Source organism: Flavobacterium sp. Root935, assembly GCF_001429295.1.
GTDB lineage: Bacteria > Bacteroidota > Bacteroidia > Flavobacteriales > Flavobacteriaceae > Flavobacterium.
On the sequence record NZ_LMJL01000001.1, the window covers coordinates 157 to 57,827 of the forward strand.

Annotated in this window: 55 protein-coding genes (1 of these 55 running past the window's edge); 29 read left to right on the forward strand and 26 right to left on the reverse strand. The window is 32.7% G+C overall.

The window, feature by feature from the left end; genetic code table 11:
- Positions 1 to 60 precede the first annotated feature (60 nt).
- Positions 61 to 2,220, reverse strand: a complete 2,160-nt coding sequence (locus tag ASE40_RS00005) for a hypothetical protein (protein ID WP_057114975.1) — start codon at positions 2,218 to 2,220, stop codon at positions 61 to 63.
- A 227-nt stretch (positions 2,221 to 2,447) separates the two neighbouring features.
- Between ASE40_RS00005 and ASE40_RS00010 the strand changes: the two genes are divergently transcribed.
- From ASE40_RS00010 to ASE40_RS00040, 7 genes are all read left to right on the forward strand, one after another.
- Positions 2,448 to 2,855 carry a septal ring lytic transglycosylase RlpA family protein gene (locus tag ASE40_RS00010; RefSeq protein WP_057114773.1) on the forward strand — a complete coding sequence of 136 codons (408 nt, stop codon included), beginning with the start codon at positions 2,448 to 2,450 and terminating at the stop codon, positions 2,853 to 2,855.
- A gap of 271 nt (positions 2,856 to 3,126) precedes the next feature.
- The gene (locus ASE40_RS00015; RefSeq protein WP_057114774.1) at positions 3,127 to 3,894 is read left to right on the forward strand and encodes a ParA family protein; all 768 of its coding nucleotides are present in this window, start codon (positions 3,127 to 3,129) and stop codon (positions 3,892 to 3,894) included.
- Between the two features lie 5 nt (positions 3,895 to 3,899).
- Positions 3,900 to 4,802: a ParB/RepB/Spo0J family partition protein gene (locus ASE40_RS00020; protein WP_057114775.1), complete on the forward strand. Its 903-nt coding sequence runs from the start codon at positions 3,900 to 3,902 to the stop codon at positions 4,800 to 4,802.
- Positions 4,802 to 5,362, forward strand: coding sequence for a DUF5683 domain-containing protein (locus tag ASE40_RS00025; protein WP_057114776.1), 561 nt, complete (start codon positions 4,802 to 4,804; stop codon positions 5,360 to 5,362). The genes ASE40_RS00020 and ASE40_RS00025 overlap by 1 nt, the downstream gene beginning before the upstream one ends.
- A gap of 42 nt (positions 5,363 to 5,404) precedes the next feature.
- Complete coding sequence (gene dapB, locus ASE40_RS00030) at positions 5,405 to 6,106, forward strand: 4-hydroxy-tetrahydrodipicolinate reductase (RefSeq protein WP_057114777.1); 702 nt, start codon at positions 5,405 to 5,407, stop codon at positions 6,104 to 6,106.
- 67 nt (positions 6,107 to 6,173) lie between these two features.
- Positions 6,174 to 7,727 (forward strand): signal peptidase I, encoded by a 1,554-nt coding sequence (lepB, locus tag ASE40_RS00035; protein WP_057114778.1) that lies wholly within the window; start codon positions 6,174 to 6,176, stop codon positions 7,725 to 7,727.
- Between the two features lie 174 nt (positions 7,728 to 7,901).
- Positions 7,902 to 8,522, forward strand: a complete 621-nt coding sequence (locus tag ASE40_RS00040; protein ID WP_057114779.1) for a WbqC family protein — start codon at positions 7,902 to 7,904, stop codon at positions 8,520 to 8,522.
- A gap of 57 nt (positions 8,523 to 8,579) precedes the next feature.
- Here the strand turns inward: ASE40_RS00040 and ASE40_RS00045 are convergent, their stop codons facing one another.
- The 6 genes from ASE40_RS00045 to ASE40_RS00070 all read right to left on the reverse strand — a co-directional run bounded on the left by ASE40_RS00045 (position 8,580) and on the right by ASE40_RS00070 (position 14,843).
- Positions 8,580 to 9,626, reverse strand: a complete 1,047-nt coding sequence (locus ASE40_RS00045; RefSeq protein WP_057114780.1) for an endonuclease/exonuclease/phosphatase family protein — start codon at positions 9,624 to 9,626, stop codon at positions 8,580 to 8,582.
- A gap of 18 nt (positions 9,627 to 9,644) precedes the next feature.
- The gene (locus ASE40_RS00050) at positions 9,645 to 10,508 is read right to left on the reverse strand and encodes a rhomboid family intramembrane serine protease (protein ID WP_057114781.1); all 864 of its coding nucleotides are present in this window, start codon (positions 10,506 to 10,508) and stop codon (positions 9,645 to 9,647) included.
- A gap of 41 nt (positions 10,509 to 10,549) precedes the next feature.
- Positions 10,550 to 11,299 (reverse strand): rhomboid family intramembrane serine protease, encoded by a 750-nt coding sequence (locus tag ASE40_RS00055; protein ID WP_082586717.1) that lies wholly within the window; start codon positions 11,297 to 11,299, stop codon positions 10,550 to 10,552.
- Positions 11,296 to 13,233, reverse strand: a complete 1,938-nt coding sequence (mutL, locus tag ASE40_RS00060; protein ID WP_057114782.1) for a DNA mismatch repair endonuclease MutL — start codon at positions 13,231 to 13,233, stop codon at positions 11,296 to 11,298. The genes ASE40_RS00055 and mutL overlap by 4 nt, the downstream gene beginning before the upstream one ends.
- A gap of 164 nt (positions 13,234 to 13,397) precedes the next feature.
- The gene (ribH, locus tag ASE40_RS00065; RefSeq protein ID WP_057114783.1) at positions 13,398 to 13,970 is read right to left on the reverse strand and encodes a 6,7-dimethyl-8-ribityllumazine synthase; all 573 of its coding nucleotides are present in this window, start codon (positions 13,968 to 13,970) and stop codon (positions 13,398 to 13,400) included.
- Between the two features lie 93 nt (positions 13,971 to 14,063).
- A complete protein-coding gene (locus ASE40_RS00070) occupies positions 14,064 to 14,843 on the reverse strand; it encodes a tetratricopeptide repeat protein (RefSeq protein WP_057114784.1) in 780 nt (259 codons plus the stop codon).
- Positions 14,844 to 15,085: 242 nt separating this feature from the next.
- Between ASE40_RS00070 and recF the strand changes: the two genes are divergently transcribed.
- The 13 genes from recF (at position 15,086) to ASE40_RS00135 (ending at position 25,447) form a co-directional block, all read left to right on the forward strand.
- Positions 15,086 to 16,165: a DNA replication/repair protein RecF gene (gene recF / locus ASE40_RS00075; RefSeq protein ID WP_057114785.1), complete on the forward strand. Its 1,080-nt coding sequence runs from the start codon at positions 15,086 to 15,088 to the stop codon at positions 16,163 to 16,165.
- A 175-nt stretch (positions 16,166 to 16,340) separates the two neighbouring features.
- Entirely contained in the window at positions 16,341 to 17,015 is a 675-nt protein-coding gene (locus tag ASE40_RS00080) for a DUF2461 domain-containing protein (RefSeq protein ID WP_057114786.1), read from the forward strand.
- Between the two features lie 91 nt (positions 17,016 to 17,106).
- Positions 17,107 to 18,165: a glycosyltransferase gene (locus ASE40_RS00085; RefSeq protein ID WP_057114787.1), complete on the forward strand. Its 1,059-nt coding sequence runs from the start codon at positions 17,107 to 17,109 to the stop codon at positions 18,163 to 18,165.
- A 98-nt stretch (positions 18,166 to 18,263) separates the two neighbouring features.
- Positions 18,264 to 18,827 carry a DUF6934 family protein gene (locus ASE40_RS00090; RefSeq protein ID WP_057114788.1) on the forward strand — a complete coding sequence of 188 codons (564 nt, stop codon included), beginning with the start codon at positions 18,264 to 18,266 and terminating at the stop codon, positions 18,825 to 18,827.
- A 35-nt stretch (positions 18,828 to 18,862) separates the two neighbouring features.
- Positions 18,863 to 19,042 (forward strand): hypothetical protein, encoded by a 180-nt coding sequence (locus ASE40_RS00095; RefSeq protein WP_057114789.1) that lies wholly within the window; start codon positions 18,863 to 18,865, stop codon positions 19,040 to 19,042.
- 156 nt (positions 19,043 to 19,198) lie between these two features.
- Positions 19,199 to 20,212, forward strand: a complete 1,014-nt coding sequence (gene murB / locus ASE40_RS00100; RefSeq protein ID WP_057114790.1) for a UDP-N-acetylmuramate dehydrogenase — start codon at positions 19,199 to 19,201, stop codon at positions 20,210 to 20,212.
- Between the two features lie 127 nt (positions 20,213 to 20,339).
- Positions 20,340 to 20,798 carry a GNAT family N-acetyltransferase gene (locus ASE40_RS00105; RefSeq protein ID WP_057114791.1) on the forward strand — a complete coding sequence of 153 codons (459 nt, stop codon included), beginning with the start codon at positions 20,340 to 20,342 and terminating at the stop codon, positions 20,796 to 20,798.
- Between the two features lie 11 nt (positions 20,799 to 20,809).
- Complete coding sequence (locus tag ASE40_RS00110) at positions 20,810 to 21,424, forward strand: FMN-binding negative transcriptional regulator (RefSeq protein WP_057114792.1); 615 nt, start codon at positions 20,810 to 20,812, stop codon at positions 21,422 to 21,424.
- Between the two features lie 83 nt (positions 21,425 to 21,507).
- Entirely contained in the window at positions 21,508 to 22,614 is a 1,107-nt protein-coding gene (locus ASE40_RS00115; protein ID WP_057114793.1) for a glycosyltransferase, read from the forward strand.
- Positions 22,605 to 23,156, forward strand: a complete 552-nt coding sequence (locus ASE40_RS00120) for an RNA polymerase sigma factor (protein WP_057114794.1) — start codon at positions 22,605 to 22,607, stop codon at positions 23,154 to 23,156. Before ASE40_RS00115 ends, ASE40_RS00120 begins: the two co-directional genes overlap by 10 nt.
- A 159-nt stretch (positions 23,157 to 23,315) precedes the next feature.
- Positions 23,316 to 24,152 (forward strand): energy transducer TonB, encoded by an 837-nt coding sequence (locus ASE40_RS00125; RefSeq protein WP_057114795.1) that lies wholly within the window; start codon positions 23,316 to 23,318, stop codon positions 24,150 to 24,152.
- A gap of 115 nt (positions 24,153 to 24,267) precedes the next feature.
- Positions 24,268 to 25,005 carry a DUF4184 family protein gene (locus tag ASE40_RS00130; RefSeq protein WP_057114796.1) on the forward strand — a complete coding sequence of 246 codons (738 nt, stop codon included), beginning with the start codon at positions 24,268 to 24,270 and terminating at the stop codon, positions 25,003 to 25,005.
- 61 nt (positions 25,006 to 25,066) lie between these two features.
- On the forward strand, positions 25,067 to 25,447 hold the full coding sequence (locus ASE40_RS00135; protein WP_057114797.1) for a PH domain-containing protein: 381 nt from the start codon (positions 25,067 to 25,069) through the stop codon (positions 25,445 to 25,447).
- Positions 25,448 to 25,504: 57 nt separating this feature from the next.
- On the opposite strand, the gene ASE40_RS00140 is transcribed toward ASE40_RS00135, so the two are convergent.
- Entirely contained in the window at positions 25,505 to 26,371 is an 867-nt protein-coding gene (locus ASE40_RS00140) for a M48 family metalloprotease (protein ID WP_057114798.1), read from the reverse strand.
- Between the two features lie 201 nt (positions 26,372 to 26,572).
- Positions 26,573 to 27,448 carry a M48 family metalloprotease gene (locus tag ASE40_RS00145; protein ID WP_057114799.1) on the reverse strand — a complete coding sequence of 292 codons (876 nt, stop codon included), beginning with the start codon at positions 27,446 to 27,448 and terminating at the stop codon, positions 26,573 to 26,575.
- A gap of 298 nt (positions 27,449 to 27,746) precedes the next feature.
- On the opposite strand from ASE40_RS00145, the gene lipA reads away from it, so the two are divergent.
- From lipA to ASE40_RS00160, 3 genes are all read left to right on the forward strand, one after another.
- Positions 27,747 to 28,613, forward strand: coding sequence for a lipoyl synthase (gene lipA / locus ASE40_RS00150; protein ID WP_057114800.1), 867 nt, complete (start codon positions 27,747 to 27,749; stop codon positions 28,611 to 28,613).
- A gap of 73 nt (positions 28,614 to 28,686) precedes the next feature.
- Positions 28,687 to 29,685 carry a type I glyceraldehyde-3-phosphate dehydrogenase gene (gene gap, locus ASE40_RS00155; protein ID WP_057114977.1) on the forward strand — a complete coding sequence of 333 codons (999 nt, stop codon included), beginning with the start codon at positions 28,687 to 28,689 and terminating at the stop codon, positions 29,683 to 29,685.
- 26 nt (positions 29,686 to 29,711) lie between these two features.
- On the forward strand, positions 29,712 to 31,883 hold the full coding sequence (locus ASE40_RS00160) for an ATP-binding protein (RefSeq protein ID WP_057114801.1): 2,172 nt from the start codon (positions 29,712 to 29,714) through the stop codon (positions 31,881 to 31,883).
- A gap of 16 nt (positions 31,884 to 31,899) precedes the next feature.
- On the opposite strand, the gene lpxK is transcribed toward ASE40_RS00160, so the two are convergent.
- Genes lpxK through ASE40_RS00175 form a run of 3 tightly spaced genes read right to left on the reverse strand, consistent with a single transcriptional unit; the run spans position 31,900 to position 33,435 of the window.
- A complete protein-coding gene (lpxK, locus tag ASE40_RS00165; protein ID WP_057114802.1) occupies positions 31,900 to 32,922 on the reverse strand; it encodes a tetraacyldisaccharide 4'-kinase in 1,023 nt (340 codons plus the stop codon).
- Between the two features lie 4 nt (positions 32,923 to 32,926).
- Positions 32,927 to 33,208 (reverse strand): Txe/YoeB family addiction module toxin, encoded by a 282-nt coding sequence (locus ASE40_RS00170; RefSeq protein ID WP_057114803.1) that lies wholly within the window; start codon positions 33,206 to 33,208, stop codon positions 32,927 to 32,929.
- Positions 33,184 to 33,435 carry a DUF2683 family protein gene (locus ASE40_RS00175; protein WP_057114804.1) on the reverse strand — a complete coding sequence of 84 codons (252 nt, stop codon included), beginning with the start codon at positions 33,433 to 33,435 and terminating at the stop codon, positions 33,184 to 33,186. Before ASE40_RS00175 ends, ASE40_RS00170 begins: the two co-directional genes overlap by 25 nt.
- 104 nt (positions 33,436 to 33,539) lie before the next feature.
- On the opposite strand from ASE40_RS00175, the gene ASE40_RS00180 reads away from it, so the two are divergent.
- The 5 genes from ASE40_RS00180 to rluF all read left to right on the forward strand — a co-directional run bounded on the left by ASE40_RS00180 (position 33,540) and on the right by rluF (position 37,915).
- On the forward strand, positions 33,540 to 34,634 hold the full coding sequence (locus ASE40_RS00180; protein WP_057114805.1) for a Nif3-like dinuclear metal center hexameric protein: 1,095 nt from the start codon (positions 33,540 to 33,542) through the stop codon (positions 34,632 to 34,634).
- A gap of 3 nt (positions 34,635 to 34,637) precedes the next feature.
- Complete coding sequence (locus ASE40_RS00185) at positions 34,638 to 35,417, forward strand: zinc ribbon domain-containing protein (protein WP_057114806.1); 780 nt, start codon at positions 34,638 to 34,640, stop codon at positions 35,415 to 35,417.
- Positions 35,418 to 35,601: 184 nt separating this feature from the next.
- Positions 35,602 to 36,465 carry an alpha/beta fold hydrolase gene (locus tag ASE40_RS00190; RefSeq protein ID WP_057114807.1) on the forward strand — a complete coding sequence of 288 codons (864 nt, stop codon included), beginning with the start codon at positions 35,602 to 35,604 and terminating at the stop codon, positions 36,463 to 36,465.
- A gap of 118 nt (positions 36,466 to 36,583) precedes the next feature.
- Positions 36,584 to 36,928, forward strand: a complete 345-nt coding sequence (locus ASE40_RS00195; protein ID WP_057114808.1) for an antibiotic biosynthesis monooxygenase family protein — start codon at positions 36,584 to 36,586, stop codon at positions 36,926 to 36,928.
- Between the two features lie 138 nt (positions 36,929 to 37,066).
- Complete coding sequence (gene rluF / locus ASE40_RS00200; protein ID WP_057114809.1) at positions 37,067 to 37,915, forward strand: 23S rRNA pseudouridine(2604) synthase RluF; 849 nt, start codon at positions 37,067 to 37,069, stop codon at positions 37,913 to 37,915.
- Positions 37,916 to 37,957: 42 nt separating this feature from the next.
- Here rluF and ASE40_RS00205 read toward each other — a convergent pair whose 3' ends face one another.
- From ASE40_RS00205 to ASE40_RS00260, 12 genes are all read right to left on the reverse strand, one after another.
- The gene (locus ASE40_RS00205; protein WP_128414915.1) at positions 37,958 to 38,629 is read right to left on the reverse strand and encodes a hypothetical protein; all 672 of its coding nucleotides are present in this window, start codon (positions 38,627 to 38,629) and stop codon (positions 37,958 to 37,960) included.
- Positions 38,630 to 38,656: 27 nt separating this feature from the next.
- Entirely contained in the window at positions 38,657 to 40,048 is a 1,392-nt protein-coding gene (locus ASE40_RS00210) for a DUF4173 domain-containing protein (protein WP_057114811.1), read from the reverse strand.
- 59 nt (positions 40,049 to 40,107) lie between these two features.
- The gene (locus ASE40_RS00215) at positions 40,108 to 40,398 is read right to left on the reverse strand and encodes a winged helix-turn-helix domain-containing protein (RefSeq protein ID WP_057114812.1); all 291 of its coding nucleotides are present in this window, start codon (positions 40,396 to 40,398) and stop codon (positions 40,108 to 40,110) included.
- A gap of 4 nt (positions 40,399 to 40,402) precedes the next feature.
- Positions 40,403 to 41,017, reverse strand: a complete 615-nt coding sequence (locus ASE40_RS00220) for a hypothetical protein (RefSeq protein ID WP_057114813.1) — start codon at positions 41,015 to 41,017, stop codon at positions 40,403 to 40,405.
- A 301-nt stretch (positions 41,018 to 41,318) separates the two neighbouring features.
- Positions 41,319 to 42,287, reverse strand: coding sequence for a magnesium transporter CorA family protein (locus ASE40_RS00225; RefSeq protein ID WP_241774302.1), 969 nt, complete (start codon positions 42,285 to 42,287; stop codon positions 41,319 to 41,321).
- A 285-nt stretch (positions 42,288 to 42,572) separates the two neighbouring features.
- On the reverse strand, positions 42,573 to 43,460 hold the full coding sequence (locus ASE40_RS00230; protein ID WP_057114815.1) for a bifunctional 5,10-methylenetetrahydrofolate dehydrogenase/5,10-methenyltetrahydrofolate cyclohydrolase: 888 nt from the start codon (positions 43,458 to 43,460) through the stop codon (positions 42,573 to 42,575).
- Positions 43,461 to 43,587: 127 nt separating this feature from the next.
- Positions 43,588 to 44,940 carry a signal recognition particle protein gene (gene ffh, locus ASE40_RS00235; protein ID WP_057114816.1) on the reverse strand — a complete coding sequence of 451 codons (1,353 nt, stop codon included), beginning with the start codon at positions 44,938 to 44,940 and terminating at the stop codon, positions 43,588 to 43,590.
- Between the two features lie 371 nt (positions 44,941 to 45,311).
- Entirely contained in the window at positions 45,312 to 46,994 is a 1,683-nt protein-coding gene (locus ASE40_RS00240; protein ID WP_057114817.1) for an MBOAT family O-acyltransferase, read from the reverse strand.
- Position 46,995: 1 nt separating this feature from the next.
- Positions 46,996 to 48,417 carry a GDSL-type esterase/lipase family protein gene (locus ASE40_RS00245; RefSeq protein WP_082586718.1) on the reverse strand — a complete coding sequence of 474 codons (1,422 nt, stop codon included), beginning with the start codon at positions 48,415 to 48,417 and terminating at the stop codon, positions 46,996 to 46,998.
- The gene (locus tag ASE40_RS00250) at positions 48,414 to 49,892 is read right to left on the reverse strand and encodes an SGNH/GDSL hydrolase family protein (protein ID WP_057114818.1); all 1,479 of its coding nucleotides are present in this window, start codon (positions 49,890 to 49,892) and stop codon (positions 48,414 to 48,416) included. The genes ASE40_RS00245 and ASE40_RS00250 overlap by 4 nt, the downstream gene beginning before the upstream one ends.
- Before the next feature lie 277 nt (positions 49,893 to 50,169).
- A complete protein-coding gene (locus ASE40_RS00255) occupies positions 50,170 to 51,594 on the reverse strand; it encodes an HmuY family protein (protein WP_082586719.1) in 1,425 nt (474 codons plus the stop codon).
- An 18-nt stretch (positions 51,595 to 51,612) separates the two neighbouring features.
- Positions 51,613 to 53,727 carry a TonB-dependent receptor plug domain-containing protein gene (locus ASE40_RS00260; protein ID WP_057114819.1) on the reverse strand — a complete coding sequence of 705 codons (2,115 nt, stop codon included), beginning with the start codon at positions 53,725 to 53,727 and terminating at the stop codon, positions 51,613 to 51,615.
- Positions 53,728 to 53,830: 103 nt separating this feature from the next.
- On the opposite strand from ASE40_RS00260, the gene ASE40_RS00265 reads away from it, so the two are divergent.
- Complete coding sequence (locus tag ASE40_RS00265; protein ID WP_057114820.1) at positions 53,831 to 54,733, forward strand: DUF6607 family protein; 903 nt, start codon at positions 53,831 to 53,833, stop codon at positions 54,731 to 54,733.
- Between the two features lie 71 nt (positions 54,734 to 54,804).
- Here the strand turns inward: ASE40_RS00265 and ASE40_RS00270 are convergent, their stop codons facing one another.
- Complete coding sequence (locus ASE40_RS00270; RefSeq protein ID WP_057114821.1) at positions 54,805 to 56,181, reverse strand: SusD/RagB family nutrient-binding outer membrane lipoprotein; 1,377 nt, start codon at positions 56,179 to 56,181, stop codon at positions 54,805 to 54,807.
- Between the two features lie 17 nt (positions 56,182 to 56,198).
- Positions 56,199 to 57,671 carry the final stretch of a SusC/RagA family TonB-linked outer membrane protein gene (locus tag ASE40_RS00275; protein WP_057114822.1) on the reverse strand. The gene runs 1,593 nt beyond the window's last position, so only the last 1,473 of its 3,066 coding nucleotides appear in the window; its start codon lies beyond the right edge, outside the window; the stop codon is at positions 56,199 to 56,201.

Consider the following 57,671-nt stretch of genomic DNA (forward strand, 5'->3'; position numbering starts at 1 on the left):
TGACGAAAAAAAGCTCTAACTTCTGTTAGAGCTTTTTTTTATTTAAGAATATTTTTTCTTTTACTTCTCCATCACAATATAAGCAGGATAAGATTCCTCATTAGGCAAATTAAATTCCTCATCAAAAGGCTGTGTTCCTTCTCTATTATTATATAATGCTACGCGTTTTGCACCAGTTGCGGTGCTGCCGCCAATTCCATTAATAACATTTTGAATATTACCCGGACCAGCAAAACGAGTGGTACACATTTTTTCGAGTTTCACATTTGGACTATTAGGCACTTCAAAACCATTTTTCTTACTCACATTACCATCCGTTCCCGTAAAAACAGCATAAGACCCCATTCCAATACTTTGATGTTCTTTTACAGTATTGGCTACTTTAAATGCTGCATAACCAGCAACCCTTCCTCCTTGACTGCTCCAGCTTGCTTGATTCGGCGCATCATAAGGCGGTTCGTTTTGAAAGAAAAAAGTTCTGCCGCGTTCTCCCAGCCATAATACCTCATATTCTTGATAGTGTTCTGTAAACAAACCATAAAGAGTAACATCATCCCCAGTAACAATAAGTCCGTTCTTGCATCGATCTCTTAACCAGCGTGCATCGCCACCTTTCTGCGAACCATGATCGGCACGCCACAGCCAGAAATGATCACCCACCACATTACTACTGTTAATTTGCATAGAAGCATGTATCTGAATATTCTTTGATTGAACACCACCTACTCTGCAAGTAATATCTGTAAGCAGAATTGGATCTGCAGAATGGTCGGCATTTGCTCCTTCGTTTCCAATTCTAATTTGATAAGTTGTACTATTAAAGGAATCCATAAGAAGTCCTGCGATGATAATTCCGTCTTTATCATCAGCATAAATACATCCCCAAATATTTTTATCAGTCGGTTCAAGTGTTACAGAAGCTATACCAGCACCTAAAAGTATAGCGTCTTTTCTGTTGACTTGGATAGGAGCATTCAGTGAGTAATGTCCTGGAGTGAAAAATATATTTTTACCAGCTTTTAATGCATTATTGATTTCCAGATCAGTATCACTTTCTTTGGCAACATACCAATTAGTAAGCAAATCTTGAATTTCGCCTTTACCCATATCTGCTGCCGACCAAGAAACTCCTACTCTATCTTTTTGCCATGCAGGAACAAAAACTTTGTATTCGCCATCCTTATCTAAAAAAAGAAAAGGTTTTTCTCTTATAATAGGCGTAGCAGGAATTGGAGAATTAGCATCATCTGCCTTTGGAGGATTAACACAGCCTTGCCAAACCATATTATAGGAACCGCCCATAGCTCCCGAGCCAGAAGGAAAAATGGCATTTCTGGTATACCATTGCTGTTGTCCGCCCCAATTAGGCCTGGATGATGTATAATGAGTATCGGCAATAAAACCACCGCTGCCCCAAAAATTCGTGTCGCCAATATCTGAAATATATTTTGAAGTACTTTCAATCAGCATTCTTCGTGCACTGGTTGATTGAGAAACTGTCCAAGCAAAATCTCGCATTACTTCAACATTTTCTACAGAACGCCAAAAAGTACAAGTAGCATTTGCTCCACCCGAAAGATGAGGTTTCGTAAAGATAGACCCTAGTTTAACATCTGACGGAACTTTTCCTAAACCTCCAATGTGAGAGTAGAATCCTAATTCTATCGAGTTAGCTTCCGCCGATGACGCAGAACCCGATCCGCCAGAATCGTAAGTTTGTCCTTCAATATTTGCTTTAAAATAATATGCCTGACGTTTTGTTGTCCATTCGCCATTTGATCCGCCTAGACCAATAGATCCAAAATGTGAATTAATATCTTTTCGTGCTGTTTCTGCCTTTTCGTATTTTCTATCATAGAAATACATATTATCACCAAACATTTGATCTTCTAATGAAATTATGACTGTTATCGAATTACGAGTAACCCTATAATAGTTCTCGTATTTATTAGTATTTGGTTTATTGTCTATAAATGTCAGTTTAGAAGTTGAACCCACAGTCACAAAATCAGATGCTAAACGACTTCCTCCTCTTGTAATGATATAATTTCCAGAAGAACCAAAAGCCGACCATGATAAACTTATATTATGTTTCTTTTTGTTGTAAACAATTTTACGTTCGATTTTTTTATTCCCTTCTATTTTGTAATTATCTGAATAAGATGAAAAACTGCAGAATAGCAGCATAAATGTAAATAATGAGATTACTTTTTTACTCATAAGAATGTTCATTTTTGTGGTTTGATAGATTGTAATAGTGATAGTTTTTAGAAAGCCCAAAATAGCAATAATCCTTAAGCTTCCCGTTCATTTCTATTCTCAATTTTCTCATCAAAAACACTACAAAATCTAAAAAATTTGTCTTTTTCTGACATAAATAAACCTTCTAGAACATATCTGTTTTTCTTTAATAGCTTTTTTTTGCCGGCAATGAAAAAGAAAATGAAATGAAAAAGATTATATTATGTATTGCCTTAATTTTTTCTATAGTTGGAATCGCACAGCAAAAAAACATCATTCCAATTGATTCCTGCTTATTAGCAACAAAAAGCGTATTATATAAGACAAATGCTCACGCTTCTTACTATCATGATAAATTCAATGGGCGAAAAACAGCGAGCGGTAGAAAATTCAACAATAATGATTTTACCGCAGCGCACAAAACATTTCCTTTTGGAACAAAACTAAAAATCACAAACGAAAAAAATAAAAAGTTTGTCTTAGTTGAAGTTATAGATCGGGGACCTTTTGTGAAAGGAAGAGAAATTGACCTCAGTAAAAGAGCTTTTATGGATATTACTTCCAATAAAAAGAGCGGCGTTGTTTATGTGACAATCGAGATTTTAAAAAATTAGCAACTTATTATTTAAAACTATATTTAAAACCAAAATCTTATTTATAAAAAGATACTGATTTTGTTTAGAATTAAATGATTTCAAAGTTTTAATCACAAAAAAGAGAATTAAATAAATAAGAAACATCTTTAATAACTCTTTTGAAAACTAAAATTAATTTCTGCAAACACCCACCAAACAACGGTTAAACAAACTTTCATAAATGTTAACAAAATAGATTTTCAAAAACCATAAATAATTGTATTTTTACGGTTCAAAATTCAGAAAATAAATGGGCAAAATCATTGCTATTGCTAATCAAAAAGGAGGCGTTGGAAAGACTACTACATCAGTAAATCTTGCTGCCTCATTAGGTGTTTTAGAAAAAAAAGTATTGTTGATCGATGCTGATCCTCAAGCCAATGCTACATCTGGTCTCGGAATTGACGTAGAAACAGTTGAAGCTGGAACTTATCAAATTCTGGAACACAGTATAACACCGAAAGAAGCCGTTTTAAAATGTACAGCCCCAAACGTAGACGTGATCCCTGCTCATATTGACCTTGTGGCTATCGAAATTGAATTGGTTGACAAAGAAAACCGTGAATATATGCTTAAAAAAGCATTAGAAAGCGTGAAAGATGAATATGATTATATCATTATCGACTGTGCGCCTTCTTTAGGTTTGTTAACCTTGAATGCTTTAACAGCTGCAGATTCTGTAGTTATTCCTATTCAATGTGAGTATTTTGCTCTTGAGGGATTAGGAAAATTATTGAACACTATTAAAAGTATTCAAAAAATACACAATCCTGATCTTGACATCGAAGGCTTATTGCTAACTATGTACGATTCAAGACTACGTTTATCTAATCAGGTTGTAGAAGAGGTTCAAAAACACTTTAACGATATGGTTTTTGATACCGTAATTCAGCGAAATGTAAAATTAAGTGAAGCGCCTAGTTTTGGTGAAAGCATCATTAATTATGACGCTACCAGTAAAGGTGCCGTAAACTACATTCATTTAGCTCAAGAAATTATAAAGAAAAACAGCAAATAGTTTTTATGACAAAAGCAATTAAAAAACAAGCCTTAGGAAGAGGATTATCAGCATTATTAAAAGATCCAGAAAACGACATTACATCAGTAGAAGATAAAAATGCTGACAAAGTTGTTGGAAATATTATTGAGCTTGAAATAAGTGCTATCGAAATAAATCCGTTTCAGCCTAGAAGCAATTTTAATGAAGAATCTTTACGCGAATTAGCCACTTCTATTAAAGAACTTGGTGTAATTCAACCTATTACTGTTCGTAAATTAGATTTCAATAAATATCAGTTAATCTCAGGAGAGCGCCGTCTTCGTGCTTCTACCTTAATAGGATTAACTCATGTTCCAGCATATATTCGTATTGCAAACGACAACGAATCGTTAGTTATGGCTTTGGTTGAAAATATTCAGCGTCATGACTTAGATCCAATTGAGATTGCATTATCATACCAGCGTTTGATCGATGAAATTCAATTAACTCAAGAACAAATGAGTGAAAGAGTTGGAAAAAAACGTTCGACAATTGCCAACTATTTACGTCTTTTAAAATTAGATCCGATTATCCAAACTGGTATTCGTGACGGTTTTATCAGCATGGGACACGGTAGAGCAATTATCAACATTGAAGACCTTGATGTTCAAACAGATATCTACCAAAAAATTGTAAGCCAGAATTTATCTGTTCGTGAAACAGAAGCTCTGGTAAAAAATTATCATGAAGGGCAGCAGCCTAAAGCTGAAGGAAAACCTAAAACAGATTCTGCGTTTGTGGTAAGAGAAACTCAAAAAAATACTTTTAACGATTATTTTGGTTCGAAAGTTGATATTAAAGTCGCTGGCAACGGAAAAGGAAAAATCACAATTCCATTCAATTCTGAAGCAGACTTTAACAGAATTATAAAATTAATAAACGGATAGTGAATAAAATTGTCCCCATCGGTCTATTGTTCTTTCTAACAGGAACCGTTTCTCTTTTTGCCCAGGTAAAAAAAGACACGGTTTTGGTCGTAAAAGACACTACTGCATTAGAAGAAATAGATCCGCTAACACCCGCAAAAGCAGCCTTTTACTCTGCAATTTTACCCGGCTTAGGGCAGGCTTACAATAAAAAATACTGGAAAATTCCATTGGTTTACGGAGCAATCGGAACAAGTTTGTACTTTTATATAGACAACAATAAAAAATACCACGATTATCGTGACGCCTATAAACGAAGATTAGAAGGCTATAACGATGATAATTATCAATTTTTGGACGACAACCGACTAATTGCCGGGCAAAAGTTTTATCAAAGAAACAGAGACTTATCTGCCTTATTTGTTGTTGGTTTTTATGTGCTAAACATAATTGATGCCAATGTCGATGCCGCTTTGATTCAGTTTAACGTAAACGAAAGACTATCAATGCGTCCAGAAATTTATCCCGACGATGTAACATTTAAACCAAACGTTGGACTAACCTTTAACTACAAGTTTTAATAGAGTAACGTCTATTTAAAAATCAATAAAAAAATAATTATAATGAAAATTGCGCTTTTAGGATACGGAAAAATGGGGAAAGTAATCGAAAGAATTGCTTTAGAAAGAGGTCATGAAATAGTTTTAAAGAAAGATGAATTTAATAGCTATGACGGACTTTCAACAGCGGATGTTGCCATAGATTTTAGTGTTCCATCAGCAGCAGTTAATAATATCTCAGCATCTTTTAATGCTAATGTTCCTGTAGTTTCTGGAACAACTGGCTGGCTGGAACATTACGACGAAATGATTGCTCTTTGCAATGAGAAAAAAGGCGGTTTTATTTCGAGTTCAAACTTTAGTTTAGGTGTAAATATTTTCTTTGGATTAAATGAATATTTAGCCAAAATCATGAATCAGTTTGATTCTTATAAAGTTTCGATGGAAGAAATTCACCACATCCACAAACTTGATGCTCCGAGCGGTACTGCAATTTCTCTAGCAAAAGGCGTAATTGAAAACAGTAATTATGCTAATTGGACTTTAGAAGAAGCTCAATCAAATGAAATACATATAGAAGCAAAAAGAATTGGAGAAGTTCCTGGCACACACACCGTAAACTACGATTCTGTTATTGACAGTATCGAAATAAAACATACTGCTCACAATCGTGAAGGTTTTGCGCTTGGCGCTGTTATAGCTGCAGAATGGCTTGCAGGCAAACAAGGAATTTTCACTATGAAAGATGTACTAAACTTACAATAAATCGAATAAAGTTTTGGATTAATTAAAAACATTCAATCCTGAATTTGAAACTTAAAAATACAATATTATGACACTTTACTCTTGGTTCGTATTTTTCTTAGCTGTTCAAATAATTCATTTTCTTGGTACATGGAAACTGTATCAGGCAGCAGGAAGAAAAAGCTGGGAAGCAGCAATTCCGGTATACAATTCTATCGTTTTAATGAAAATTATCGGACGCCCGACTTGGTGGACACTATTACTTTTTATCCCAATCATCAACTTAATTATGTTTCCTGTTGTATGGGTAGAAACTTTAAGAACATTTGGTAAAAGATCTACTTTGGATACTTTTCTAGGCCTTTTCACTCTAGGTTTTTATATTTATTATGTAAATTATACTCAAAAATTAGAGTATCGTGCAGATCGTAAATTAACTCCTGAAAACAAAACTGGAGACACAATTAGTTCTTTACTTTTTGCAATTATCGTAGCAACTTTAGTACATACCTATGTTGTACAACCTTATACAATTCCGACATCATCTTTAGAGAAATCTTTATTAATTGGTGATTTCTTATTTGTGAGTAAATTAAATTACGGGCCAAGAGTACCAATGACTACGGTAGCATTGCCAATGGTTCATGACTCTATTCCTTTAACTAAAAGTAAATCGTATTTAAGCTGGCCGCAATTACCATATTTCAGACTTCCAGCTATCCAAAAAATAAAACGATGCGATATAGTTGTCTTTAACTGGCCAGTAGATACCGTTCATTATTTCTTTGAACCAAAAGGAAGACCAGGGGTTATCAAACCTATTGACAAGAAATCAAATTACGTAAAAAGATGTGTTGGTATTCCTGGAGACAGTTTATCAATAAAAGATGGTTTTGTTTTTATTAATGGAAAAAAACTGGTTTTACCAGAAAGAGCTAAACCACAATATTCTTATTCTGTAGCTTTAGATGGAAAAACTCCAATTGATTTCGAATCATTATTTAAAGAATTAGACATCACTGATCCTGCAGGTTTTACAACAGAAAAAAGAGATACGCTTTACTTAGGCTCATTAACAGAAGCTGGAGCTGAGCGATTCAAAAATACTCCTGGCGTTACTGCGGTGATACGTAAAATTGACAAAACAGACGATAACAGAATTTTTCCTCATATTAATAAGTGGAGTCAAGATAACATGGGACCAATTTACATTCCTGAAGCAGGAAAAACGGTTGCGTTAAACAATGAATCACTTCCTTTTTACAAAGAAATTATCACGAATTACGAAGGAAATAAATTAGAATTACAAGGTTCTAAATTTTTAATTAACGGAAAACCAGCAACGACATATACCTTCAAACAGAACTATTATTGGATGATGGGAGACAATCGTCATAATTCTGAAGACAGCCGTTATTGGGGCTACGTTCCAGAAAATCACATCGTAGGAAAACCAGTATTCATCTGGATGAGCTGGGATACGAACGGAAAAGGCATAAATAAAATTAGATGGAATAGAGTTTTCACTACCGTTGATGGTGAAGGACAGCCGCAATCTTACTTCAAATATTTCTTAATAGCTCTTGCATTATACTTCGTTGGAGATTTTGTATGGAGAAAAAGAAGAGAGAATAAAGCATAATTAAAAAAAAGTTATTTTTGTTTCAGGTTTCAAGTTTCAAGTTCGACAACACTTGAAACTTGAAACCTGAAACATTTAAAAAAATAAAAACATTAAATCGTTAAACTGGTAAATCGTTTAATCGTTTCTCAAAAAAGTACGATTAAGCGATTTACCGATTAAACTAAAATCACAATGAATTCCTTAATACTTCCGACTTATTTTCCATCTATTAGTCATTTTGCAGTAATAGCGCAATCTGAAAAAATCACATTTGAAATGGAGGATAATTTTCAGAAACAAACTAATAGAAATAGAACTTACATCTATAGTCCAAACGGAATTCAATTATTAAATATTCCTGTTAAGCATTCAAAAGAAGCACATCAAAAGACTAAAGACATTTTGATTGAAAATGAATTTGACTGGCAGAAACAGCATTTTAAATCGCTGGAAGCAGCTTATAGAAGCTCGCCTTTCTTCGAGTACTTCGAGGACGATATCGTGTCTATATTCGAAAAAAAACATACTTTTTTAATGGATCTGAATTTCGAAGTTTTGGACATTGTAACAAAATGTCTTCGAATGAAATTTGAATTCGGGAAAACAACAGAATATTTTCATGAAACACCAGATTTCGCTGATTTTAGATATTTAGCGAACGGAAAAAAAGACACAAACTCTTTCGAAAAATACACTCAGGTATTTGACGACAAACATAGTTTCATAAACAACTTAAGTGTTTTAGACTTACTTTTTAATGAAGGTAAATTTGCAATGGATTATTTAAAAACTCAGAAACTAGATATCAAATAGAAAATCCAATTTTCATCTTTGAAATTTGGATTTTAAAAAATTGGAATTTCATCTATTTTATTCCATCGAAAGTCTGGTCATAATCGGATAATGATCTGAGTTTTCAAAATCTGAGAAGCTTTCAAATTGTTTTACTTTCATTTTACTGTCTGTAAAAATGTAGTCAATCCTAGCAGGGTAATAACGGAATTTATAGGTAGCTCCAAAACCTTTTCCTGCTTCTTCGAAGGCGTCTTTTTGCTTTCCTTTAATGCTTCGATAAACATAAGAAAAAGGACTGTTATTCATATCGCCGCAGATAATAAATGGAGTTTTACACTGCTTAATATTTTCCTTAAAAATCTCTGCCTGTTCCTGCTGCTGCGTAAAACCTTTACTTATTCTAGCATAAATACGTTGTGATTTCTTCTGATTTACATTATCAATATCATCTGAAATTTCACTTACATCTGGAGAAATTTTAATAGATTGTAAGTGCATATTATAAACACGAATTACATCTTTTCCGCGCTTTATATCAGCGTAAACCACATTATTATCCGATTTTGGAAAGATAATATTTCCTTCGTTTATAATTGGAAATTTTGAAAAGATAGCCTGACCTGTTTTAATCTGTTTTCCATCTATAAAAATATAACGATGCGGATAAACTTTTAAATCAATATGCGCCGAGTTTGAGTACTCTTGAATACAAAGAATATCTGGATCTTTTTCATCTATAAAAGCTTTAATATTTGATGGAATATCATCTCGATCCAGCCATTTAAAAACATTAAAAAGACGGACATTATAGCTCATTACAGAAAAATCTTTTTCGTCTTGAACGTATTCTTTTGCAGAAAATTTATAGAATTTATTGATGAAGGTAATTCCAGTCAGCAATACCAAACCAGATAAAATAAGGCGCTTTTTAAATTGAATTGCCCAATAAACGAAGAATAATCCATTTGCAACAAAAAAGGCCGGCATAAACAGAGTAAGCACCGATAAAAGCGGAAAGCTCTTAGGTGCTAAAAAAGGTAAAATATAGACACTAAATGTAAGGACAGTCAGTACTATATTCAAAAAGAACATTATCTTATTAAACCAAGAAAGGTTTTTCATATTTTTCTTCCTACAAGTTTATTTTCCAGCTTTAAATAAAAACTCTTTTTCTTCTTTTGTCAGGCAGTCATAACCAGATTGGCTGATCTTGTCTAAAATCTCATCAATTTGTTGCTGCGTCTTATCTTTCGTGACAATTCTTGATGTTGATCTTTCTGTAGGTTTTTTGTAATTTTTATGAACTTTTGTAAATGGGGTCGAAGGAGATTTTCTAAAAAGATTTGCAAAGAAATCTAATGTTTTAGAAACAATGATACTTAAATCTGTACCATTTTGGAGTAATTTAATATAGATAAATCCAAAAAAAGCACCTGCAAGATGCGATATATGCCCGCCCATATTCCCTAAACGAAACTGCATTAAATCTAAAACTAAAATTACAGCCGTAATATGCCATAACTTAACGTTTCCGAACAAAAACAAACGGACATTCATTAGCGGAGAATAAGTTGTTGCCGCAACTAAAATTGCCATTATGGCTGCAGATGCACCAACAATAGAACCGCTGATATTTGACAAATAAAAACTTAATACAAAAGCAACTCCCGCAAAAAGAGCACTCAGAATATACAATCCTAAATATTGTTTTTGAGTAAAATAAGTTAAGAACAATGAACTTGCAAAGTTCAAAACCATCATATTAAACAACAAATGGAAAAACCCATCGTGAAAAAATGCATAGGTTAAAAAAGTCCAAGGTTTGAACATGAAAACCTGAGGATCTGACGATAACGCAATCCAGCTTGGAAAATCAAATTGACCAATTGAAAATTGATAGAAAAATATTAATGAGATTATAAAACATGCGATATTCCAATAAATAACGCGCATGACTATGCCTCCCAATCTATATTGTAATTTCAAATCGTCTAGAATATTCATAAAACTTCTTTTGGTTTAGAATTTAAACTTAAAGTTAAAAATTAATTCCAACGATTACTGTTAAACTGATTTTTTTTCCAGTACCACATCATTAAAAAACCAGTAATAGCACCACCAACGTGTGCAAAGTGCGCTATTCCAGTACCTCCACCGCCAAACAAGGAAGTCCCTTTAACGCCTAAAAACAAGTCAATCAACAAAAGCCCCGGAACAAAGTATTTTGCTTTAATTGGAATAGGGATAAACATTAGTGCTAGTTCAGCATTAGGAAACATAAATGCAAAAGCCGTTAGTAAACCGTAAATAGCGCCTGATGCTCCCACAACTGTTCCTATATAAGCACTCGTAAATCCTTCAAATTGAGCCACACTTACCAAACTCTGCCATCTAGTATCAATTTTTCCTTCACTTAAAAGTTGTAAAATCTGCGTTTTATTAAAACCATTTGCTATCAAAGTACTCATTGTATCCTGAAAAAAATAATAGTTCACAAGAGTATGAAGTAAAGCTGAGCCTAAACCACAAGAAATATAAAAGAAGATGAATTTTTTTCCTCCCCAAAAATGCTCCAAAGCAGATCCAAAAGAAACCAATGCAAACATATTAAATGCAATATGCATAATACCACCATGCATAAACATATGTGTTATTGGCTGCCAAACTTTAAAATTAGGATTTTCAGGAAAAAACATCGCCAGATATTCATAAGAAACTGGCACTAACTGAGAACCAATAAAAAATATAATATTAATAATTAGCAGTTGTTTAACCACTGGAGTCATGTTCATCATAAGGCAAACTTTTTATCTATATCTTCAACACGCATGGTGATAAAGGTCGGTTTTTGAAAAGGTGAAATATTTGGATCTTTACAAGCAAACAAACCGTTTACTAAATTATCTTGTTCTTTTTCGGTTAAATAAGATCCGGTTTTAACCGCTAAACTTTTTGCCATTGATTTGGCAATTGTATCATTTTGACTGTAACTATTTGCTGGGATTCCGTCCTGTAAATCGCTCAATAACTGCTCGATTACAAGAGAAACTTCGCTTTCGGTAATATTTACTGGAATTCCAGAAATTACAATATGATCTGATTTTGTCTGATCGAAAACAAATCCTGTTGTTTCTAATGAAGGTTTTAATTCTTCAATTAATTCCATTTCGGAGGCTGAATAAAACAAATCAAGCGGAAAAAGCAATTGCTGACTTGATGCTTGATTTACTGTCATATTCAACAAAAATTGTTCATACAAAATACGTTGATGCGCTCGCTGTTGATCAACAATAACCATTCCTGATTTTATTGGCGAAACAATGTATTTTTTATGAATTTGATATGTTTTGTGTGTTGCCTGCTCTACCTCATCATCATTAAATAAAGAAGAAGTTACTTCTTCGTTCTCAAATGTAAAAGGCGAACTCTCTATCGTTTCAGGATTTTCTGTATCTAAACCCACATATAAACTTTCCCAGCTTGCCGTTGGCTCTACTCTTTTTGAATAACCCGAGTAGGAAGATCCTGAATAAGAAGAACCAGAAGACGATGACGAAGAAGAACCTGAACTATAATTAGATCCAGAACTAGCTTTACTATAATGCTGATTGGTTTTATCATCTGTAAACGGATTAAAAGTTCCGTCAACCTGAATAGTAGGCACTTCTGCCTCAACATCTTTGTAATGATATGGCGTATCTAAATTGGAATCTCTGTCAAAATCTAAAACTGGAGCCACATTAAACTGTCCTAAACTATGTTTGATCGAAGCTCTTAAAATAGCATACAAAGCCTGCTCATCATCAAATTTAATTTCAGTTTTAGTGGGATGTATATTGATATCAATTGTATTTGGCGGTACTTGCAGGTACAAAAAGTAACTAGGCTGCGCACCATCTTTCAATAATCCGTCATAAGCAGACATTACTGCGTGATGCAGATAACCACTTTTTATAAAACGATCGTTTACAAAAAAGAACTGCTCTCCCCTATTTTTCTTAGCAAATTCGGGTTTACAAACAAAACCCTGCACATTTATAATTTCGGTATCTTCATTTACTGGAACCAATTTTTCGTTGGTTTTACCAGACATTATACCTACAATTCGCTGGCGATATCCTGCAGCAGGAAGATTGTACATCTCACTTCCATTGTGGTAAAAACTAAAATGAATATTTGGATGCGCTAAAGCCACACGCTGAAATTCGTCCATTACATGACGAAACTCAACTGTATCTGATTTTAAGAAATTACGACGAGCCGGAATATTAAAAAACAGGTTTTTAACTGCAAATGAAGTTCCTTTTGGAAGAACTGCCACTTCTTGCGAAACAAATTTACTTCCTTCGATTACAATGTGAGTTCCAAGTTCATCTTGATCTTGTTTGGTTTTCATCTCCATGTGCGCAATCGCAGCGATAGAAGCCAGAGCTTCTCCACGAAAACCTTTGGTACCTAGCGAAAATAAATCTTCCGCTTGGCGTATTTTTGAAGTTGCATGGCGTGCAAAACACAAACGCGCATCTGTAACCGTCATTCCAACACCATTATCGATAACTTGTACTAGTGATTTACCAGCATCTTTTATTATCAATTTAATATCAGTTGCTTTGGCATCAACAGCATTTTCTAACAATTCTTTTACAACTGAAGCGGGTCTTTGAACCACTTCTCCAGCAGCAATTTGGTTAGCAACGTGATCAGGAAGCAATTGAATAATACTCGACATTAAGCAAAAATAGTTTTAAAGTTTAGATTAGTTTCTATAAACCAAGAAGTACAAATTTAGTGAATTTTGATTGGCTTTTTAAATAAGAAATGTCATAAAAAAAACAAAAAAACCTATACCGTTATTACACAGTATAGGTTTCCTATTTTTAAAACAAATGTGTTTTATTCCTTCTCTATTTTTCTTGGCGTATCTTCGATTTGAATTGCACCAGAAGACAACAAAGGCTGGTTATAAGCATGAGCTATTGACGCCTGCTGACGAATATACGCCATTTTTATTGCGGCAATTGCCGCTTCGGTTCCTTTGTTTCCGTGAGCTCCTCCGCTTCTGTCAATGGACTGTTGCATATTATTATCTGTTAAAACACAGAAAATAACCGGAATATCAGTTTGAACATTCAAATCTTTAATTCCTTGAGTAACTCCTTCGCAAACAAAATCAAAATGCTTGGTTTCTCCTTGAATTACACATCCAATTACGATAACGGCATCAACATTTTGTGTTTGAAGCATTTTTTTTGCTCCATAAATTAATTCAAAACTTCCTGGAACATTCCAGCGGATAATTTGCTGGGCAGGAACATCACAATCAATTAACGCATCAAAAGCACCATTATAAAGTCCTTCTGTTATAGTATCATTCCATTCAGAAACAACAATCCCAAACCGAAAGTTTTTCGCGTTTGGGATTGTGTTTTTATCGTATTCTGATAGATTTTTATTTTCAGTAGCCATCTGTTATATTTTAGATTTTTTAATTTAGTCCCGAAGCCTCGGGATAGATTTGTAACTACAAATCTACAATCTAAAATCTAAAGTCTAAAATTTTTATTGCGCTAATCCAATTAAGGCATCAACAGATGCTGCTTCTGGAGCACTGTCGTAATTATCTTTAATATCATTAAAATACTTCAATGCATCTTCTTTTTGACCTAAAGCCAAAGCAGTTTTTCCAGCTTTTAATAAGAAACGAGGCGTTGTAAAATCATTTTTGTTAGACTCAGCAGCTTTTACATAAAAATCAAGCGCTTCTTTTTGCTGATTTTTTTGAGAATAAGCATCTCCTGTCGCACCTTTAGCCAAAGCATTTAAGATTACATCTTCAGATTTAAATTCACCTAAATATTTAATTGCCTCATCAAATTTACCAGTATTTAAGTAAGCCATACCAGCATAATAGTTTGCTAAATTTCCAGCATCAGTTCCAGAATATTCGTCAGCGATTTTAATAAATCCGAATTTACCTTCTGAACCGTTTAATGATAATTTGTATAATGAATCGCTAGAAACACCATTTACTGCTTTTTCAAAATTTTGCTGTGCAACAAACATTTCACTAGCCGCTTCTTCTTGTTTAGGAGTAGCAATAAATTTTTGGTAAGCCAAGTATCCAATTGTAGCAACAGCAATACCTGCAACTAAACCAATAATGATTTTTTGATTTTTAGCCACCCAATCCTCAGTTTTTGAAGCTGTCTCATCTAATTTTGAGAAAACGCCAGCTGTAGTGCTGTCTTTTTCGTCAATAACTACCTGTGCTTCTTCATTAACTTCTTTAACTTCCTTCTCTTTTGGTGTCTTATATCCTCTTTTATTGTAAGTTGCCATTTAAAAATTATTTAGTGAACGGCAAAAATAAAATTTTTATTGAAACCGACGTAAAAAATTTCAATTTTATCACTATTTTAAAAAAAATATTTTTGTTATGAACTTGCCCTTTCGCGGAAGCAATAAAATAAATCCGTTTGAAACAGCGCTAAAGTCTATTATATTGATATTTTTCGGTAATTTGCACCCTCAAATTTTTACTGCTCAAAAACAGTAATATTTATCGACTGAGTCCCTAAAAAATGCATTTAAACAAAATCTCTTTATTTAATTATAAAAACTTTTCTGAAGCCAGTTTTGATTTTGATATCAAGATCAATTGTTTCGTGGGAAAAAATGGTATTGGAAAAACCAATGTACTCGACGCTATTTATCATTTAGCATACGGAAAAAGCTACTTTAATCCGTTAGCCGTTCAAAACATCAAGCACGGAGAGGAGTTTTTTGTGATTGATGCCGAACTGGAAAAGAACGAAAGAACAGAACAGATTGTCTGCAGTTTAAAAAAGGGACAGAAAAAAGTTTTAAAGCGAAATGGAAAAGCCTATGATAAATTTTCAGATCATATTGGTTTTATTCCGTTAGTAATTATTTCGCCCGCCGACCGAGATTTGATTATTGAAGGAAGCGAAACGCGCCGTAAATTTATGGACAGCGTTATTTCGCAGTTAGATTCAACTTACCTTCATCAGCTTATTCACTATCAAAAAGTAATTGTACAGCGAAATGCGCTTTTAAAGTATTTTGCCCTCAATCACACTTTTGATAATGTTACCTTATCTATATATAATGAACAGCTTAATGAATATGGAAAATCGATCTTTGAGAAACGAAAAGATTTCTTAGAACAATTTATACCTATATTTAATATACATCATCAAGCCATAACTGGATCTGAAGAAAGTGTACAATTGGTTTATGAAAGTCATTTGTTCGAAAAAGATTTATTAACGCTTTTACAGGAAAATATCAATAAAGATCGTGCGCTTCATTATACGACTGTTGGAATTCACAAAGACGATTTATCTTTTGAAATTGATTCACATCCGATAAAAAAATTTGGTTCGCAGGGACAGCAGAAATCTTTTTTGATTGCTTTAAAACTGGCTCAATTTGAATTTCTAAAAAAGCAAAGCGGTGTAAAACCCATTCTTCTGTTTGATGATATTTTTGACAAACTAGACGAAACTCGTGTGGCTAAAATTGTAGAAATGGTAAACAGCGAAACATTTGGCCAGCTTTTTATTTCTGATACACACCCAGAACGAACAGAAGCTATTGTAAAATCTACGCATCAAACTTATAAGATATTTAATTTGTAATTTTTTTGGTTTGCCACGAATTACACGAATTTTCACGAATTAAGTTTTGAAAAGGTTTTGCACTTTGTCAAAGCTGAGTCATAAATAATTAAAAATTAGCGTAAATTCGTGTAATTCGCGGCGAACTAAAATCAGTAAATTAGCCACAACATCAACTGCAATAAAAACATCAAATATGCTTACAAAAGAATCATTGCAATTTTTAGACGATTTAAAAAGAAACAATAACAGAGAATGGTTTCAGGAAAATAAAAAACGATATGAAGTTTTCAAGAAAGATTATCATCAATTGGTAAGTGATTTTCTTGATGTTATGAAACCGCTTGATCCTTCATTAGAATTTTTAGAAGTTAAAAATTGTACTTTTAGAATCAACCGCGATATTCGTTTTTCTAAAGATAAATCACCTTACAAAGCCCATTTAGGCGTTTGGATGTCTGCTGGAGCAAAAGGTGCAAATCGTGCTGGATATTATGTTCATATCGAAAAAGGTGCGAGTTTTATTGCTGGTGGATTTTATTCTCCAGATTCCGAGGATTTGAAAAAAGTTCGCAAAGAAATTGCTTTTTTCTACGAAGATTTACAGGAAATTTTAAACAATAAAAATTTCAAAAAAGAATTCGGAAGTTTAGATGTAAATGAAAATAATTCGCTTAAAAGCATGCCTCGTGGTTACGAAAAAGATCATCCTGCAATAGAATTCTTGAAATTGAAAAGTTTTACAGCAACTCAAGTTTATGATATTTCTGAAGCAACTCAAAAAGATTTTGTTTCTAAAATGAGCAAAAAACTAATTGCTTTAAAACCTTTAAACGAATTTATCAATCGCGCTTTGGAGACTGAAGAATAAAAAAGACAAAATCGACACGAATTTCACGAATTGACACGAATTAATTTGTGAAAATTTGTGAAATTCGTGTCAAAAAAAATTCATTTACCGAATGAAAAGAAAAATACTTTTTCTTGGAGAATCTTACCGCGCCGATGCTATAACTTGGATGAAAGGCCTTAAACAATTTGGCGATTTTGAAATTATTACTTGGGAACTTCAAACACCAAATAATTCTAAAGTCAACAGATTCAAACGTATCTTAGAATATTTCTTCTCTCCTATTTCGATTCGAAAAATCATCAAAAAAGAAAAACCAGACATGGTTATTGCCGAAAGAACCACCAGTTATGGATTTCTTGCAGCGATCTCTGGATCTAAAACTATCGCCATCGCACAGCAAGGCCGAACCGATTTATGGCCGGAAGAATCTGTTTTATATCCTTTTAAAAAATTCATTCAGAAATATGCTTTTAAGAAAGCGCATTTAATTCATGCGTGGGGACCTGTTATGGCAATTCACATGAGAGCATCTGGAGTTGACATGGATAAAGTTTTGGTTCTTCCAAAAGGAATTGATTTGTCGCTTTTTTCTCCTTCCATCAATAATTCAAACAAAATTGAAGCGATCGTAACACGCTCTTTAATGCCAGAATATCGACACGATTCTATTTTAAAAGCATTCGGAATTTTGAATCAAAAAGGAATTGATTTTTCGCTTACTATTGTTGGCGACGGAACAAGATTGCAATTTTTAAAAGATTTAGCGAAAGAATTACAAATCAAAAATAAAGTAATTTTTACAGGAAGAATTCCGAATACTGAACTCCCACAATTATTACAGCGATCTAATATTTATATCAGTATGCCCATTACTGAAGGCGTTTCGGCCTCTTTATTTGAAGCAATGGCTTGTAATTGTTATCCCGTAGTTTCTGATATTCCCGGAAATCAAAGCTGGATTACGCATCGAGAAAATGGACAATTAGTTGAAATTGATAACATCGAAATGCTAGCCGAAGAATTAATTTGGTCTTTTGAAAATCCTGAATCTCGAAATGAAGCTGTTATTCGAAATAGAAAATTTGTAGAAGAAAATGCGAATTATGATATTAACATGAAGATTATTTCTGAGAAATATCATGAGCTGCTGTATGCTAGATTCAAATAATCACATCTAACATCATATTAAAAACCACACGTCTTTTAATTTTAATTTAACAAGAAATAATTTATATTTTATTTAAATTTGCCATTTTTATTACCGTAATGGAAGAATTAATAAATGGATCATACGAATTTGAAGAAGTTGATGCTAACCCTATGCACACAAAATATGATTTCGTAAGCATGGGTTTGAGGCAAATCCCGAAAAGAATTGCGATCCTAAAATATCCACAGCCCGGATTAGAAAAATATTATAATTTAGGCTTTGGAAATATCATAATTGATAAAAATGGGATCGAATCAATTTCTGACATGTCCAGAAATAACAACAAAAATGATAAAGACAAAGTACTAAAAACGGTTTTTACATGCGCTTTAGATTTCTTATCAACCCATCCTAATTCAATTTTGACCTTTTTTGGAAATACTTCTGCAAAACACAGATTATACAAAATAGGCGTAAGTAATAATTTAGACGCAATTGAAAGCTGCTTCATTATAAAAGGAGGAATAATTCGTGACCTACGAATTAAAGAAAATAGTAAGAGTGGGAAACGACCGGATTCAATAATCAATATTGAGAAGATTGAATATGAAATTTATAATCCTGCTAAAAGTAATTTATATAATTTTATAACATTTGAATTAAGAAGCCACCTAAAATAAATTTTTATACTTTTGTAACATTAAAATGTATTGCTATGAAAAATACAATTAAAACTATTTTAGACAAATCTAAAAAAAAGACTACTGTTACTTATATAGACAAGGAAAACAGAACCTCATTTGACGAAACTTTTGGAAAACAGAAAATGGAAATAGCTTCTAAATTGATTGGTGACAATTCCATCACTATTTCTGAAAAGTTATCTACAAAATAAAACTTAAAAAGAACTTAGAATATTTATAGCCTTCAAATCTGGAGGCTTTTTTATTTAACAAAAAAACACTTTTAAAGTATCTGATTTTAATACAAAAAACAATTCAAACAAATTATAATCCTTACTTTTGAACTCAGTAAAAAAAGCCTTTTATTTATGGAAATCCAATCCAATTTTTCTTTAAAAAACTACAATACTTTTGGTATTGAAGCCAATGCTAAAAAATTCGTTGCTGTTCATTCTATTGCTGAATTAAAAACAGTTTTACAGGAAAACAAAAACGAGAAAAAATTTATTTTAGGAGGCGGAAGCAATATGCTTTTAACAAAAGATATTGAGGCGCTGGTTATTCATATTGATTTAAAAGGCAAAAAAATAATTAAAGAAGATGATGATTTTGTCTGGGTCGAAAGTCAGGCAGGGGAAACCTGGCACGATTTCGTTCTTTATACTATCGATAATAATTTTGGCGGATTAGAAAATATGTCTCTAATTCCAGGAAATGTCGGCACGACTCCTGTACAGAATATTGGCGCTTATGGAACTGAGATTAAAGACACTTTCGTTTCTTGCGACGCGATGAATATCGAAACTCAGGAAATGAAAACATTCAATAATGCTGAATGTAATTTTGGCTACCGCGAAAGTATTTTTAAACACGAAGTAAAAGACCAGTTCATTATTACTTCTGTTGTCTTTAAATTAACCAAACGCAATCATAAAATCAATACTTCTTACGGAGATATTTTGGCAGAATTAGCAAAAAACAATATTACTGAACCTACTTTAAAAGATGTCAGTAATGCTGTAATTGCTATAAGACAAAGTAAATTACCAGATCCGAAAGAACTTGGAAACAGTGGTAGTTTCTTTAAGAATCCGATTTTATTGAAATCTGATTTCGAGAAAATTCATCAAAAATTCCCTGAAATGAAGTATTATGAAGTTTCAGAAACCGAAGTAAAAGTTCCTGCAGGCTGGCTTATAGAACAAGCTGGTTTTAAAGGAAAACGTTTTGGCGATGCTGGGGTTCATAAAAATCAGGCGTTGGTTTTAGTAAATTATGGCAATGCAACCGGACAAGAAATTTTAGCAGTTTCTAAAGAGGTACAAAAGACAGTTTTTGACACTTTTGGAATTCATATTGAAGCTGAAGTGAATGTGATTTAAAATACAAATTTCACAAATTAGCACGAATTATTATTTCTGTCAGACTGAGCGAAGTCGTAGTCCTTTTACTGATAAAATCTCGACTCCGCTCGATGTGACAAAAAATGGATCGCACTTATAAATAAAAATGAACGAAAATATTCTGATTAAAACAGCTGATCCAAACGACGAGAAAGTTCAAAAGATTATTGATGAATTGTCTGCTAATCTATTTGTACGTTTTGGAAGTGATGGGAAGAATTCTTTTACAGACTGGCAGATTGACAATCCAAAATTTGTATTTGTTGTTGCGGAAATAGATAATGAAATTGTTGGGTGCGGCGCCATTAGACCTATTGAAGAAAACATAGGCGAAGTTAAACGAATGTATTCTAAATTTAGCGGAAAGAAAATTGGCCAGAATATTTTAGAATTTTTAGAAGAAAAAGCTAAAACGATTGGTTTTAAAGAGTTAGTTTTAGAAACACGAGTAAAAAACAACCAAGCAACTCAATTTTATCAAAAACAAGGATATAAAGTAACTCCGAATTACGGAAAATATATTGATCGACCAGAGGCAATTTGTTTTAGAAAGTCTTTGATATAAAATCACATAAAATGTATACACCCGATTTATACAAAAATGAGAATCCAGAAGAAATCAGAACTTTTCTGAAAGACAATAGTTTTGGCATTCTTATTAATCAGACTCACGGAAAATTATGCGCAACGCATATTCCGATAGAACTTGAAATCAATGCCGATGGAAAAGAAATTTTACAGGGTCATATTTCAAAACTGAATCCACAGTCCGAAGGTTTTGCAGAAAACGATCAGGTTTTAGCAATTTTTTCTGGTCCGCACAGTTACATTTCATCTTCCTGGTACGATCACGAAAATGTTCCAACTTGGAATTACATAGCCGTACATGTTTACGGAAAAATCAAAATTGTAGATTACGAAACTTCTGTAGAGCAGCTTAAAAAACTAGTTGATAAATACGAAGCGAACTCAGAAAATCCTGTTCGCGTTGAAGATTTATCTGCAAAAACAATGCGCGAAGCACGAGGAATTTTTGGTTTTGAAATAGAAATTGAGGAAATTCAAGCCACAAAAAAACTTTCTCAAAACCGCGACGATCATAATTATAAAAATATTATTACTGAATTAGAAAAAACTGAAAACCCTCAGTCTATTGCTGTTGCAAAAGAAATGTCAAAATGCCGAAAGTAAATTGGCTTTAATCATTGAAAATTACTAATTCATAACTACCTTTGTTCTCGCAAATTTCAGCTATTAACAGACATTAAAACTATATGCTTATAACTTTATTTTACTTTTTTATTGCTATTGTTTTTATTCAACTTTTCTACTATTTAGGAATTTTTGGAAAATTTGCTTTTGCTAAACCACAGCAGATTACACCAAAAAAACTTCCCGTTTCTGTAGTTGTCTGCGCTAAAAATGAAGAAGAGAATGTAAAAAAATATATTCCGCTTTTGGCACAGCAAGATTATCCTGATTTTGAAATTGTTTTAATTGACGACGCATCAAGCGATGAAACTTTAGAAGTATTTGAAGAATTTGAAAAGGAATTTCCAAATATCCGTTTAGTAAAAGTAGAAAACAATGAAGCTTTTTGGGGAAATAAAAAATATGCTTTAACACTTGGAATTAAAGCCACAAAAAAAGATTATTTACTGTTTACTGATGCTGATTGTTTCCCAACTTCTAAAGATTGGATTACATCTATGACTTCGCATTTTACCCTGAACAAAACGATTGTTTTGGGTTATGGGGGTTACGAAAAAGTAGAGCGTTCGTTTTTAAACAAAGTTATTCGTTTTGAAACTATCCTCACAGCTGTTCAATATTTTTCATGGGCAAAATTAGGACTTCCGTACATGGGTGTGGGACGAAATTTAGCTTACAAAAAAGAAGAGTTTTTTAATGTAAATGGCTTTATCGATCACATTCAGGTTCGCTCTGGTGATGATGATTTATTTATTAATCAAGCAGCAAACAAAACCAACACAACTATTTCTTATACACCTGAAAGTTTTACATATTCAAAACCTAAAAAAACGTACAAAGAATGGTTTACTCAGAAAAGAAGACATATTTCTACAGCAGAGCATTATAAGTTTTTTGACAAAATGCAGCTGGGATTATTCTTCATCTCACAATTATTTTTCTTTTTATTAGTTATAATTCTGCTGGCTTTTCAATTTCAATGGATTGCCGTATTAGCAATTTTAGCAACACGCTACACCGTTGTTTGGACAGTAATTGGGTGTTCGGCAGGAAAACTCAAAGAAAATGATCTTAAAATTTGGTTTCCAGTTGTTGAGATAGCGCTTATATTAACGCAAATTAATATCTTTATAACTAATATCTTTTCAAAACCGGTATATTGGAAATAAATTCTAAAATAGAAAAAGCAAAAAAAGGCGATCAAATCGCCTTTACTTTTTTATTAGATCATTATTGGAATGAGGTGTATGCTTTTATGCTCAAACGAACCGAAAACGAAACCACCGCAGAAGATATTACTATAGAAACTTTTTCTAAAGCTTTTGATAAAATTGCATCTTATAATTCTGAATTTCAATTCAACACCTGGCTCATTGCCATTGCTAAAAATGTTTATATTGATTTGTTACGAAAAAAGAAAACTAATCTTTTTATCGAAATAACAGACAACGAAGATCAGCAGGCTTATAATATAGCCGACCCTACTCCCTCTGCAGAAGATGCTTTAATTAAAGAACAGAATCTTTCTCGTCTGCTCTTATGCATCAAAGAACTCAAACCTCACTACCAAGAAGTAATTCAGCTTCGTTACTTTCAAGAAATGTCTTATCAGGAAATTGCTGTTAAGATAGACGAACCTTTAAGCAGTGTAAAAGTTAAACTTTTACGTGCTAAAAAATTATTGGCAGAAATTATCGAACGTAATAGATAATTTATTATCTTTAGGTAAAGAAAAATATACTATTCGTATATTTATTCTTAAAAAAATAATTTTACCACACATTAAAACTACAACTTTTGCGTTGTTAGCTCAAACCTAAACCTTTTCTGCGTATGATTTAAAGTTACTTAACCTTAAAACCCAAAAATTATGTCTAAATTAAGTATCTATGAAAACAAGTGGACAGATCTTGTTTTCGAAAACAAAAACAAAGAGTACGGCGCATATCAATTACGTCAGGAGAATTCTAAAAATTCTGTTACAGCTCTATTTATGGGTTTACTGTTATTAACGGCTTTAGGAAGTGCATCTGTAGTCATTAACAAATTTAGGACACCAGCAGACCATAATTCGGCTCAAACAGATCCTATTTACAAAGATCCATTGGTTGTTGTAAAAATTGACCCAATAATTGCACCTCCACCACCAGCACCACCAGCACCGGTAGTAGAACAAACTGCAGCGAGCAAAACAGACGCATCGCAATTAATCAATCCAGTGGTAACTAAAACACAAGATGCGGTCGAAAAAATTGCACCAAACACTGAGAATGTTCCAGTTGTAGAAAACCTTAACGGAAGTGGTACTTCTGTTAACCCAATTCCAGTTAGTGGAGGCGGTGGCGGGAATGGTGACGCTGCTTCTGTAACACCTAAAAGCGATGGGCCAGTTTCAACTGCTATTCTGGACAAACAACCTGAATTTCCAGGTGGAATCGCCCAGTTCTACAAATATGTAGGAAACAATTTCCGCAGACCAGAATTGGATATGGAAAAAACATTAAAAGTATATGTTTCTTTCGTAGTGGAAAAAGACGGATCTCTTACTGATATTATTGTGAGAAATGATCCTGGGTACGGAGTAGGTAAAGAAGCTATTAGAGTTTTAAAATCATTAAAAACAAAATGGAAACCAGGTATTCTAGATGGAGAACCTGTGAGAACAGCATACAATCTTCCAATTACGGTACAAACGGTAGTGGAATAACAAACAGAGAAAGCAGAACTTAGGTTCTGCTTTTTTATTTATCTTTAATTTCGAATTATCAGAAGAAAATCTACATGTCTTCTTTGAATAATTTCTAAATTAAAAATTTGATTTAATGCCTTTTACCTTTTCTCATCCCGCAATTATTCTTCCTTTAAGATATTTACCAAAAACATGGTTTTCTTTAACCGCTTTAATTATTGGAAGTTTAACTCCAGATTTTGAATATTTTTTACGAATGAAAGTCAAAAGCCTGTATAGTCATACTCTAGCTGGTATTTTTTGGTTTGATTTACCCCTTGCCATATTACTTGCTTTTATCTTTCATAATCTTACGCGAAATCTCTTATTTCAAAATCTTCCATCGTTTATTAAAACCAGAATATTGATTTATACCGATTTTAATTGGAATATCTACTTTAAAAAAAATTGGTATGTCGTTTTAATTTCTTCATTGATTGGTATAATTTCTCATATATTTTGGGATGCTTTTACACACAATCACGGTTATTTTGTAAATCAAATTGATACTCTCAGAAATACAATCTCGTTTTTTGGAACAGAAATTCCTTTTTGGAAACTAGCACAACATGCTAGCACTTTTATCGGATGTATAATAATTATTGCCGCCTTGTTTAATCTTCCACAAAATGATAACCTAAAAAGCTATACTAACAAATTATATTGGATTACTGTAATTTTATTTACTGCATCAATCTTATTCATTAGATTTATCATAAATCTAAAGGCTTTAAATATTGGGAATTTTGTCGTGTCTTTTATTGCTTCATTTCTAATTGCAATTATATTAACGCCACTGATAATTAAATTTAAATCAAACATAAAAAATTAGCAAAATCAATTACTTTTACTACTTCTAAAGACAATTGATTTAACTAATAAAAGAACAAATAATGGGAATATTTTCTGCTATTCTTGGAAATGCAGGTGCTGTAAACCAAGAAGATTTAATTAAAAAATACGGACAGCTTTTAACTACTAATGAAGAAATCGAAATGGGTTTTAAACTTATTCGTGATACTTTCATCTTTACCAACAAAAGACTGATTTTAGTTGATGTGCAAGGAATTACTGGAAGCAAAACCGAATATAAATCTATTGCCTATAAAAACATCACAAGATTTAGCGTAGAAACTGCAGGAACTTTTGACCTTGATGCCGAATTAAAAATTTGGATTTCAAGCGAGCAACAGCCAAGTATCGTAAAACAATTTAATAAATCGGTTAATGTTTACGAAGTACAAAAAATCCTTGCTTTTCACGTATTGGGATAAAAACAAAACCCGGCAAATTTAAAATCTGCCGGGTTTATTATTTTTTAAGAAGAAATATTATTTCTTTTTAGTTGTTGTTTTCTTTGTTGTAGTTGCCTTTTTAGTTGCGACTGGAACTGTATTTACAATTTTCTGCTGCACATAAGGCTTGTATAAACCATCTTTTTCTGCTCTCTTCTTTGCATCTTCTGCTCTTTGTTTAGCATCAGGGTGCGAGCTCATCATTCGGTCGATAAAAGAAGCCTCAGATCCTTCACTCATTTTGGCTAAAATTCTGAATGCAGATTCTTCAGCATTTACATTGTAACCGTTTTTCTTTAAGAAGTTATATGCAAACAAATCTGCCTCAGATTCTTGTTTTCTACTGTGTTTGCTATCAATTAAAGCACTTCCTATTTTACCTAATTGACTATCTGTTATAGCTGTAATTTTTGCAGATTGAGAAGAAACACCATCAATTAATGCTTCTTTTTGATATGCTGCACGCATTGCATCTCTTGAATCATTATTGGCTACGTGGCCAATTTCGTGACCAATAACTGCCAATAATTCATTATCATCCATAATATCCATTAATCCAGAAAATACACGTACACTTCCGTCAGCAGTAGCAAAAGCATTCACGTCTTTAACTTTATATACTTTATAGTTTAATGTATACCCATCACCAGCTGCGTGTTTTCCAAAAATTCTGTTTAACCTTAAAGTATAACCGTCATTTGGACCAGCAACTTCATTTTCAGTATCCATTTTTGCAACTGCCTCTTTAGACAAAGTCGCTGCATCTGCATTTGTTAACGTAAAAGCTGTTACTCCTTTTTGAACTGCTCCTATTGCTTTATCTCCAAAATTAATTTGTGCTGTCGCTTTTGTCAAACCGCATACAGCAAATAAAAGTCCTGCTATTATAGATTTTTTTTTCATGTTTTTAAAAATTACAATTTAACAACAAATGTAAATAACAAAATGCTATTTCATTTCACACAAAAATTTGTTTTTTCAATAAATAAATATATGAATTTTTAATGAGTTTAAAATGTCATAAATCCATTTATTCTTAACGCTATAAACAAAAACCGGCAAATTCTGTAGAATCTGCCGGTTTGTAAATTAATTATATTAAAATTACTTCTTTTTTGTTGTTGTCTTCTTTGCAGTTGTTTTTGTTGTTGCTTTTGTAGCTGTTACAGGTGCAGTATTTACAATTTTCTGCTGTACATAAGGTTGATATAAACCATCTTTTACTGCTCTTTTTTTAGCATCATCTGCCCTTTTGCCAGCGTCTGGATGAGAGCTCATCATTTTGGTAATAAAAGATGACTCAGCTCCTTCACTTAAATTTTGTGTAACTCTAAAAGCTGACTCCACAGCATTAACATCATATCCATATTTTTTCATAAAATTATATGAAAACAAATCTGCATTAGCTTCCTGTTTTCTATCATGCTTGCTATCAATCATCGCACTTCCTAACTTTCCTAATTGAGTTTTTGAGAGAGCATCAACTGTTCCTGACTGTGACGAAACAACATCTAGCAGAGCTTCTTTTTTATAAGCAGCTTTTACAGCATCTCTTGAATCATGATTTACAACATGTCCAATTTCATGCCCGATAACAGCTAGTAATTCGTTATCATCCATAATATTCATTAAACCTGCAAATACACGAACACTCCCATCTGCACAAGCAAAAGCATTAATATCTTTTACCAAATAAACTTTATAGTTTAAAGTAACTCCTTCACTAGAAGTGTGTTTTCCAAATAAACGATTTAAACGAATAGCATAACCGTCTGTTGGTCCCGCAACTGGATTATTAGCATCCATTTCAGCAATATATTTTGCTGCTACAGCTGCTGCATCTGCATCGCTAAAGGTAAAGCCCACCTTAGCTTTGTCTAAAATGCTCATTCCTTTTTTATCTGAATTATCCTGTGCACTTATCTTATTTAAACCAAAGACTGTCAATAAAATTCCGAATACAATAAATCCCTTTTTCATATTTTTAAAGCTATTAAATTAATAGCAAAAATAGTACAGCATAAATCCTGAGTTATCCCAAGAAGCCAAATTTGTAATAGATTAAGGTGGAATTTTAAAATTCATAAAGTTTAGCCAAACATCAAAATCTTGAGCAGGATTAAAAATATAAACCTAAAAATCTATTTTAAAAACAGACTTTTTACATTTAAACTTCATATTATGAAATACTAGCAGAAGACACGAAAAGTAAACGAAAACAAAATTAGCATCATCAAATAAACTACATTCCGTATCTTTGTGCTTTGAAAATTGATATATGGAAACAGTCTCTGCAAATATACCTACGGCAAAACCTAAGTGGTTAAAAGTAAAACTGCCAATTGGACAAAAATATACTGAACTTAGAGGTTTGGTCGATAAATATAGCTTAAACACAATTTGTACCTCGGGAAGCTGCCCAAATATGGGCGAATGCTGGGGTGAGGGAACAGCAACTTTCATGATTTTAGGAAATGTTTGTACTCGTTCTTGTGGATTTTGCGGCGTAAAAACTGGTAGACCAGAAACGGTAGACTGGGATGAACCTGAAAAAGTAGCTCGATCTATTAAAATCATGAATATCAAACACGCTGTAATTACAAGTGTGGATAGAGATGATTTAAAAGATGGAGGTTCTATCATTTGGATGGAAACCGTTAGAGCCATTCGAAGAATGAATCCAAACACAACTCTTGAAACTTTAATCCCAGATTTTCAAGGAATTGAAAGAAACATCGATCGTATCGTTGAGGCAAATCCTGAGGTAGTTTCTCATAATATGGAAACAGTAAGACGTTTGACCCGTGAAGTTCGTATCCAGGCAAAATATGATAGAAGTTTAGAAGTGCTTCGTTATTTAAAAGAAAAAGGCATTAACAGAACTAAATCTGGAATTATGCTTGGTCTTGGAGAAACTGAAGAAGAAGTTTTTCAAACGATGACTGACTTACGAAATGCAAATGTTGATGTGGTAACTATTGGACAATATTTACAACCAAGTAAAAAACATCTTCCGGTAAAAGAATTTATTACACCTGAGCAATTTGAACGATATGAAAAATTCGGTCTTGAGTTAGGTTTCAGACATGTAGAAAGCGGACCACTTGTACGTTCTTCTTACAAAGCACAAAAACATATTTTATAAAAAGTTTAATTGTTTAATCGTTTAATTGTAAAACCGATTAAACGATTAATCAATGAAACGAATAAACAAAAAATTGAAAACAAGAATTGCCATTAATGGATTTGGAAGAATCGGCAGAAATTTATTTCGCCTGCTTTTAAATCATCCTGAAATTGAAGTCGTTGCCATAAATGATATTGCAGATAACAAAACCATGTCACATTTAATTAAATATGACAGTATTCATGGTGTTCTGCCTTTTGATGTAAGTCATGATGAAAATAGTATTATTGTAGATGGCAGACATTTTTTCTTTTTTCACGAAAAGAAAATTTCAAATTTAGATTGGAAATCGCATTCAATTGATATTGTAATTGAATCAACAGGAAAATATAAAACGCACGAAGAATTAAATGCGCATTTAGAAGCAGGTGCCAAAAAAGTAATTCTTTCTGCGCCATCTGAAGTAGACACTATAAAAACTGTAGTTCTTGGTGTAAATGAATCTATTTTGGATGGAGACGAAGACATAGTTTCTAATGCAAGCTGTACCACGAATAATGCCGCTCCAATGATTAAAATTATTGAAGAATTATGCGGAATCGAGCAGGCTTACATTACAACTATACATTCTTACACTACAGATCAAAGTCTTCATGACCAGCCCCATAAGGATTTACGACGTGCAAGAGGTGCTAGTCAGTCGATTGTTCCAACAACTACTGGCGCAGCTAAGGCATTAACAAAAATTTTTCCTAAATTGCACAACAAAATGGGAGGATGCGGTATTCGAGTACCAGTTCCCGACGGTTCATTAACAGATATAACCTTCAATGTAAAACGTGCCGTAAGCATTGAAGAAATAAATAAAGCATTTAAAGAAGCCTCAAAAACAAATTTAAAAGGAATATTAGATTACACCGAGGATCCTATTGTCTCGGTCGATGTAATTGGCAACACACATTCTTGTTTATTTGATGCACAGTTGACTTCGGTTATCGATAAAATGGTAAAAGTAGTAGGCTGGTATGATAACGAGATTGGCTATTCATCAAGATTGATAGATTTAATTTTACTAATAAGAAAAAAATAAGGTTCATTGTAAAAGCATTGCCATACATGAAATACTGTCTTTTTATTGTTGTTTGTTTTCTTAATTCGTTTTTGTATTCTCAAGCCAAAAAGAATACGGATAGCGTTACCTATTACAACAAGCTTGCTAACAGTAATCTTAACAATAAAAAGTACAATCAGGCTGTTATTTACACTCAAAAATCTATTAATTATTGTGAAGTAAATGGCAAAAAAGAAAATCTAGCCAATCAGACTTTTAAGCTTGGTAAAATCTTTTACAATAAAGGTAAATTTGAAGATGCTTTAAAGAATTTTCACAAGACTGTTTCTTTATTCGACACCCTAAAACCGAGCTGCCTAAAAGTTTTAGCATTAAATTATATTGGAGCAGCTAATAGCGCAAAAGGCGATTACAAAACCGCAGCTGTTTATTACGCAAAAGCCGAAGATTTATTAAAAAAACTTAATATTGCAGATCATGCGCATGCTTTAGACTATCAAAGAGCACTGGCTTTAAAGACCAACAAAGATTTTGTTACGGCAGCAAATAATTTTAAAAGAATCACAAAACAGCCGGATAATCCTTCAATTATTAAAACCAAGGTAGATTCTTATTATCAGCTTGGTTTGATAGAAACACAGCTGCAAAGGAATGATTCTGCAATAATATATTTTGACAAAGCTTTAGACTACAATGCTAAAATCAATGATTTTCAAAAAAAATCTAAAATTGTTTTAGCAATAAGCCAATACTACAAGCAAAAGAAAAATTATGATTTGGCTTATTCGTATTTAGACGAGCACTATCAGCTGGAAAATTATATCTTAAAATTAAAAAATGCGAAAGTTGATTTAAATGAATTTGAAAAATTTAAAAAAAATCAATCTTTAAATAATACCATAAAAAGAGAGAGCGAAGAAAAAATTCAGATGAAAACCTATCGGTATTCTAAGTTAGTCAGCATTTTGGCAATAGCACTAATTTCGATTTTGTCACTTTTGAGTTTGGCTTTATACAAAAATAATATCATTAGAAATCAGAATAATTTACTGCTTCGCGAAAAAAACAAAGAATTGATTTTAGCTAAAAACAAAGCTGAAAAAGCTTCGAAAGCAAGATCTGAATTTTTGTCGACAGTAAGCCACGAATTAAGAACTCCACTGAACGCTATTAACGGAATTACACATCTATTGCTAGAAGATAATCCCAAGAAAAACCAGTTGAAATATTTAGAATCTTTGAAATTTTCGGGTAATTATTTAACCACTTTTATCAATGAAATTTTAGAGGTAAATAAAATTGATTCGACTAAAGTTGAAATTGAAAATATCAGTTTCAATCTAAAAGAGCTTCTTTTTAACATTCAAAGTTCATTAAAAGAGTTAGCTACTGCCAACAAAAATTATTTCAATTTAGAGATAGACAAATCGATTCCTGATAATTTAATGGGAGATCCTACCAAATTATCTCAAATCATATTGAACTTAATCAATAATGCTTTAAAATTTACCCAAAATGGGCACGTAAATGTTATTGCAAAATTATATTCTCAAGAAGAAGAAAATGCAACTGTTTACTTTGAAATTGTTGACACTGGAATTGGAATTCCTGAAGACAAACTTCAAAGTGTTTTCGAAAGTTTCTCTCAAGGATCTATCGAGGTTAACAGGAAATATGGAGGAACTGGTCTTGGTCTTACAATCGTAAAAAAACTGATTGAATTACTCGGAGGAGAAATAAAATTAAAAAGCGAAGTGGGTAAAGGTTCTACTTTTACTTTCAAATTAAATTTTAAAATTAACAACGAACCATTGGAAGTAATTGAAGAAGCGAAACCTTATAGCGATAAACAATTGAAACACAAATCTATTTTACTGATTGAAGACAACAAAATCAATCAGATGATAACCAGAAAAATGCTTGAAAACAAAAACATTAGCTGCGAAATTGTAGATAATGGCGAAGAGGCTGTTGAACTTCTAAAAATCAAACGTTTTGATATGGTTTTAATGGATGTACATCTTCCTGGAATTAATGGTACAACGGCAACCAAATTGATTCGTGAATTTGACAAAACAACTCCAATTATTGCATTGACGGCAATTTCGCTTGACGAAAATCGTGATATGCTTCTTTCTTTTGGGATGAATGACGTAATTACTAAACCTTTTGTTCCAGACGAATTTTATACCACTATTGCTAAGTTTTTTGATTAGCTAAAATAGTGAGGTGTTAAGATTCTAAGTTTTCTTTCACATAGTCTAAAATGGCAGCATCAAAATTTTGCTGGTGATTTATGAAAGTACTTTTTATGGGCAGATAATACAATTGAGAAACTATTTTAGAATCTTTTAAACGAACGTAATCTTTCTCGGTTGTAATTATTTTTCTTCCATTTGCTTTAGACTGAATCGACTCTAAATCGGCATCAGCAAAATGATGATGGTCTGGAAAAGTTAGGCATTCATCATTTTCATTCTTTAAAAAGTCAAAAAATGGTTTTGGTTTTGCAATTCCGGCCAAAAGCAATTTAGATTCAGCTTTGACTTCACTAACTGCAATTCTTTCATTTTTACTATAAATCTCTTCATCATAATCTATAAAAGTAAAAAAGACTTGCTGTGAAGAGCTTAATTTTAGTTTTAACCTAATCGCATTTTGTTCTTCTTCAGATAAATTTTTAGGGCATTTTGTAACCACAACAATGCTGGCTCTTTCTGATCCGCTCCTGCTTTCTCGAAGATTTCCTGTTGGCAGCATAAAATCATCTGCATATAAATCTCCATAAGCAGTTAGCAGAATATAAAAACCTGCTTTTACTTTTCGGTGTTGATAAGCATCGTCAAGCAAAATAATTTCTGGTTTTTCCTTTTGTGAGAGTAATTGCTGAATTCCGTTTGTACGATTGGCATCGACCGCAACCAGAACATTTGGAAATTTTTGATAAAACTGAAAAGGTTCATCACCCAAAATTTCAGCATTTGAATTTTCATCTGCTAAAACAAAACCTTCCGACTTTCTTTTATAACCACGGCTTAATGTCGCAACTTTATATTTATCTGATAACAAACGAATCAGGTATTCAATTTGCGGCGTTTTACCAGTTCCACCCACGCTCAAATTTCCAACTGCAATTACAGGAAGATCAAAGAATGTTGATTTTAAAATCCCTTTATCAAAAAGAAAATTACGGATTGAAGTAATGAATCCGTATAAAATGGCGAAGGGGAAAAGTATTTTTCGAAGTAAGTTCATAATGCTATTTATCGGAATAATGCCCCATTGCAGAAATTACAAATACAGTTACAACTTCGTCATCTACACGATAAATTAATCGATCTTTTTGATTAATACGTCTTGACCAAAATCCTGAGTATTCATATTTTAATTGTTCTGGATTGCCAAAACCCTCATATGGATTTTCTGTAAGATCAACTAAAATTCTAGCAATGTTTTTAATAGAAATTTTATTCCCTGATTTTTTATGTTTTTCAATATCTTGATTTGCTACTTTAGTTACTTCAACCCTAAACTTCCCCATACATCATCTGGATTTAGCGTTTTTGTTTCGCCATTTTTTATGTTTTCTTCTGCCTTCTTCACTTTCTCAACAAATTCAGGGCTATAAATACTTTCCTCCTCTTTAACTTGTTCATAATTATCTGTTTCAACAACTTCAATGCCCTCAACGCCTTTAAAAAAAGCTTCGAACATTGCCATAAATGCTTTTCCTGTCTTTGTATGTTCGTTAATTTTTATTGTTGTCATGACTTACAAATTTTATATTACAAATGTAGTAATTTTGTACAAGTATAAATTTATTGCCTCATACTATAATTGTTTATAGTTAAATCAAAATTTGAAATCACAAAATGAAAATATCAAACATAATATCAGTTCTAGAAGAAATGGCGCCTCTCGCCTATGCAGAAGATTTTGACAACGTTGGACTTTTAGTCGGAAATTCAGAAACTGAATGCACGGGGGTTTTAGTGTGTCACGACGCTTTAGAAAATGTCATTGAAGAAGCTGTTACTAAAAATTGTAATCTTGTAGTTTGTTTTCATCCGATTTTATTTTCTGGAATTAAAAAAATTACTGGGAAAAATTATGTTGAGCGCGCAATCTTAAAAGCTATAAAAAATGATATTGCCATTTATGCAGTTCACACGGCACTAGACAATCATTCTCAGGGTGTAAATAAAATTTTCTGCGACGCATTAGGATTAGCAAACACAAAAATATTAGTCCCAAAAAACAATTTCATTCAAAAATTAGTCACTTTTACTGTTCCGGATAATGCTGACAAAGTTCGAAATGCATTATTTGAAGCTGGAGCGGGCAATATTGGAAATTATGATAATTGCAGTTTTAATACTCAAGGTTTTTTTACTTTTAAAGGAAATGAGGAAAGCAATCCTGTAATTGGAGAAAAAGGAAAACTGCATACGGGAGAAGAAATTAAAATCGAAGTCGTTTTTGAAAAACATCTTCAATCTAGAATTTTAAAAGCACTTTTTGCCAATCATATTTATGAAGAAGTCGCTTATGAAATTTATAATCTGCAAAATTCACATCAAAATATAGGTTTAGGAATGGTTGGTGAATTTGAAAACGAAATGGACGAAAAAGATTTTCTTCTTTTAGTGAAAGAAAAAATGATTGCCGAAGGAATTCGCCATTCTCAGTTTTTAGGAAAAAAAATAAAAAAAGTTGCCGTGCTTGGAGGTTCTGGAAGTTTTGCCATAAAAAATGCGATTCAAGCTGGAGCAGATGCTTTTTTGACCGCCGATTTAAAATACCATCAATTTTATGAGGCCGAAAACAAGTTACTTTTAGCCGATATTGGTCATTTTGAGAGTGAACGGTATACAAAAAATTATATTGTTGATTATCTTCGAAAAAAAATTCTTAATTTTGCGATCATTTTATCGGAAGAAAATACAAATCCAGTTAAGTACTTATAGAATATGACGAATACGAAAGAATTAAGTGTTGAGGACAAGTTAAGAGCAATATATGATTTACAGCTTATTGACTCTAGAATTGACGAAATCAGAAACGTTAGAGGAGAACTTCCTTTAGAGGTTGAAGATTTGGAAGATGAAGTTGCGGGCTTAAGCACACGTTCAGAGAAACTGAAAGGTGAACTTGAAGTAATTGAAGAGCAAATCAAAGCAAAGAAAATTGCTATTGAAGAGCATAAAGAGGTTATCAAAAAATACACTAAACAACAAGAAACTGTTCGTAACAACAGAGAGTTTAATTCTTTGACAAAAGAGGTTGAATTTCAAGAATTAGAAATTCAATTGGCTGAAAAGCAAATAAAAGAAATGAAAGCTTCTATTGAGCACAAAAAAGAGGTTATTTCTAATTTAAAAGAAAAACTTGATGCTAAAAGCTCTCATTTAAAACATAAAAAATCTGAATTGGATGCAATTATGGCTGAGACTCAAAAAGAAGAAATTTTCTTGACTGAGAAATCTGCTGAATTTGCTGGACAAATTGAAGATAGATTATTAGCTGCTTACAACAGAATCAGAAGCAGTGTTCGTAATGGTTTAGCTGTAGTTTCTATCGAAAGAGGAGCTTCTGCCGGATCTTTCTTTACAATTCCGCCTCAAACACAGGTAGAAATTGCTTCAAGAAAGAAAATCATTACAGATGAGCACTCTGGAAGAATTTTAGTTGACAGCGCTTTAGCTGAAGAAGAAAAAGAAAAAATGGAACAATTGTTCTCAAAATTCTAAATAAACCGTCCCGATTCAATCGGGACTTTTTTTATATTTATTTGCCACAGATTAAAATGATTTACACAGATTTAAAATATCTCGATATTTTGAGATTAAATCTTTAAAATCATTTTAATCTGTGGCAAAACTTTTTTTAGCAGGCGTAAAGTCATATTTTTTACCTTTACTAAAAATTTAAGTTTTGAAAATTAAAAAAGGAATTCGTTTTATTACATTAAAATCTGTTGGATCATACATTAACTTTTTGAGTTATGTGCGTCCGCAAAGAGCCACCGAACTTTCTTATGCACTTTTTAGCCAGCCGAGAGTTGGCAGACTACAAAAAGAAACACTTCCGAAAATTCTACGAAATACCGAAACAGAAATTTTTCATCATAACGAACATCATTTTCAAACCTATATCTGGAAAGGAAATGAAACCAAAATTTTATTAGTTCACGGCTGGGAAAGTAATGCTTCGCGCTGGAAAAAAACTTTACCGCATCTCCAAAAATCTGGAAGCACTATTATTGCAATTGATGCACCAGCACACGGACAAAGCAGTGGAAAAGAATTTAATGTGCCGCTTTATGCGGAGTTTATTAATAAAGCGGTTGAAAAATACCAGCCCACAATTATTATCGGGCATTCTATCGGCGGCGCAGCTTGCATATATCATCAGTATTTATTTCCGAATACGAGTATTAATAAAATGGTAATTCTTGGTGCCCCGTCAGATTTAAAAACTTTGATTGATAATTATATTTCAATGCTGAGTCTGAACACTAGAATGTTATCACTCTTAGAAGGCAAATTCATAAATCGTTTTAACTTTAAACTAGAAGAATTTTCAGGACAAAAATTTGCATCCCAATTTACTATTTCAGGTTTCATTGCTCATGATACTTCGGATAAAATTGTTGCTTTTGAAGAAGGAAAAAAAATCGCCAGTAATTGGAAAAACAGTCAGTTCATCGAAACAAGCGGTTTAGGCCACGGAATGCATGATGATGAATTATATGAGAAAGTGATTGAGTTTTTGTTTTCTTCTGAAGGGTCAAAGTAACAAAGACACAAAGTAGCAAAGGTTTTCTTCACATTTCACATTTCACATATAACGCATAACCAATAACTTATAACTTATAACTTATAACTTATAACTTATAACTTATAACTCCAAACAAATGATCGCCGTAATTTTTGAAGTCATTCCCAACGAAGGAAAAAAAGAAGAATATCTAGATATTGCTGCGAGTCTGCGTCCTGAATTGAATACTATTGATGGCTTTATTTCTATAGAAAGATTCCAAAGCTTGAATGACCCTGGAAAAATTTTGTCTTTATCCTTTTGGAGAGATGAAGAAAGTATTCAGCAATGGCGAAATCTCGAAATGCATCGTCACGCGCAATCAAAAGGAAGAAATGGAATTTTCAAAGATTATCATTTACGAATTGCCACTGTAGTTAGGGATTATGGAATGTTTGAAAGAAAAGAAACTCCTGACGATAGTTCCATTTTTCATGACTGAGAAAAGGTGCAAAGGTTCATAGAAACAAAGTTTTTTTAGATTCTGAGTTGCTAGGATTCTAAGTTTTGCTTAATAAAATCTAAAATTCTAAGAAGTCTAACAATCTAAGAAGTCCTAAATTTTAGCTACTTTTGCAGTATGGAAGAAAATCTAAAACGTCTTAATAAATTTATTGGTGAAACGGGTTATTGTTCTCGTCGTGAAGCCGATAAATTAATCGAAGAAGGACGCGTAACAATAAATGGCGCTGTGCCAGAAATGGGGACTAAAGTTTCTCCACAAGATGAAGTGCGTATTGACGGAAAACTAATTGTTGAAAAACATGAAAAATTGGTTTATCTGGCATTTAACAAACCAGTCGGAATTGAGTGCACAACCAATCTTGAGGTTAAAAATAATATCGTAGACTATATTAATTATCCGAAACGTATTTTTCCAATCGGAAGATTGGATAAAGCAAGTGAAGGGTTAATTTTCATGACAAATGATGGTGACATCGTCAACAAAATTCTACGCGCCAGAAACAATCACGAAAAAGAATATACCGTTACTGTTGACAGACCTATTACAGATCGTTTTATTCAGCGTATGGGAAATGGTGTTCCGATTCTGGACACTGTTACCAAAAAGTGTAAAGTAGAACAAATCAGTAAATATACCTTTAAAATCATTTTAACGCAGGGATTAAACCGCCAAATTAGAAGAATGGCAGAATATCTCGGTTACGAAGTAACGGCGCTTAAACGTATCCGAATTATCAATATTTCTTTAGATGTTCCTGTCGGACGTTATCGCGATTTAACTGATGATGAGATAAAAGAATTAAATCAGTTAATTGAACCATCGAGTAAAACTGAAGAAGCAAGTTTTCCTAAAGTGGAAAACCTGAATAAAAATTTAAATCAAAGTTCAAATCAAAATTCAAGTCGAAGAACAACGTTTATTTCTAAGCATGATCCTCGATTTAAAAAAAGAGGAGATAATTAAATATCAAAAGTCCCATTCTTTGCTAGAATGGGACTTTTGGGCTTATTGGCTTATAATTTTATCAATCTTATCATGAAGATTTTTCTTTATCCAAATATTCATTTCTGCTTTATTCTTAGAATCACTAGCGTGCATAGGAGATTCTTCATTAATTAAAACCTTATCATGATCTAGATCAATCAAAGAATGATAAAGTCCTCCTCTTTGCATTATTAGATAATGATTTTTTATAAAAATCTTAACTCCATCTACATTTTTTGGACCTTCATCATAATTGAAACACACAAAATTAAAATTAGCATTTTCACCTCTTTTATTTCTAGCATTTTCCACTACCTGCTTGTCAATTTTTTCTAAATTTTTCCATTTTCCTCTTTGCCATTTTAGAATACACCATTCCGTATCATCGAAACCCGCCATAGAAAAATATAAAACATATGTTTCATTTTTATAATTTACATCTTGCTGATACAAATAATCTTTAAAATATGACTTTAAAAGATTCACTTTAATATCTAAATATAAATTTTGCCCAGCTTCGTTTAATTTGTTTTCTCCATTCTTTTTATATTTTTTACTAAGTTTTAAATTGTGGTCTAAAAGCCCTTTTTCTTGACTTTTTTTAATTTCAGCTTTTTCAAAAAGAGAAAAGTAATAATCAACACTTCGATATCTTAAATTCTGAGAATTTGTAACAAATGAAACAATAAACAATATTGAAAAAATAGAAACCCTCCTCATTTACTTATTCTTTTCATTCAAAAACTCATAATACAAAGCTTTAGATAAAAAGTTTGCATTTTGATAATTTGAAATCAATTCTTCTCTTACCGCTTCTGCATATTTTCCATCTAAATTATTTTTTCTAAGATATTCGCGTCGCGCATCGTCATTAAAATTTAATCCGCTTAAAAAAACGGGCTCTACTCCTTTGTTTACAGAAATATTATAGTTTGTAATGAGACTTCCCCAATTTACATAACTGCATAACAGAATTGTTCCATAGAAATACCAAATCATTTGATTGAAAAGGTAAGCATTCGTTTTCTGATTGCGAATTTTTTGAAGTGAAACAACTAATCCAATAATTGCCAAAATTAGAAAAGCATAAACTCCCAGTCTCTTATAAGTTAGGCCATAGAAAGAAACGTATTCTGAGTTTTTGATAATGGCACTTATAATTAAAATCACATTTAGGATAATCCAAAATTTTGCTAATTTTTTCAGAGAAGAGGCTTTCTCATCAAAGTTAAAACCACCCTTAAAGTAAAACAAAATTACGCCAACAGCCATAAGAATTGAAAAGATCACTGCATTTACACGCTCATGTATATCTGAACTTAAATTTGTCTTTTCCACCACTTCAAAAAATTGCTCATAATTGTAAGTTCCAATAAAAACCAAAAGCATGATATTCAATAAAACCAATGTGATTTCACCGCTTTTTCTCTCAAAATCAAGATCTAGAAATGAAAATGTACTTTGATTTTTTACTTCAGAAATATTGGTAAAATCATTATTTAATTTTGGATTGTACTCGTAACAAACATCGGGCACCCAATAATTCCAAAAACTGAACGAGATATAAAATCCCAAAATGCACATTGCAATTAATTGTGGTAAATTAATATCCAATTCATAATCTGTAAATAATGAAGAGAAATGATCACTTCCGAAAGAATAAACAATAAAAAACAATCCTAAGAAGATCACTGGAATAAGAACAAAGGCAACTAGTTTTTTAGCAAAATCATTATGGATTTTTCTTTCTGGAAGCCATTGCTTAAAGATAAAAATTCGGCCAATAGAAGTAAATCCGTTTAAGACTATTAGAGGGAAAACCTGAATCATTTTAAGTTCTCCATCTTGGGTTTTGAATTGTAAAAAGAGGATTGATAATGCTAAAGCAAAAAAAGATGCCGCGTCGCCATACCATGCAAAAGCGAAACAAGATAAAATTGAAGTCATTACGAGAACAAGATGTGATCGGTCTACAAACTTTTCCTGAAAGAAATAACTAATCAAAAGCGTTAGCAAAACGCCAAATATAGAAATATTGATTCCAACAGATTCGTTGTAAAAAAGCAGTATAAAAACTGCTGTACAAGCTAAGATAATTTGATGTTTTTTCATGATTGATAAATTTAAAAGTACTTTGCAATTCAAAGTGTTTAGATAAAAAAATAGAGTTATTATGATTTCATTAATTTTTCAAGGTAAGATAAATGCTCTTTAAAGGCAGCGCGCCCTAAATCTGTCACTTGATAGGATGTTTTGGGCTTTTTGCCAACAAATTCTTTTTTTACTTCTATATAACCCGCTTTTTCAAGAGCAGAGGAATGACTCGCTAAATTACCATCAGTGATATTTAAAAGTGTCTTCATCTCGGTAAAATCTACCCAGTCGTTAACCATCAGAACGGACATAATACCCAGTCTGACACGGCTTTCAAAATCTTTATTTAGTTTATCAATAATTCCCATTGGGTTATTTGTATTTTTTGAACATCACTAATCCGTATACAATATGCAGGATTCCGAATCCTAAAATCCAGAAAATCAAACCATATCCTATATAAAAAAGTGAAATACATCCTAAAATCAGTTCCGAAAAACCAAGATATTTTATATCTGAAAATGTATATTTTTCTGCGTTTATAACGGCTAATCCGTAAAATATTAATGTCGATGGTGCCACTAAACCAAAATAACCATGGTACATCATTGCCAAGCAAAACACTCCACCAGCTAAAAGTGGAACAGCTAGATTGAACAACATCTTTTTTGTTGCTGAAGTCCAAATCGGCAGATTGTATTTTCTACTTTTTCTAATAGTAAAAAATATCCCGAACAAGAATGCAAATACTAAAATTGTAATTCCGATCCAGAACAACTCTGAAACAAGATTAGCTGAATATAATCTATGTTCATCATTTAGATAATCCATTCCATTTGCTTTGAACAACTGGTAAACATAGATTCCGCCAATTAAAGCCGAAAGACCAGCGAAAACTCCTGAAAGTCCGCTTAACGATATAAATCTTGAAGAGCGCTCCATCATGGAACGAATATGTGCTAAATCTTCTTGGTGCTTTTGATTCATAATTAAAGTACTTTGCGATACAAAGTTATTATTTATTTTGAATTGACAAATGAAAAAATGATTTTTTTTATTTCAACAAGACTTAACAGGGTTTAAAACTTGTTAGGTCTATTATTCGCAAAGCTGCGTGAGGGATAGGAGCAAGCTACCAAAGTAGTGCGGATAGCCCGACCGGGTTTGCAGAAAGGCGCACATACGCACAAAGATTGGTGCGCCTTTTTGCAAACGTGGTCACGCCCAAATTATAAAAACGAAAAAGCCCATTCTTAACGAACAGACTTTTACTATTTTGAATTTTAAATTAAAACCATCTTCTTCTTTTGAATAAAAACACTCCGAAAGAAGATAAAATAATAGAAACTAAAAGCAGAATCCAGATTCCGTATTTGCTTTCTTCTAATCCGTTTGGCACGTTCATTCCGTACAAACTGGCGATTAGGGTTGGAATCATTAATATGATCGAAATGGAGGTCATCTGCTTCATGATATTGTTCATGTTATTTGAAATAACCGAAGCATAAGCGTCCATCATTCCGGTTAGGATGTTGTTGTAAATATTGGCCGTATCCTGCGCCTGATTTAATTCGATTTCGACATCTTCTAGTAATTCAGGATCGTAATTGGCTTTGTGCGCTTTTAAGTTTTTAATTCTTTGAAACAAAACATCATTTGCTTTTAAAGAGGTTATAAAGAATACAAAACATTTTTCGATTTGAAGCAGGGCCTGTAATTCTTCATTTTTAATAGATTTCTCTAAATTATCTTCTGCCAGTTTTATTTTTTGATTGATTTGTTTCAGATATTTTAAGTACCAAACGCTTGATGATAAAAGTAATCTTAGCACCAAATTGAAATTATCTTCGATTTCGATGTTTTTACGTTGCGAATAAGCAACGAAATCTTTTATTATTTCTGTTTTATAAAAGCTGATTGTGACACAAATATCGTCTTTAAAAATTATTCCGAGAGGGACTGTATGAAAAGGTATTTTGATATCACCACTTTTAATGGGGATTCGCATGATTATCAATGTCCAGCCATCTTCGACTTCTATACGAGGTCTTTCGTCGATATCTTCAATATCATTATAAAATGCTTCGGGAATTTGAAGTTCTTCTAGTAAGTAGTTTTTTTCTGTTTCTGTTGGAGATTCGATATGAATCCAGCAATTAGAAGTCCATTTTGGGATTTCGATCAATCCGTTGTTGTTTGTGTAAAAGGCTTTCATTTCAAAATACAGGATTTTATCGCAGCATTTTGAAATTTTCAAAAGCTGCTTAATTTAATACTAACGAATAATAATAATCGTCCATTTGGAGAAGTGTTTTTTAAGTGGTGCAAAAGTATCCTTTATTTTTAAGAACCGAAACTTTAAATTATTAATAATATATTAAAATGGTGCTTTTAAGTGGTTTTTAAACACATAGAATCATAGATATGCTAGTTTTGAAAAGGCATTTCATTTGTATCAATTCACATAACTATGGTGTTAGAAAGCTTATCACAAAAAAAAGCCTGTTCAATTGAACAGGCTCTTTATTATTTTGAAACAAGATTACTTATTTTTTGCGCTTCTCATTTTTCTTGCTAATAGTGTATTTTTAAGTAACATAGCAATTGTCATTGGTCCTACTCCACCTGGAACTGGTGTAATGAAAGATGCTTTTTTGCTTACTCCGTCAAAATCTACGTCACCCTTGATAACGTATCCTTTTGCGTTTGATGCATCTTCCACACGAGTAATTCCCACATCAATAACTGTTACTCCATCTTTTACCATGTCAGCTTTTAAAAATTCTGGAACACCTAAAGCTGTAATAATGATATCGGCGTTTTTAGTGAATTCGGCTAAGTCTTTTGTACGGCTGTGAGTTAACGTAACTGTCGAATCACCTGGATTTCCTTTACGGCTCATTAAAATACTCATTGGTCGTCCTACGATATGGCTTCTTCCAATTACAACGGTATGTTTTCCTGCAGTTTCTACTTTGTAACGCTCTAGCAATTCCATAATTCCAAATGGTGTTGCTGGAATAAAACTTTCCATTTCAAGAGCCATTCTTCCAAAGTTAGTTGGATGAAATCCGTCAACGTCTTTATCTGGATCGATTGCTAATAAGATTTTTTGCTCATCAATATGTTTTGGCAACGGTAGCTGAACGATATATCCGTCTAGATTATCATCTTCGTTTAACTCTTTTATTTTTTCCAGCAGTTCTTCTTCGGTAATGGTTTCTGGCAGACTTACTAAAGTTGAATCAAATCCGATTTCCTGACATGATTTTACTTTACTTCCTACGTAAGTTAAACTTGCGCCATTATTTCCAACTAAAACTGCTGCTAAATGAGGCACTTTTCCTCCAGCTGCTTTTATAGATTGAACTTCGGCTGCAATTTCGTTTTTAATGTCGTTAGATGTTTTTTTACCGTCTAGTAGCTGCATTGTTTTCTAAAAGTTAAATGTTCTAAGTTAAAAGTGAGAAGTTAATCTCTTATATTAATTCAATTATAAAATTTAAGGTCTAAAATTCCAGCGTATAACTTGAAACTTTAAACCTTAAACTTTTATTTTATCTCGGCATACCACCCGGCATTCCTTTCATGCCTCCCATCATTTTCATCAGATTTTTTCCGCCTGGTCCCTGCATCATCTTCATCATCTTGCTCATTTGGTCAAACTGCTTCATTAACTGATTTACCTGCTCGACTTTAGTTCCGGAACCTTTTGCGATTCTGGCTTTTCTTTTTACATCAATTAAAGCTGGTCTGCTTCTTTCGGCTGGCGTCATCGAGTAGATAATTGCTTCAATATGTTTGAAAGCATCATCTTCGATCTCAACATCTTTCATGGCTTTTGAAGCTCCTGGTATCATTCCTACCAAGTCTTTCATATTACCCATTTTTTTTACTTGCTGGATCTGCGTTAAGAAGTCATCAAAACCGAATTCGTTTTTAGCGATTTTCTTTTGAAGTTTTCTAGCTTCTTCTTCATCAAATTGTTCCTGAGCTCTTTCTACAAGAGACACAACATCTCCCATACCAAGGATACGCTCAGCCATACGATCTGGGTAGAAAATGTCAATTGCTTCCATTTTCTCGCCGGTACCTACGAATTTGATTGGTTTGTTTACAACAGATTTAATAGAAAGTGCTGCTCCACCTCGAGTATCTCCATCTAATTTCGTTAAAATAACTCCATCAAAATTCAAGATATCATTGAATGCTTTTGCTGTGTTTACAGCGTCTTGTCCTGTCATAGAATCGACAACGAACAATGTTTCTTGCGGCTGAATTGCTTTGTGAACACGTGCAATTTCATCCATCATTTCCTGATCTACTGCCAAACGTCCCGCTGTATCGACGATAACAACATTGAAGCCGTTTGCTTTGGCATGTTTAATTGCGTTTTGAGCAATTTCTACAGGATTTTTATTTTCTGGTTCTGAGTAAACCTCAACACCTATTTGGTCTCCTACAACATGTAACTGATTAATCGCCGCCGGACGATAGATATCACAGGCTACAAGAAGTGGTTTTTTATTTTTCTTAGTTTTTAGAAAATTAGCTAATTTTCCAGAGAAAGTAGTTTTACCAGAACCTTGAAGTCCTGACATTAAAATAACAGTTGGAGTTCCAGATAAGTTAATACCAGCAACATCTCCTCCCATTAATTCTGTCAACTCGTCTTTTACCAGTTTAACTAATAATTGTCCTGGCTGTAAGGTTGTAAGTACGTCCTGACCAATTGCTTTTTCTTTTACTTTAGCCGTAAAATCTTTAGCAATTTTAAAGTTAACATCGGCATCAAGTAAGGCACGACGAACTTCTTTTAAGGTATCGGCAACGTTTACTTCTGTAATTTTACCGTGTCCTTTTAATATATGGAACGCTTTATCTAACTTATCACTTAAATTATCAAACATATCATTTTCTTTATTTGAAGTGCAAAGATAATCTAATTAGATATTTCAGGCAATTTATTTTTAAGGTTCATAGCCACAAAGACACAAAGGCGCAAAGTTTTTCTTTTAAAGATTTAATTAAGATAAAAATCTTGCAGATACCTAAGGCCGGAAAGTTATTTTCGCCACGAATTGCACTACTTTCCCGAATTATTTTTCTCTCTCGCAGATTTAGCAGATTGTAATGATTTCTATTTAACAAAAACTGCCAAAATCTGCTAAATCTGCGTGAAACAAAACTTCGTGCTTCAGCGTCTTCGTGGCAAACAAAAAAAGCACAAAGATTAAAACCCTCTGCTCCTTTGTAACTATGTCCCTTTGAACCTTTAAAATTAAAATTGAAAGTAAATAAACGGCTGGGATCCTGCTACCGCTGTTGCGTAAACAATCCAGTAAACAAATCCCAGAATTATTGCTTTTACTAACAATGGAGTTTTATCAAAAATAGATTTCATTCCGTTGGTAAAAGATTCTGGCAAGAAGTGCCATATGTAACCAAACAGCATTAATCCGAATACATTTTTATAACCTAAAATAATTGTTTTCCAAAGTTCTGGTTCGAATGTTAATTGACCAATATTATTTATTACCTGCAAAGCTGTTTCGAAATCTCTTGCGCGGAAAAAGATCCAGCAGAAAACCACAAAATGAAATGTAATTAGAATAGAGAAAAATCTCCATAGGAAATTTGGGCTCTTGTCTTTTTTCGAAGGAAAAAATTCCATGAAAATTTTATGAACTGCCAAAGCTAATCCGTGAAGTGCTCCCCAAACTATAAACTGCGCTCCTGCTCCATGCCACAAACCTCCCAAAAGCATTGTAGTAAACAAATTAAAATTGGTTACTAAGGTTTGTTTTATTTTGCTTGAAAGTAAAAATGATAAACAGAAAATCAAAATACTGCTTCCTGCAATTATCAGCGGAATTATACTTTCATTATAATTTGAAATTCCCCAAAGCAACAATCCAAAGAAAAATAAACTTGGGAATAAATATCCTGCGAAAGAACCTTGTCTGTTTCCTCCAATAGAAATGTATAAAAAGTCTTTTAACCAAGTCGAAAGTGAGATATGCCATCTTCTCCAGAAATCGGTAATCGAAGTTGACTTATACGGCGTTCTAAAGTTGACTGGTAATTTAAATCCAAGTAATAGCGCAATACCAATTGCCATATCTGAATATCCAGAGAAATCACAATAAATCTGAATGGCGTATCCATAAGAAGCCATTAAATTTTCAAATGATGTATAAGTCATCGGCGTATCAAAAACACGATCGACAAAGTTTACCGAAATATAATTAGATATTACTGTTTTCTTAATTAAACCTCCAATAATCAAAAACAAAGCATTGTTTACATCTTGTTTTGTTAGGTTTAATTTTTGGTAAATCTGAGGTAAAAAATCTTTTGCACGCACAATTGGTCCAGCAACTAACTGTGGGAAAAACGACACAAAGAACAAATATTCAATATAATTTTTTGTAGGCTTGATTTCTTCTCTATAAATCTCGATTATATAACTCATCGATTGAAAAGTGTAGAACGAAATTCCGACAGGAAGAAAAACATTATGAAGTGCAAAATTACCATGAAACATATCATTGTATGTCACAATTAAAAAGTTCATGTATTTGAAATAGCCTAAAAGTGCTAAATTTAAAATCACACTAATAACCAAATAAAGTTTCTTTACACCATCTCTGCTTTCCTTGTAAATTATCTGGCTCAAACCATAGTCTACAACAGATGAAAGCAATAATAGCAGAAAATAAATACCGCTTGATTTGTAATAAAAGAATAATGAGAAGAGAATAACATAAGTTAATCTCAAATAAAATGTTTTGCGTAAAAAACCATACACAAAATAGAAAACCAAAAATAGGCCTAGGAATAAACCGGTATTAAATAAAAGTTTTTCGTCTGGATTGTAAACAAACCAGCTTTTAACTTGTTCTGTTGTAATTGCACCAAAATTTTGAATGAACCAATTATTAATGCTATCTATTGTTGTCAACTTAATTCTTTAATTTAAAATTATCGTATGTTTTTAAAAACGCCTGCGTAAACAAATTTCCTTGTTTCTCATATCCTTTTTTGGAATAATGAACCCAATCCGGTCCAATTAACCCTTGCACTTTTAGCTGTTTGATGCCACTCATTCCACCAAATTCATCGTACAAATCCCAAACTGCAAAACCATCTTTTTGGGCTATCTCAATAATTTGTCTGGTGTAATCATCAATATAGGTATTGGGCTTTCTTCTTAGCAAAGATGGCGGCGGTGTCATAATTATTATCGGTGCATCTATTTTCTGCGCTTTGATATTATTTATAAACTCTCGCAATTCTTTAATGTAATTTCCTGAATCTAAATGTTCATAACTTTCATTTGTTCCTAATGAAAAAACAAGCAAGTCTGGATGCAATGCTTTTAGTTGTTCAAAAAATAACGGATATTTATTATAATCTGAAAACTTGGCTCCATTTACTCCGATACCACTGTATAGAATCCCAGGGGAATCTTTTTCTAAAACAAGTCCGTTTAACTCATAATTTGAAGCTTCTTTATTCGGAATCAAAAAAATTCGGCTTAAAGCATTGTCGGAATTGTAATAATGTGAATACGAATCTGATTCTATCGGTAAGGGAACAAATTCAGACATAGAAATTGTTTTTGCCCTTGTTTCATTAGTCGAAATTTTTAAAGTTCTCCCCGCACGAATATTATTTGACTTTAAACGATTGTCTCTTTTTATTTCAGCGACCGAAACATTATATTTATCTGCAATGGTTCCGAGTACTTCGCCTTTTTTAATTTTATGCGTTATAACTTTTCGTTCAGTGGTTTGAATTGAATTAACCTTAGAGGAAACCGCCAAATCAAACATATTCTGATTTTTTGGAGTTATAATTTTTATGGTATTAAATTTATAAGCAGGATCTTTTATATTCATTTCCATTACAAATCCGCCAGAATCTCTCCAAAGTCCAATCCCGCTTAATCCAACTGGATTATTTTTAAAGGGATAAATATTTCTGTAGCTTTCCCAAGCTCGATTCGATTTGAAACGCTCATTATAAGATCCGTTTGTTTTAGCTAATTGATATGGAAATACTAAACCACGTCCTGCATTGCCAAATTTTTGCTGCAAGTTCTTTCTGATCTCATTCGTCATCAAATCACCTTGAATGTGCGAATCTCCAATATGTACAATATTGATTTTCTGATTTTTCTGATCTTCATTTTTTTCTAATTTCTGAAAAAAACTTTTTAATACTTTCGCATTATAAAATTGCCCTTCTAAAGGTGCGTCGGCCGCTGCAGTATCAACTTTCTGAATCATGCTTTTATGTATTGGATGTACATCTGTTTTTGAAGTCTTTTCATTATTCAAGAAAAAAAGACAACAAAAGAAAACAATAAGTTTATTTATCATACACTGTCTTTTGTTACGGAAACGGAATCGGCCTTAGCTTTCCTTACGGTTCTCTGCTTATTCGTATTAGAATCTCTCTTTTCTCTGAGTACTTTATATTCTTCGTATCCTTTGTTTAATTGTCCATACAACAAATTACCAATTGCTTTTGCGCCGCGCTGGTTAAAGTGCGTGTAATCTTTATTGGCTCTGGCCGGCGTTTCATCAACCCATTTTATCATTGATCCGTCGCCTCCCATTAAAGTATATAAATTTACAAATCCAGATTCGGTTTCAAGTGCATAATGTTTTTGAGCTTTCATTAATGGAACTACTGCAGAATCGGTTTTCATTTCCAATTCATATTTAGTCGATTTATCGGCTGTGGAAACAATCAGGATGGAAACACCTGGAAAAGATTCTTTTATTTTATTTACTGTTTTAGTCATTCCTTTTTCGTACCAAGAATAATTTTTGGTTCCGTAGTTCAAAACATTTGTTCCGTAATGCAGAATAATTAAATCATAATTCAGATTATTATTAAAAGCTCTCATGACATCTGCATTGAACATTGATATTGGAAGTCCCGAATTTCCTCTTTGAGAGAAATTATCAACGTGAACTCCAATTCCGTTATCAAAATTAAATCCGTAAATCGGAATAGAATCTGCATGTACAAAATTCGCTTTAAAAGCTTTTAAGCTTCCAGAAGAAACATTTAATGTATTTACTAAATTATTCGGCGAAAGATTCTTTTTAATAGTGTCTTTACCTATAATAAAATTAACTTTTCCTGTTTTAGAGGAACGACCGTAAAATAAGGTTGCATTATCTAATGAAGTAGAATATTTTTTAAGTCCCGCTTCGTATTGAACCCAAGTTGGATTTGATAGATCGTTTGCAAAAAACACATGTCCGTTAATTCCAAAAGGGCTCGTTGGTTTTTTGACATTTAAATATGATTGTGTTTTCCAGTTTTTAGAATAAGTAGATTTTACAGAACCTCTAGATGCCGCAGATTCTGAAGTGATAGGAACAAATCCAACTCCATTTCCTCCAAAACGTTCTTGATAATTGGCACGAACGTCTTGAACGATTAAATCTCCATCTGTCATAGAATCTCCATAGTAAGCAATTCTAACTTTGTTCTGCGGATTTTTCTCTAACTGATATAATTTTTCGTAAAAAGGAATCAGATATTGAAAACCTTTATAATTCTCAAAAGTTTCTGCAGGAAATTCGATTCCCTCAGTTTCATCATAAACAATTTTTTGACTGTTTAACTTTTTTTCGCTTTCAGCAATACTATCATCATCCAAAGAAAGAGAATCTTTGGCCACAGATTCTAAAAGCAGACTATCGATTAATATGTTTTTAGAATCTAGTTTACTGTCTGAAAATATTTTATCTGGAAGGATTTGTTTGAATCCAATAAAGGCAACCAGCGCTAACGCCACAATCGCAAAAGACTGAAAAAAATAAGATTTTGTATTCACTTAATAATTATAAAATATGAAGAACTGCTACAAAAATTAAACCAATTAAGTTATCGTTAATTTATTGCAGGAAAAACTTGTGCAAAGATAGAATAACATTTTGTTTCTAATTCATTTTAGTAAGAAACTAGATCAAAAAAAAGAGGCTAGATAAATCTAACCTCTTTATCAAAAAAAAATAAAAAAAACAAAGCTAATGATTAACTAAATTTTAATGCGATGCTTTATAATTTTAGAATGAAATACTCTTTATATTTTTTAGATTTTCATTTTAAAATTATTTTAAGATAGCATATTCTAAAGTAACATTTCCTCTTTCACTTGCTTCATTTAGCATTGTAAGAAATCTTACTTTGTAGTAGTTTCCAGCAGCATCTTTAACTACATAAAAACGATCTGTTCTGATACTTGGTAAAGTAGTTGGTCCTCCACCGTTTCTCCAGTTTGCCCCAATTATTCTTTGATCTGTCTCAGAAGCTTTAAAGTTATCTTCAACAATTTTTGCTTTTGTAAAATCAGCATAAGATCCTCCAGTAGAAACTAAAACTTGATAAACTTTTGCCCCTCCTCTTGAGTTACTAGTAATAAAATCAGCATATCCATATGTTACATCACCACTACCCATATTTAGGTAATTTGTAAAAACTGTAAAGTTTAAATCCCATTTAGCTTTTTCAGGTTCAACAGAAACAGTATTTCCAGAAGCTAAACTAAAAAATGTAAAATTATAAGCAGTATCTTTAGAAATTGTTTTTTCAGTAAAAGTAGTAGATGATAAATCAGCATATTGAATTTTATAACCAGTTCCATTTCTTAAAATTCTAACTTTTTTCCAACCTCTTGATTCTCCATCAACTTCAACTCCTCCTGTTCCTGCAACTTTAGTCCCAACCAAAGCGCCCATATTAACAAGATATACTTTATTATCAGCATCTGTAGCTGAAACTTCAGCAATAGCTGTTCCTATCCCTGCACCTGCACCTGTTAAAACGCCTGTTGGATTATCAACAAAGCCGTTTGAAGCAGCTGTTGTTCCTGCACCTACGCTTACGTTAGCATCAATTTCCTGAGGTAAAGTGATGTCAGATGTTTCTAATTTTTTAACAGCCATCTTAACTGATCCGTTTATTATAACTCTAAATTCACTTCCTGAATTGAAACCAAAATCCCAAGTCGCTCTATTTACAGATTTAGTTATACCAGAACTAAAATCAAGATAAAGTTGATTTGGCTGATTTGGTCCTCCAACACTTGCAGCTAAAACACCGCCCGTATAAGCTGTCTCATTAAAATTAACTTGAACTGTTTTATTTTCACCTAAAATAGCATTAATAGTATTGCTTGAAATTGTGAAAACAACATTTTTAACTTCTCCTTCAATAGCTTCTTTTAATTTCTTAAAAGTAAAACTTACAGAAGAAACATTTTTTTCAAAGGGAACTACGATTGTTTTTGCAGTAGCAGCTGGTATAGTAGAAAAGTCAGTTCCTTCAACAACAGCATTTTCTACGTAAGTTAGTGTCAAAGATCCTGCAGTTGCTGTTGGTATTGCGAAATTAATCACGATAGGCGTTTCAGCAGCAGTTAAATTCAATGAGGTTGATGCAAAAGCAACTCCATTAATTTCAGCCGTATTGTTGTCATCACTTGAGCAAGAGACCAATGATAACACGAAAAGTGATAAGAATAATAGTTTTTTCATTTGTATTTTAGTTTATATTTAAAGATTAAGATTATATGAAAGTCTGATAAAATAAGAGCGCCCATAAGCGAGCATTACATTTGAATCTCCTGCATGTCCAGCAGATTGATTCGTGTTTGTCTGCCTAACATTCGTCACATTACAAATATTTCTCGCTCCAATTGTAACATCAAGCTGATTTTTGAAGAAAGTCTTTCTAATACTTGCATCAAGCCAATTACTTGGATCGATATCAGATATAATATATCCTGAAGATCCTTCTATAAATTGCTGTGACTTTCCGTTGTATTTGTAGTAGGCAGAAAATATTGTCCCCCATTTTTGTATTAAGTAAGAAACACTACTATTGACATTGAAAGAGTACAAAAATTTGTCATCTGATGTAAATACTTGATTTTCTATTTTTCTAGAAACACCAACTACAGCTGCTCCAATATTGAATGTCAAATCTCTATACCTAAATTGATTCATTGTAGAGAAATTCCACATTTTGTATTTACTGATGTTTATATATTGATATTCTGGATTTCCTGTATCTGGATTGTATCGTATCAAAGCCATATCAATTCTATCATTAACATCTAGGTAGCTTCCCGCAAATGTGTTTGAAACTTGCAAGCGTGAACCTATAAAAGATGATTTTTTTAAACTGGCTTCAAATGAAGTACTAGTTTCTGGTATCAAGTTTTCATTTCCTGTAAAGAAATGTCCGTCAAAAATTAATTTGGAATATAGTTCTTCAAAAGTCGGTGTTCTAAATGATGAACCATAAGAACCTCTAAGTTCAATTCCTTTATCAAATAAATATTTTAAATTAAGTGAGGATGCATATTGATCTTTAAATTTAGACTGCGCTGAGAATCTTAATCCTGGACGTATAGAAAATCTCTCAGTTGTCATAATTTCAGCGGAAGCAAAGAAATCATAATTTTCAAGAGTCTTTCTGACAGGAGAAAAAAGGTTATTTCCCTCTTGAATCAAAGAGTACCCTTGATTGTTTACAAATTCATATCCAACTTGCAGATCATATTTTTTGTTTGTAAAAAAGTTACTTAGAGTTCCTGTTGAGTAAAGAACTTCCATCGATTGGTCTTTTGTAGTAACATTTTCTTTTTCACTTTTATTCTGAAAATAATATTTAAAGTCTTCAACATTACGTTCTTGTTTCTGATGAGAAAGCGATATATTGTAGTTTAATCTCGTAAAAAGTTTTCCTGTTGCATTTAAATTATGAAAATATCTATTAGTAAAATATCTCATATCGTCAGCATATGTATAAGATCCTAATACTGGATTGTAACCTGACTGTACTGTAGCATTATAATAGTCAACATCTTCATCTAAGTATTCAAACTTATAGAAAACTTTAAATGAACCTTTATTGTAAGCAATTAAGGCATTTCCATTTAGTTGTTCTTTTGGCAGCCATCTGTATCCACGAGTTTGGTCATTAACATCATAATCTTTTCCATTTTTATCGTCTAAAAATCCTTGAAAATCGTTTCTATTAGCACCAACACTCACAAACCAGTTATCATTAAATGTATGGGCAACTCTCAACGATTGGATATGACGACCTTCATCAAAAAGTGCATATTCATCTTTAACCGTTTCTTCTTGTACAGCAGCTGTAATATTCCATTTATGTATTGACGATTTTTTTGTAATAATATTTAAAACTCCACTTACAGCATTAGCCCCATAAACTACACCCATCGATCCTTCGACTATTTCAATTCGCTCAACATCGTCTAAATTAATCTGTGATAAATCTGTATTATTTCCTAAACCAGCTTCATTTACTAACGGAACATTATCTACTAGAATTTTAAAATACTGAGCATCTAAACCAAATAAAGAAACTGTAGAACGACCACTTGTGCCACTTGGTCTAACCGTAATATTTAAGTACTGATTTAAAACATCAGCCAAGTTATTTGCTGCTAAATTTTTAATATCCCTACTTGAAATCACTCGAACATTAAATACGGATTTTTTTATGGATTGTGGCTCAAATTGTCCTGTAACAACAACTTCTGATAATTTTTCCTGTGAGTTAACAGTGTCTTTTTGCTGAGCAAAAGAACAAGTACAAAAAAGAAGTCCAGCAAAAAGGGTAAAATTTATTTTCATTATTTTTATTCAGTCTTAATAACAGGTGCAAATATATAACTATTTTTAATTGTTCTAAATAAAATTTATATATTTGCCAAAATTTAAAACAAAACAATAAGTTATGATTTCAAAAAGCCTTTTTTTGTCAGCCGCTATGGCTTTAACATGTGGTCTTGGTTTTAGTCAGGACAAAAAACAACAAGACATAAAATCGATTAAATCTATGTGCGGTTGTTATGAAGTGAAATTTAATTTTACAGAAACCTTCTCATATCCAAAAGATTCTCTTACTTATAAACCATCTGAAACAAAACACGAATCTGCTTTAGAATGGGTGGAATTATTAGAAGATACTCCTAACAAAATTGTTATGCAGCATTTACTAATTGTAAGTGACGATATGATTATCAAACACTGGAGGCAAGACTGGCTATACGAAAACACAGACTTGTATTCTTTTGACAAAGGAACTTCTTGGAAATACAAAAAGCTAGACAAAAAAGCGGTTAAGGGACAATGGACTCAAAAAGTATATCAAGTAGATGACAGTCCGAGATATGAAGGATCTTCAACTTGGGTACACGTTGATGGACAAGATTACTGGGCAAACGTTGCTGATGCTCCGCTTCCTAGAAGAGAGCAGACAAAACGTAACGATTACAATGTTTTAAAAAGAAGAAATATTCACGAAATCACTGCTACAGGATGGAACCATGAGCAAGACAACGATAAATTGGTTCGTGACGATGCAGGAAAAGATGTTTTGTTAGCGCAAGAAAAAGGATTTGATGTTTACACTAAAGTTCCAGATGTTAAATGTATTGCTGCTCAAAAATGGTGGAAAGAAAACAATGCACTTTGGAAAAATGTTCGTGACAAATGGCAGACTCTTTTTGACAGACATAAAGATTTAAACTTAGAAGCTAAAGTAGACAGAAAAGCTCTTTATTCTCTATTGTTTGATTTAAAACCAGATACTGCTAAAGCAGAAACAGATAAAATCATTGACAAATTTGTTAAGTAATTAGAATTAGTTGTTATTAAAAAAGCCGGAAGTTTTGAGACTTCCGGCTTTTTTTATGCTATATAAATTATTTAATTTTTATCCCACCACACATTGGTTGTAACATTACTAACTACCGTAGCATTTGGATTATATTGTCTTTCATCAGATGGCGTTGGAAGCCTTAGAGGAATAAACTTTATATTTGATGATTGGTTTGGCTCTAACACAGGGAAACCAGTTCTTCTGTAATCATTATAGGGTTCCATAGTTAAGAAAAGAGCAAGATATTTTTGTTGGATAATTGTCTCTAAATTTACTGTAGCAGTTGCTGCCGATAAAAAATCTGTCGTTGCTGCACTACCAGTAACTTTTAATACAGATGCCGCTACTGCATCTTGTAATGATTGTGCTGCATCTTGTCCCAATCTAAATTTCGCTTCAGCTTCTATGAATTTGGCTTCTGCATATGTCACCAATCCAATTGAAGAAGTCGCACTCGCAAATGCAGGACCAATATAAGAAGATGAAGTAGTATCTAAATCATCTGCCGCGTTGCCTGTATAATTACCATTCTTGTCTTTAGCAATTGCAAATGACAATCTCGGATCATCAGACTCTTTTAAAGAGTTTACGAAATATGCTCCTGTTTTTAAGTAATTTGCACGACTATTTTCAAAGGCATACCATTGATTGAGACCGTTTGATGTTCCAGGGAAAAAAGTATTAGCATCATCGCCAATTGAACTTATTCCTGAAGCGGTAATATAACTTAATGCTTTTTGTGCTGCCTGCGAATCAACCTGTGTTAATCGTAAGGCATATCTTGCTTTCAAGACATAAGCAACTTGAATCCATTTTTTGGTATTTCCATTAAATATGTAATCGTCATCTCCAGGAACAGTAAGATTACTTGACTCTGTTTTTTGTAAGTTCACAATCGCATCATCCAAGATACTTTGCAATCTCTCATAAATTTCCTGCTGAGTATTATATTTAGGAGCTCTATTTCCTTGATCAGCTTTAAAAGCCTCATCATAAGGAACATCTCCCCAAAGATCAGTTGCATAACCCAAATTTATCGCGGTTAAAACTTGGCCAATACCATTATAGTAGGGATAATGAGTAGCAAAATCACGATTTAAGATATAACCATTCATTAAAGTTGTACTATACAAAGTATTCCATTCGTTATTTACATCCTGCTCGCTGATAAAGTAACGCTGAATATCTCCTAACTGCCCTACGCTTGTCCCAGCAAGATGCTGATCTAAAATATTTGAAGTTCTAATCAACCCAGTTGTATGTGTTGAAAAAGTAGAAACTTCCATTGCAGAAAGCAATAAACTCGGCGTAGTTGAAATAGATGAATTTGGATTCTCGTTAAAGTGGTCTAATTCAGATTGACAGCTTGTAAAAAGGCCAAAACCTATAGTGGCCAGAATTACACATTTTATATATTTTTTCATTTTTATTAATTTAGAATTTAAAATCCGACTTTAAGAGTCATTATAAATGATTTACTTCCAGGATTATTAAAGTAATCTAATCCATTAATTTTTGAACCTGCTCCTGTTAAGCTAGTTTCTGGATCAACACCTTTGTAATTAGTATTTAGCCATAAATTTCTACCTGTAAATGACAGTTGAGCCGAATTAATAGCCGTGAATTTTTTCACATTAAAATCATAACTTAATGTAATATCACGAAGTCTTATCCAGTTCACATCTGTTACAGCTTCTTCTGCAGCACCTCCACCATCTCCTAAGTATTTTTGGTAATAATTTTTAGCCGATATTGCAATATTATTTGGAGTTCCATCTTGTTTCACACCATCAATAATATAATTATGCTCTCTATCTGCAGAAGCTTCAGAAACACCAAAATTGTGTAATCTTGCCAGTGTACCATTATACACAACTCCACCGTGTCTAAAATCTAGCAATCCTGACAAAGTAACTCTCTTATAAGTAAATGTGTTTCTTAAACCTCCTGTCCATTTAGGAGCAGAATTCCCTAAATTTCCAGTTTCATCTGCTACTATTGGTAAACCATTAGATCCAATTATTTTTTGTCCATTTTCATCACGTTTCCATTTTGTTCCATAAAAACTTCCTAATGGTTGTCCTTTTACAGCATAATATCCAATAGAACCAAAAGCAGTTTCAATAGAAATCTCATCTAAGTTTCCGTATATGTCAGTCACTTTATTTTCGTTCTTAGACCAATTCAAATTAATATTCCATTGAAATGCATTATTTTTTTTGAAAATATCATAGCCAAGTTCAACCTCAATACCTTTATTAACCAATTCAGCCGCATTTTGGTAAACCAATGCATATCCGCTTGATTGCGGCAGTGGCAATTCTATTAATAAATCTTTAGATGTTTTGTAATATAGATTTAAATCGAATGAAAGGCGATTTTCTAAAAACTTAGTATTAAAACCAAGTTCATGTCCTAATACTCTTTCTGGTTTTAATTGTTGATTCCCTAAAACCCCCGAAACAGCCATACCGTTTACACCGTTATAAGGAAAACTTAAACCATCTGTAAAACCATCTGTCATAAATGGCTGAGAAAATGTACTTATGGTGTAGTATGGTTGTGGAGCAATACCCACTTCTCCATATCCGTAAGTCATTTTCATAAAGTTTATCCATTCTGGTAAATCAAAAGAGCTTGATAAAACCCATGAAGCAGAAGCAGCTGGGAATAAAGCGCTATTTGCATCTGTTCCATACGTAGAAGACCATTCTTTTCTAAGCGATCCTGTAATAAAAAGTTGATTCTTAACATCAAATTCTAATTGTCCAAACAAAGCTCTGGACATCACATTAGATTCTGCGTTTGATGCGTACAATTGTGTCGCATTTGACAAATTATAAAGGTTTCTCACTGCAAGATCTTTTCCTCGAGAAAAAACATCTGTGTTCTGAGAAGAACGTAAATTAAGTCC

What these genes read in the sequence shown, in the direction of transcription:
- ASE40_RS00005 (WP_057114975.1), bottom strand. Translation starts at nt 2,220, where the DNA reads ATGAGTAAAAAAGTAATCTCATTATTTACATTTATGCTGCTATTCTGC.
- ASE40_RS00010 (WP_057114773.1), top strand. Translation starts at nt 2,448, where the DNA reads ATGAAAAAGATTATATTATGTATTGCCTTAATTTTTTCTATAGTTGGA.
- ASE40_RS00015 (WP_057114774.1), top strand. Translation starts at nt 3,127, where the DNA reads ATGGGCAAAATCATTGCTATTGCTAATCAAAAAGGAGGCGTTGGAAAG.
- ASE40_RS00020 (WP_057114775.1), top strand. Translation starts at nt 3,900, where the DNA reads ATGACAAAAGCAATTAAAAAACAAGCCTTAGGAAGAGGATTATCAGCA.
- dapB (WP_057114777.1), top strand. Translation starts at nt 5,405, where the DNA reads ATGAAAATTGCGCTTTTAGGATACGGAAAAATGGGGAAAGTAATCGAA.
- lepB (WP_057114778.1), top strand. Translation starts at nt 6,174, where the DNA reads ATGACACTTTACTCTTGGTTCGTATTTTTCTTAGCTGTTCAAATAATT.
- ASE40_RS00040 (WP_057114779.1), top strand. Translation starts at nt 7,902, where the DNA reads ATGAATTCCTTAATACTTCCGACTTATTTTCCATCTATTAGTCATTTT.
- ASE40_RS00045 (WP_057114780.1), bottom strand. Translation starts at nt 9,626, where the DNA reads ATGAAAAACCTTTCTTGGTTTAATAAGATAATGTTCTTTTTGAATATA.
- ASE40_RS00050 (WP_057114781.1), bottom strand. Translation starts at nt 10,508, where the DNA reads ATGAATATTCTAGACGATTTGAAATTACAATATAGATTGGGAGGCATA.
- ASE40_RS00055 (WP_082586717.1), bottom strand. Translation starts at nt 11,299, where the DNA reads ATGATGAACATGACTCCAGTGGTTAAACAACTGCTAATTATTAATATT.
- mutL (WP_057114782.1), bottom strand. Translation starts at nt 13,233, where the DNA reads ATGTCGAGTATTATTCAATTGCTTCCTGATCACGTTGCTAACCAAATT.
- ribH (WP_057114783.1), bottom strand. Translation starts at nt 13,970, where the DNA reads ATGGCTACTGAAAATAAAAATCTATCAGAATACGATAAAAACACAATC.
- ASE40_RS00070 (WP_057114784.1), bottom strand. Translation starts at nt 14,843, where the DNA reads ATGGCAACTTACAATAAAAGAGGATATAAGACACCAAAAGAGAAGGAA.
- recF (WP_057114785.1), top strand. Translation starts at nt 15,086, where the DNA reads ATGCATTTAAACAAAATCTCTTTATTTAATTATAAAAACTTTTCTGAA.
- ASE40_RS00080 (WP_057114786.1), top strand. Translation starts at nt 16,341, where the DNA reads ATGCTTACAAAAGAATCATTGCAATTTTTAGACGATTTAAAAAGAAAC.
- ASE40_RS00085 (WP_057114787.1), top strand. Translation starts at nt 17,107, where the DNA reads ATGAAAAGAAAAATACTTTTTCTTGGAGAATCTTACCGCGCCGATGCT.
- ASE40_RS00090 (WP_057114788.1), top strand. Translation starts at nt 18,264, where the DNA reads ATGGAAGAATTAATAAATGGATCATACGAATTTGAAGAAGTTGATGCT.
- ASE40_RS00095 (WP_057114789.1), top strand. Translation starts at nt 18,863, where the DNA reads ATGAAAAATACAATTAAAACTATTTTAGACAAATCTAAAAAAAAGACT.
- murB (WP_057114790.1), top strand. Translation starts at nt 19,199, where the DNA reads ATGGAAATCCAATCCAATTTTTCTTTAAAAAACTACAATACTTTTGGT.
- ASE40_RS00105 (WP_057114791.1), top strand. Translation starts at nt 20,340, where the DNA reads ATGAACGAAAATATTCTGATTAAAACAGCTGATCCAAACGACGAGAAA.
- ASE40_RS00110 (WP_057114792.1), top strand. Translation starts at nt 20,810, where the DNA reads ATGTATACACCCGATTTATACAAAAATGAGAATCCAGAAGAAATCAGA.
- ASE40_RS00115 (WP_057114793.1), top strand. Translation starts at nt 21,508, where the DNA reads ATGCTTATAACTTTATTTTACTTTTTTATTGCTATTGTTTTTATTCAA.
- ASE40_RS00125 (WP_057114795.1), top strand. Translation starts at nt 23,316, where the DNA reads ATGTCTAAATTAAGTATCTATGAAAACAAGTGGACAGATCTTGTTTTC.
- ASE40_RS00130 (WP_057114796.1), top strand. Translation starts at nt 24,268, where the DNA reads ATGCCTTTTACCTTTTCTCATCCCGCAATTATTCTTCCTTTAAGATAT.
- ASE40_RS00135 (WP_057114797.1), top strand. Translation starts at nt 25,067, where the DNA reads ATGGGAATATTTTCTGCTATTCTTGGAAATGCAGGTGCTGTAAACCAA.
- ASE40_RS00140 (WP_057114798.1), bottom strand. Translation starts at nt 26,371, where the DNA reads ATGAAAAAAAAATCTATAATAGCAGGACTTTTATTTGCTGTATGCGGT.
- ASE40_RS00145 (WP_057114799.1), bottom strand. Translation starts at nt 27,448, where the DNA reads ATGAAAAAGGGATTTATTGTATTCGGAATTTTATTGACAGTCTTTGGT.
- lipA (WP_057114800.1), top strand. Translation starts at nt 27,747, where the DNA reads ATGGAAACAGTCTCTGCAAATATACCTACGGCAAAACCTAAGTGGTTA.
- ASE40_RS00160 (WP_057114801.1), top strand. Translation starts at nt 29,712, where the DNA reads ATGAAATACTGTCTTTTTATTGTTGTTTGTTTTCTTAATTCGTTTTTG.
- lpxK (WP_057114802.1), bottom strand. Translation starts at nt 32,922, where the DNA reads ATGAACTTACTTCGAAAAATACTTTTCCCCTTCGCCATTTTATACGGA.
- ASE40_RS00170 (WP_057114803.1), bottom strand. Translation starts at nt 33,208, where the DNA reads ATGGGGAAGTTTAGGGTTGAAGTAACTAAAGTAGCAAATCAAGATATT.
- ASE40_RS00175 (WP_057114804.1), bottom strand. Translation starts at nt 33,435, where the DNA reads ATGACAACAATAAAAATTAACGAACATACAAAGACAGGAAAAGCATTT.
- ASE40_RS00180 (WP_057114805.1), top strand. Translation starts at nt 33,540, where the DNA reads ATGAAAATATCAAACATAATATCAGTTCTAGAAGAAATGGCGCCTCTC.
- ASE40_RS00185 (WP_057114806.1), top strand. Translation starts at nt 34,638, where the DNA reads ATGACGAATACGAAAGAATTAAGTGTTGAGGACAAGTTAAGAGCAATA.
- ASE40_RS00195 (WP_057114808.1), top strand. Translation starts at nt 36,584, where the DNA reads ATGATCGCCGTAATTTTTGAAGTCATTCCCAACGAAGGAAAAAAAGAA.
- rluF (WP_057114809.1), top strand. Translation starts at nt 37,067, where the DNA reads ATGGAAGAAAATCTAAAACGTCTTAATAAATTTATTGGTGAAACGGGT.
- ASE40_RS00210 (WP_057114811.1), bottom strand. Translation starts at nt 40,048, where the DNA reads ATGAAAAAACATCAAATTATCTTAGCTTGTACAGCAGTTTTTATACTG.
- ASE40_RS00215 (WP_057114812.1), bottom strand. Translation starts at nt 40,398, where the DNA reads ATGGGAATTATTGATAAACTAAATAAAGATTTTGAAAGCCGTGTCAGA.
- ASE40_RS00220 (WP_057114813.1), bottom strand. Translation starts at nt 41,017, where the DNA reads ATGAATCAAAAGCACCAAGAAGATTTAGCACATATTCGTTCCATGATG.
- ASE40_RS00230 (WP_057114815.1), bottom strand. Translation starts at nt 43,460, where the DNA reads ATGCAGCTACTAGACGGTAAAAAAACATCTAACGACATTAAAAACGAA.
- ffh (WP_057114816.1), bottom strand. Translation starts at nt 44,940, where the DNA reads ATGTTTGATAATTTAAGTGATAAGTTAGATAAAGCGTTCCATATATTA.
- ASE40_RS00245 (WP_082586718.1), bottom strand. Translation starts at nt 48,417, where the DNA reads ATGATAAATAAACTTATTGTTTTCTTTTGTTGTCTTTTTTTCTTGAAT.
- ASE40_RS00255 (WP_082586719.1), bottom strand. Translation starts at nt 51,594, where the DNA reads ATGAAAAAACTATTATTCTTATCACTTTTCGTGTTATCATTGGTCTCT.
- ASE40_RS00260 (WP_057114819.1), bottom strand. Translation starts at nt 53,727, where the DNA reads ATGAAAATAAATTTTACCCTTTTTGCTGGACTTCTTTTTTGTACTTGT.
- ASE40_RS00265 (WP_057114820.1), top strand. Translation starts at nt 53,831, where the DNA reads ATGATTTCAAAAAGCCTTTTTTTGTCAGCCGCTATGGCTTTAACATGT.
- ASE40_RS00270 (WP_057114821.1), bottom strand. Translation starts at nt 56,181, where the DNA reads ATGAAAAAATATATAAAATGTGTAATTCTGGCCACTATAGGTTTTGGC.